This is a genomic window from Pseudomonas sp. FW306-02-D09B, from assembly GCF_058782685.1.
Genome location: NZ_JBYSXY010000010.1, coordinates 192,301 through 244,751 on the forward strand (window position 1 = coordinate 192,301; position 52,451 = coordinate 244,751).

Sequence of the window (52,451 nt, forward strand, 5' to 3'; positions counted from 1 at the left end):
TTTCGCACAGTTTTCGATGACGAGCGCCGCAGGGCAAGCACAGGCTCGATCGGGTCTACCTGTATTGACTACTCCCGATAGTGCAGTGCTGGAGCTGCGAAAGATGCTCCAGGCTGATGATTTTGTTTCTTTCCAGGATGGATGGTTACCCAATGCTTAAGTTCAATGCTCATCTCGGTTTTCAATTCAATGAGTTGCCTTTTCTGCAACGCATCGAAGCCGCTGCCACAGCTGGTTTTCGGGCGGTGGAGTTCCCGTCGCCCTATGAGTTCGACGCGAGTCTCCTGGCCGACAACCTGGCTCAATACGGTCTGCCGTTGATTCAGTTCGCCGCACCAGCTGGTGTTACCAAAGGCATCGCTGCCTTGCAGGGCAAGGAAGAAGAGTTTCGCAACGGGTTGCTCCAGGCCGCCAGCTATGCAAAGACGCTGGCGTGTTCGGATGTCCACATCATGTCCGGGGTTACGACGCAGGATGAGGCAGCGCTTATCTTCGGGGGCAACCTGGAGTATGCCGTCAAGTATTTCGAAGATCAGGGTTTGCGGCCGCTTATTGAAGTGATCAGTTCGCAGGCGATGCCGGGCTATTACATGTCTGACTTTAGCAAGGCGCAACAGGTGCTGGAGACCTTCCCGAGTGTTGGGCTGATTCTCGACCTTTACCATGCCCAGCTTCTGACCGCAGACGCAGCAGATGTTCTGGCCCGGTTTTATGACAGAACCGTCCATGTACAAATTGCCGACTGCCCGGGTCGTCACGAACCGGGAACGGGGAGCATCGACTTTGCTGGCTTATTCGCGGCGCTGGAGCAGCGTGGCTACACAGGATGGATCGGGTGTGAATACCGTCCTTCCGGTTCTACCGTTGCGAGCCTTGACTGGATTAAGCAACTAAGTGCGTAGTGTTTGCGACGCTCGAACGGGATTCGGAGTTCACGTATGAGCGTCCATGCGACCGACTTTTGAGCCCATTTTGGCAGGTGTCGAGCCATAGCGACTTTTTCAACAGAGTCTGTTGATTGCGGCAGGGGAAAAGGGCGCGCCCATTAGCCGGCCTCCCCACCTCCGTGAGGTGGGGAGGCCGGATAGATGATTCTGGGGGGGCGCAGCTTGCAATCTTTTCCAAGGGCAACCGGATCTGCGTTGAAGATCAAAAGATCGCAGCCTTCGGCGGCTCGTGCAGAGGGGTGTGTGGCAGTTGGATTTCTGGATGCCAGAAACAACAAAGCCCTCGTATTTCTACGAGGGCTTCGTTTTGTATGGTGCCGGCACCAGGAGTCGAACCCGGGACCTACTGATTACAAGTCAGTTGCTCTACCAACTGAGCTATACCGGCGTGTTGGGCGACGATTATAGCGATTGGCGTGGTTCTGTAAACCCCTGATTACTGACTATTTTTCAGCAGGACTCTGACAAGGTTCGCGCCCTTGTGTGTGCTTGAGCGCTCCGGGGCTGGTTTCGATCAGTCTGTGGTTATCGTGCATTGTAAAAAGTGCTGTCCGCCGGGATGCTTTTGTTGACGAATGACATGGCTCCGATCGTGACGTTGTCACCGATTGAGAGGCTGTCGGCGATGATGCAGCTGTTCGCCCCGACGCTGACGTTGTCGCCAATTACCAGGTTGTACTTGTCCAGGCCCATGGTTTTTATGCCAATCGTTGTGTTTTGGCGAATGAAGAAATTCCGCCCGATTTTGACGTAACCGGTGATGACGACGCCAGGCAGGTGGCCGATCCGAAAACCTTGCCCTATCTCGGCATCAATGCTGATGTCGACCCCGTACTTGAGGTTGATTTTCCTCTCCATGCGTTTGGCATAGAGCCGCGCGAACGCATTTCCGCTATTCAGATACTGGGCAAACCTGAACCAGAACAAATACCTGAGAGTGTTGTTCCTTCTGATTCTTCTGAGGATGTTGCTGATCAGCCCGATGCGGCTTCCGGGCTTTTTCTTGTTCGAGACTTCTGAGCGCCAGTGCAGGATCAAGGTGTCGAGAGTCATTGCGTTGTTTCCGCCCGATGTGAGGTCTGAAGCGTCAGGTGCGAACCAGCACATTTTTGAGTGTCTGAATTGCCCGCCACGAGCGGCTGTTGCGCAGAGCGTGCAGCTCGGCCTCGTTGCGTGGGTTGTTTGTCGCAGCGTGCAAGATGGCGGAGTGTAGCGATCTTCAATCAGAAAGTGTGCGGGCATGGCAGCCAAATACGGGAGGGAGTGGCAGGCCTGTCGAGGGGGCGACGGGTAGCTTTGCGGCACGGGGCCTTCCATGGTCGAGCCGTACGCGCCAGAGATTTCTGGCGCCTGGCAACGATAGTTCAGATAGTGGAGGTTGGTTATGACCTTTCGGATTAATGCTTATGCACAGCGGGAGGTGGTTTCGCTGCGTTTACGGCCTATTTTGTGGAGCAGTTCTCAACAAATCGCAACTGGCTGTTTTTTCGCCTGTTTTTTAATGTGAACAAAAAATGACCAAGCGCTTTTATGGCCTATAAGCCATGGATCCAAAGGCTTTTATCAAGTTTCATCAACAGACTTATCCACAGGCTGTTGATCGAAATTGAGGGGGGTTATCGACGCTCGGCGAGCAGCATCAGATTGCGCGGTGTCAGTGGGGTTTCGCAGAACAATCCCAGGCGCACCGAGTAACCCTGTTCTTCGAGAAACAGCGCTCGGTCGAGTACCAGCCACAGCTCCAGGGGGCGTCGGAACAGGCCGCGTAGCAGTTCAAGATTACGCACCTGGGCCAGGCGTTCCCAACCAGAGGCTTCCAGCGCCACCCAATCCTGCGCCGGGACTGTGGATAAGTCTTTCAGCGCCGCGAGGTCGCGGCAGTAATCGGCGAAGGGTTTATCCAGCCAGGCGCTGGGCAACGACGGTGTGGGCAGGTAGTTGTCACAACTGCGCAGTTGCCGTTGCAGCCGGTCGAATGCCAGTCGGCGGGCCATGGACGTGTCGCGTTGACGTCGGACGCGGGCACCGGCGGTGACGGTTTCACTCAGCGGCAGGGCCAGATCGTCGAGGGAAAGCTGTAGGTCGGAACCTTTAGCTGCGTCGGACAGCGGCTGGTACTGGCGAGCGCTGATGCGGTTATAACAGCACGGCGCAATGGCCAGTTGTTTACAGCCGGCCGCGCTGGCCAGTTGCATCAATCGTACATGCAGATCGCCGCAGGCGTGCAGGGCGACCGGTGTCTGATCGGTGCTCAGACGCGCCGCCGCATCGGCGGCCATCACGTCTTGTTGAAGATGATTGACTGCGAGGTGATGGTGTTGACTCAGCGCCTGACCGCTGGCGATCAGCGCCGGGTCATATTCCAGGCAGGTCAGTTGTTGGTCGGCTTGCAGCAGGCGTCGGCCCAAATGACCCTTGCCCGAGCACCAGTCCAGCCAGTGTCGGGTTTTTTCGGCAAATTGCAGGCAACCGGCGAAGGCTTCGATCTGCTGCCATTTACGCCCGGGCACGTCGACGTTCAGTCGTCGGGTCGCAGGTTCGGTCGAATGAACGGGAAGGTTGCCTACAGCGCTGAGGGCAATGGCCTGCATGGCCAGTCCTGGAAAAGGTGCGGGCGCCAGAAGGTGCTCAGGATGGTTATGGCTGTTTTCCGCGTCTTCCAGCGAACGCTGGCGTAGCCAATCTGCCAGTTCGGGATAGGCCGTTTCCCACGGCAGTTGCCGATGGGTAAACGGACGCGGTAGCCAGAGTGCCTGGTGTTCGCTCAGGAACTCGTCTAGCGCTTTGAAGCGGGCGAGCAACTGTTCGCCCGCAAGCACCGGCCGATCAGCGTCCCTGGCAGGCATCGACGCGCAACCAGCGCTCCAGCAGCTTGAAGCCACGCACCAGAATGTAGGCCATCAACAGGTAGAACATGCCGGCCGCGAAGAAGATCTCCACGGGCAGGTAGGTCCGGGCAATGATAGTGCGGGCCATGCCTGTCAGTTCCAGCAAGGTCACGGTGCTGGCCAGGGCGCTGGCCTTGAGCATCAGGATCACTTCGTTGCTGTAGGCCGGCAGGCCGATGCGCGCGGCACGTGGCAGGACGATGTAGAACAGCGCCGTGGGGCGCGACATGCCCAGTGCCCGTGCGGCTTCGATCTCGCCCTTCGGGATGGCCTGGATCGCCCCGCGCAGGATCTCGGCGATGTAGGCCGCAGTGTGCAGGGTCATGGTGGCGGTGGCACACCAGAACGGATCGCGCAGGTACGGCCACATCGCGCTCGCGCGGACCGCATCGAACTGCGCCAGGCCGTAATAGACCAGAAACAGCTGCACCAGCAACGGCGTGCCACGGAAGAAGAAAATGTACGCGTAAGGCAGTGCGCGCACGTACCACAGGCGCGACGAGCGGGCGATGCCCAGCGGAATCGCCAGCAGCAAACCGAGGACGACGGCGATGGCCACCAGTTCCAGGGTCAGGGTCGCGCCCTGCGCCAGTTTCGGCAGCCACTTGATGATGACTTCCCAGTTCATTGCGTGCTCCTCGCGAAGCCGCGAGCGGCGCGTTTTTCCAGCAGGTGCATGCCGGTCATGGCCAGAATCGTCAGGCCCAGGTACATGAAGGCTGCGACCATGTAGAAGGTGAACGGCTGCTTGGTCATGGTCACGCCGTTTTGCGCGTGACGCATGATTTCTTCCAGGCCGATCACCGACACCAGCGCGGTGTCCTTCATCAGGATCATGAACAGGTTGCCCAGGCCCGGCAGGGCGATGCGCCACATCTGCGGCATGATCAGCCTGGTAAAGATCCGGAACTTCGAAAGACCCAGCGCAACACCGGCTTCACGGTGACCCTTGGGGATCGCCAGAATCGCCCCGCGAAAGACTTCGGTGGCATAGGCGCCGAAGCACAGGCCGAGGGCAATCACGCCGGCGGCGAAGGCATTGAGCGCGAGATCGGAGTTGCCGAAAAACTCGCCCAGGGCACGCATCAGGTTGACCGTGCCAAAGTAGATCAACAGCACCCAGAGCAATTCCGGGATACCGCGAACCAGGGTCGAGTAGGTGCCGCCAAGCCATTGCAACGGCTTGTACGGGGAAGTCTTGGCCAAGGCGCCGAGCAGGCCGAGCACCAGTCCCAGGCATAACGCCGAGAGGGCCAGTTTGACGGTCATCAGCGCACCAGCGGCGAGCGCCGGGCCGAATCCGTAGAGGTCGATAGTCATGGATTTCTATTCAAGTTGCCGCAGGCATTGCCAAGGACCGGCACCGTCAGAAAGCGGCGCCGGTCAGGCCAGTCAGAATCAATAGATGCTGAACGGGAAGTACTTGTCGTTGATCTTTTTGTAGGTGCCGTCAGAGACGATTTCTTTCAATGCGGCATTCAGCTTGTTACGCAGTTCGTCCTGACCCTTGCGCACGGCAATCCCGATTTTGTCGCTGGCTACCACCGGTTCGCCTTTGAACTCGTAGTTTTTGCCAGCGTCGCTTTTCAGCCAGTCGTAGTTGGCGTATTTGTCGGCAAGGATCGCATCGACGCGACCGGAGGTCAGGTCCAGGTAGGCGTTTTCCTGAGTGTCATACAGCTTGATGGTGACGTCGTTGCCGTAATTGTCCTCAAGCCAGGTGCCGGCCAGGGTGGCGCGCTGGGTACCGATGATCTTGCCTTTGAGCGAGTCCTTGTCGGTTTTCAGGTCGACGTTCTTCGGTGCGATGAACTGCAGTTTGTTCGAGTAGTACGGGTCGGTGAAATCAACGGCCTGCTTGCGATCGTCTGTGATCGACAGCGAGGAAATCAGGAAATCGAATTTCTTGGCGTTCAGTGCCGGAATGATGCCGTCCCAGTCAGAGGTGACGACTTCGCATTCGACCCGCATCTTGGCGCACAGGGCGTCGCCGATGTCTTTGTCGAAGCCGACCACCTGGCCGCTGGCATCTTTATTGTTGAACGGTGGGTAAGCCGCTTCGATGCCCATCTTCAGTTTTTCGGCAGCCATTGCATTGGCCGAAAACACCAGTGTGGCGGCCGCGGCCAGGAGGAGTTTTTTGTAAGTCTGCATGTAGGTAGCTCCGTTAGCGGTTGCTGGACATGAATTGTTTGCAGCGCGCCGAAAGCGGGTTTTCGAACACCTGCTGGGGCGATCCTTGCTCTTCTATGAGCCCCTGGTGAAGGAACACCACTTCACTGGACACCTGACGGGCGAAGCCCATTTCGTGGGTGACCAACAGCATGGTGCGACCTTCTTCGGCCAGGGCGCGGATCACGTTTAGTACTTCCTGAACCATTTCCGGGTCAAGCGCGGAAGTCGGCTCGTCAAACAGAATGACTTTGGGTTGCATTGCCAAGGTGCGGGCGATGGCGGCGCGTTGCTGCTGGCCACCGGAAAGTTCTGCAGGGTAGGCGTGACGTTTGTCGGCGATGCCGACCTTGGCCAGCAAGGCTTCTGCCACTTCGATGGCTTCGGACTTGCTTTGCCCAAGGACGCGGCGCGGCGCTTCGATGATGTTGTCGAGCACGCTCATGTGCGGCCACAGGTTAAAGTTTTGAAATACAAAACCGATTTCGCTGCGCAGTCGATTGATCTGCTTGCCGTCGGCGGCGACCAGTTCGCCGTTTTTCGCAGGCTTGAGCTTGAGCTCTTCGCCGGCCACCAGAATCTGGCCCTGGTGCGGGTTTTCGAGCAGGTTGATGCAGCGCAGGAACGTGGACTTGCCGGAACCGGAGGAGCCCAGGATCGAGATCACATCGCCGTCGCGTGCGGTCAGCGAGACGCCCTTGAGCACCTCAAGCGTCCCGTAGCGTTTGTGCAAGTTGCGGATTTCAAGCGCGGGCGTGGCCTCAGCCATGTGCGGTCCTCATTGTGTCTGTTGTGCTCCTGCTGTTGGCCGGGCATTCCTGGCGAGGCGCCAAGCTAGCATGGCGGTCGAATGGCGGCCAACAGCCCCGCGGGGCGTAGACGGGCAGTGCGTGACCGGTTGTCGCCTCAGCGCAGAAGTCTGTCGCGCCATCAACAACCCATCCCCCGTTTGAAGCCATGTCTGCGCGGGTGTCGCGTAAAAAAAGGCGCGATGGTGCCAGCTTTGGCCGGGTGTTGGAAGCGCTAACCGGACAAACGTTCCCGATCTGCACTTTTATTGTGCGTGAGCCGTTTTTCTGGTGTGTTTCTGGTGCGTGAATTCGTTTGTGAAGTGGGTGGCAGGGTAACGTTCTGGCGAAGTGCCATTAATTTCAATGGCTTGCGATGGCTGCTCAGTCGCCATACAGCCCGCGGAAACTGGCGGCGTGAAACATTTTGGCGCAATTATTGCGTGCAGAATAAGGAACGGCCCGTTGGATTCTTTTTACGAGAAGGAACATCAGGCGGACGTGCACGCACGCAATCCTCACAAAGGTAGTTTCAATGAGTAGTACGCAATCCTCCAATGACCTCGAACAGGGGCTCAAACCGCGGCATGTGACTATGTTGTCGATTGCCGGTGTTATCGGCGCCGGCCTGTTCGTTGGCTCGGGTCACGCCATCGCTGCCGCCGGCCCTGCCGTGCTGCTGGCCTACGCTGCCGCCGGTATGCTGGTGGTGCTGGTCATGCGCATGCTTGGCGAAATGGCCGTTGCTTCTCCAGACACGGGCTCTTTCTCGACCTACGCCGATCGCGCTATCGGTCACTGGGCCGGTTTTACCATTGGCTGGCTCTACTGGTGGTTCTGGGTTCTGGTAATCCCGCTGGAGGCCAACGCTGCCGCAACTATCCTGCATGCCTGGTTCCCTAATGTGGCCATCTGGGCATTTACCCTGATCATCACGTTGCTGCTGACAGTGACCAACCTGTTCAGCGTGAAGAACTACGGTGAGTTCGAATTCTGGTTCGCTCTGATCAAAGTCCTGGCGATCATCGGTTTCATTGTCCTCGGTGTCATGGCGATCTTCGGCTTCCTGCCAGGCAGCCAGGTCAGCGGCGTTTCGCACCTGTTCGACACCCAGGGCTTCTTGCCAAACGGCATGGGTGCTGTACTGGGCGCCATCCTGACCACCATGTTTTCCTTCATGGGCACCGAGATCGTGACCATCGCGGCCGCGGAGTCGAAGAACCCTGGCCAGCAAATCTCAAAGGCTACCAATTCGGTGATCTGGCGGATTGGCTTGTTCTACCTCGTATCGATCTTCATCGTTGTGGCTCTGGTGCCATGGAACGACCCGGTTCTGGCCAGCGTCGGTTCCTATCAGACCGTGCTTGAGCGCATGGGCATCCCGAATGCCAAGCTGATCGTCGACCTCGTGGTGCTGGTTGCTGTGACCAGTTGCCTGAACTCGGCGCTGTACACCGCATCCCGCATGATGTTCTCCCTGGGCAAGCGTGGTGATGCACCGGCCGTTTCCCAGCGCACCAACAAGAGCGGCACGCCGTACTGGGCCGTCATGTTGTCTACCTGCGCGGCGTTCCTCGCGGTATTCGCCAACTACGTGGCCCCGGCTGCAGTGTTCGAATTCCTGCTGGCCAGCTCCGGCGCTATTGCGCTGTTGGTGTACCTGGTGATCGCGATTTCGCAACTGCGCATGCGCAAACAGCGCATGGCCCGCGGTGAAAAAATCGCCTTCAGCATGTGGCTGTTCCCGGGCCTGACCTACGCGGTGATCGTATTCATCGTAGCGGCCCTGACCATCATGCTGTTTCAGGATGCCCATCGCGTGGAAATCCTTGCCACGGGGCTGTTGAGCCTGTTGGTGGTGGCTGCCGGTTTGTTTGTGGCTCGCCGTCGCAAACTGGAACAGCGTGGTGCGGTCGTGTTGAGCTGATTCACCCTTCGTAATGAAAACGGCCGCTGTCAGGAATGACAGCGGCCGTTTTTGTTTCTGATGCCGAGTTCAATCGAGGTGTACCCAATCCTCTACGCGCAATCCGGGAACACGCTCAAATTCCCGAAGATTATTCGTCACCACAATGAACCCTTGTGAGCGCGCGTGTCCGGCGATCATGTGGTCGTAAGGGCCTATCGGTGTGCCCGCCTTTGCTAGTTCCGAGCGAATCATTCCGGTGTGGGCAGCGGCTTCGTAGTCGAAGGGCAGGACTTCAAGACGAGCTGCAAAACCTTCGATGACGGCCAGGTTCTTTTCCGGCGCCGCCGATTTTTCAGCGCCGTAAATCAATTCCATCAACGTGACTGCGCTTATACACAGCTGGCCTTGATGGCGATTGAACGCTTCGCGTACGACCTGTGGTTTGTTCTTGATGGTAAAAATGCAGATGTTGGTATCGAGCATGTATTTGATCATCAGAACGACTCGCGCTCCTGATCGGCCGGTTGCTCGCGGTCGGCCATAAAATCGGCAGTGACGTTATCGCCATCGAACCAGCTATCCCAGGCTTCATCGGCCGGCGTGATGATGCGAGCGCGGCCAATGGCTACAACGTTGACGCGCTTGACGTCTTCAGGCATTGCCACGGCTTTGGGCAAGCGGACGGCCTGGCTTCGATTGCTCATGAAAAGGGTGGTCTGTTCCATTGGGGTGTCCTCCGCTTTTGGTGCGCTTAGAGCTCAAAGAATAGGTCGCGACAGGGATATGTCAATGGGATATACACTGAGACTGATGAAGGGTAGTGCCAGCTCTTGGACAGGCTGATGATCTTTAAAAAAAACGGCCGCTGTCAGGAATGACAAGCGGCCGTTTTTGTTTTCGCAAGCTTCAGGGGCGGGTTATTCGGCTTTTGCCTCTGGCTCTTCCAGCGACTCGCGGTAGCTGTCCAGCGCATTGCCGAAGTCGGTGATGAACTGCGGGTCTGTCAGCCAGGCCTGGGCGGCTTCACGGTCCATGCCATCGGTCCACATGCGGTAGTCGATCAGCATGTCGGCGGCCAGGTGAGTGGCGGCCATGGCTTCGTTCTCGGCGTTTTCCATGTCCAGCAGCTCTGGATGGTCGTTGATGATCTCGCTGAGGTTCGACAGCAGGGTCAGCAGCATGTCGTTGCGGCTGATGGTCTCGGCCTCACGCATTTTGCTGAACATCGCCAGGGTGTGCTCAGGCATCTGCTCGGCTGGCGCGTTCGGGTCGTCATGCATGGCGATGGGTTTTCTGCCGCTGATACGAATCTGCTTGGCTTTGATCTTGGCGCGTTTGGCGCGTTTCTGTTGCTTGTTCGTGGCGGCCATCTACTTCGTTCCGTATTCGTGTGGGAGGGCGCAGTCAGGTGGGTACGCTGCGCGGTACCAACCGTCCTGGCGTGTCGGGATGCAATTCGCCGTTCTGTAGCCAGGACAACGCAATGGGCCATAGTGTGGCTTGGTACGGGCTGCGAAAAAAGGCGAAATGTCCGACCTCCACTTCGCCGATGTCTTCTGGTGCGATTCGCAGGTGCGTGTTGGAACTGGCCTTGAAGTAGCCGAGCAAGCGCTCGATGGCAGAAATCGTCCCGTACGGATCGTCGCTAAGGCTGATAGCCAGGGTTTGTGCGGTGACGGCGGCGAAGGGCAGGCCTTGGGCTTTTGCGGCGATTACACGGCCACTGGGCCGCTCTTCGTAACGGGCGGTCGGCGTGCTCCAGTCGTGGACGACGCCGGCTGGCGTATCTTCGAGCCAGCCGAGACGTTTGCCGGGAAAGTAACCGTAGAGCTTCGTCATCAGCGGCATGAACAGATGCCACTTGATGAACATCCGCCAGCGGGCGGCTGACGCGTAGTCTCGCCAATAAGCGAACTGTGCGCCCACGGTGACCAGGCGCCGGATCACTTCTGCGGAAGCGGCCAACCCTGCCGCGCAGCCACCGAAGCTATGAGCGACTACATCGATCGGTTGACCTGGAAATTCCCGCGTCGCCCGTTGCAGCATGGCTTCGAAATCCAGCGCGCCCCAGTCCGACCAGGATGCCTTGAATCCGCGCAGCGAGTCAGGCCGGGATTCACCGATGCCGCGGTAATCGTAAACCATGACATCGAAACCGTTGGCAAACAGGTAATCGGCGAATCGAAAGTAATGCCGGCAGCGCACCGAAGTTGCCGCGTTGATGATCACCACCGGGCGATTGGTATTTTGAAGGGAATGGCGCCAGGCAAAACCGCCAAGGACAAAACCATCGGCGGCTGGCTCTTTGAATGATTCACTGGGGCCGGTGGTTGGCAGCGGCAATTCAATCCGGGCTGGTGACGACGGTGCCAGTGAGGGCGTGTTCGACAGAGTCATTGGATGAAGACCTGGGCGCGGTTTGCTGCCAACGATAGACGTCATATTGCGGGGGAACAATCTGTTGGTATTTTTCGGTGATGGGGCGCCATAACAAAAAAACGGCCGCTGTCATCGCCGATAGCAGCCGTTCTTCCGGTTCGCAGAAATTACCGTGGCGACTTCACCAGCGCCTCGGAGGCGGCCACGTAGTCCGCCTGGAACTGCGGGCTTTCGATCCAGGCCAGGGCTTGGGCTTCGTCCGCTTCAGTCGACCACTGGCGATACTCGATCAGTGCCGCGAGGATGAAGTCGGTGGCGCCTTCTTCGCCTTCCTGTTCAAACACGATTTCGAGCAGCGGGTCTTCCAGGAAAGCCGTGCACAGCGCTTGTTGGCTGGTCTTTTCGGCATCGCGCATTTTTATGAACAGCTCGGTCAGGTCCACCGACTCAAAGTCGATACGCTCATCGTTCGGGTCCAGTTCGACCGGAGCACTCGCGCGCTGCACGCGATTTTGTTTGGCCTTGGCTTTCGCGCGTTGGGTTCTTTTGTGCTGCTTGTTCGCCGATGCCATGGGCTTCGATCCTTAGTTCAGGCGCAAGGGGAGGGTGCTATTGAAGCGCAGGTCGGCGAATTTCCCAAGGAGCGATTGCTCGGTAGTCCGCGATAGCGGCTTGGCGGGCGAACTGGCTGACAACCGGGAGTCGTATCGGCGGCGGCTTTCACAACCAATTGATCTAAACGATGGGTCTGGGTGGGAAGTCATAAAAGTGTAAGCAGTGCTCTAACCGGTTTTCGGTTTGGGCAGTGATGTTGGGGATAGCACTGGGTGTCACCGTTTTATGGCATCGGCTTCATGGGTGGCATCGCATTCGTTGGACCCGTAACGGGTCCGGGAGTCGTCATCATGAGATCCTTGCGTTTACTCACGCTATCCGGCGTTGCTCTGCTCGGGCTCGCTGGCTTGCCTATTTCCAGTGTTCAGGCGGAGGTCTGTCGTGACCCGATTGACCCGCAGGGCGTACAGCTGGAGCAGCAACAACAGAACGGCGTTGACTTCATGTTCGGTGGTATCGGTCAGGATGAATCGTGCGCCATTCAACGGATGGGAGGCTATAACCTGCACATGACTTTTTCCACCGGACCTGCCAATGAGTACGTGCCTGACGTCAAGGTAGCCATTCAGGGGCCGAAAGGTCATGAAGTGCTGTCGCTGGACCAGGCGGGCCCGATTGTTTTGACTCGGTTGCCCGCAGGTAAGTACGTCGTCGTGACGGAGCGTAATGGCCGCGAATTACGTCACACGATTGACCTCAGCGGTGGTGGAGTTCGTACGCTGAACATCCATTGGGCTGATGCAAGCTGACCTCCAGGGATTGCAGGTCAATCAAAAAACGCAGACAACAAAAAACCCGCACGAGGCGGGTTTTTTGTTGGGCTTTCACGTGATGTTGACACCACATGAAAGCTGTTCGGCCCACGCATCAGGGCACAAGGTTGAACTGTTATCCCTGACGGGATTGCTCAATCAAGTCTGCCCCAGCGTCTTTTCTCAGCAGCTCATAAAGCACGGTTATGAACACATCTCGAGTGGCTTCATCGCTCAGCAGTTGTGTGGCCATGCTGGTATGGCTACTCATGGCACCAGCAATGGCCTGGATGGCCTTTCTCGGCAGATCGGCCTTCATGGCCTGTTCGCGAGTGTTGTTTTGTACCTGGTCCATGACCACGCTGTCGGCTCGCAGCTTCTCCGATACGTGGACAGCGAAGGCAACTTTGTCGGTGTCGGTAATGTTTTTGCCAAATGCTTCGTTGAGTTTCTCAATCAACTCCGACAGGTATTTCTTCTCCCGATCGCGAGCGTCTCGAAGTCCATTGTCAGTCACGCTGTAAAGACCCGGCGTCTCCCCCGTAGGGAGGACACCGCCAAGGGTCGTACCCTGATTGATCTTGTAATGACTGAGCGTCAGATCGGCTAGGTCGACTTGATCAGAGCCAATACCTTTAAGCCGCTTGCGCAGTAAGCGAGCAAAACTGGCGAAGGCTTCCAGTGACGGGTCGGCAAACTCTACCAGTTGAGCCACATACTCGTAGGTACGGACAAACTTGGTCAGGCTTTCGCTGAAAATCATCAGTTCGTCACGTTCTTTGGCAAATTCAGCGCGCTGTACGTCAGCGTTCTGCATGTCCTGTTCGTCACCCTGTTCATTGGCGATTTCCCAGGCTTTTTCCCATTGATCGATGCTGTCATTGAGGAGCTTGAGTTTACCGTTAAAGCGGTCGGTTGCTGGTTGGGTGAGAGCGTAAAGCCTTTGATGCGTGACCTTTCGATCAACAATGGCGCTGCCAAACGCTATCACTTCGGAGCTGTCATAGAGAAACATCTCATCCAGACGCTGCTTGATGTCATAGACGATATTCGGGTCTTGAATATCCGCCACTTGTGCATCGCGGTAAAACGTCTTGAAAGCGCTGAGGATTTCCTCGGGCTCATTGGCGAAGTCAATGACAAAGGTCTTGTCTTTGCCAGGATAAGTACGATTCAGGCGGGACAGTGTCTGCACGGCCTCAACACCAGAGATCTTTTTATCAAGGTACATGGCGACCAGTTTTGGCTGGTCGAAACCGGTCTGGAACTTGTTGGCGACGATCATCACTCGGTAATCCGGTGTGTCGAAGGCCTTGCGCATGTCGCGGCCGTTGAGTCCCGGGTTAAGGTTGGTTTCGCTAAAGGCGTGATCCTCTTTGAAACCAGCGGCTTTGACTTCCTGGTTAGGCACATCGCCAGAGAACGCCACCATCGACTTGATGCTGGTGTATCCGTTGCGCTCGCAGTAATCCTGCAATGCCAGTTGATACTTGACTGCCGAAGCGCGAGAAGGCGTCACGATCATCGCCTTGGCTTGGCCATTCAGTAGGTGGCTGACGTTCTTCTTGAAGTGTTCAACGATCAGTTCGACCTTCTGCCCGACGTTGACCGGGTTCAGTGACAACCACTTGGCTAATGCTCGATTGGCGCTTTTTTCGTCAACCCGCTCATCCTGGCTATCCATGAACGCCGCCCCGATTTTGAAAGCGACTTTGTAGCTGCTGTAATTCTTCAGGACATCGAGAATGAAACCCTCTTCAATCGCCTGCTGCATGGTGTACAGGTGGAAGGGGACTGGTGGGTTCTCGGTGCTGACAGGCTGCTCTGGATAACGCGTGCGCCCAAAAAGACTCAGCGTCGAGTGTTTGGGGGTAGCGGTAAATGCAAAATAACTGGCATTGCCCGGCCTCTGGCGCGAGGACTGCCAAACCGACAAGCGTTGTTCCTTGGAGAGTTGTTCCCATTCTTCTTCGCTTTGCCCGGTCAGCACATAACGCAGATCGTCTGCAGTGGTGCCGCCCGTGGAGCTGTGGGCTTCGTCGATGATGATTGCGAAGCGTCGGTCACGTAGCGATTGTTCGCCGAGAATGGCTGTCTGCGCATGGGGGAATGTCTGCAGCGTACAGATGATGATCGGTGCTCCTTCGAGCATGGCGTTTGCCAGTTGCTTGCTCTTGGGTAGATTCGACGTCTCACGGTCAATGGCCCGCACCAGCCCGGTCTGATGATCGATTTGCTGGATGGCATCTTGCAGCTGTTTGTCCAGGACCTGACGGTCAGTGATCACCAGGACGCTGTGAAAGTAAGGTTCACCATCCGGACGACGGATTCGGATCAGCGAGTGAGCGGTCCAGGCGATGGTGTTGGTTTTGCCGGAACCGGCGCTGTGCTGGATCAGATACGGTTGGCCTACACCTTCGTGTTCTACTTTCCTGAGCATCTCAGTCACGCTTTCCCATTGATGAAAGCGTGGAAAGATCAGTGTTTCCTTGAAGGATGCGATGCCCCTGGCGTCTTGCACTTCCTTGCGCTCAAGCAGCACAAAACGGTGGAAAATCCGCAGCCAGTTGTCTTTTTGCAGGACCTGTTGCCACAGGTAACTCACCGGATAACTGCCATCTTGGTTGGCCGGGTTGCCCGCAGCACCGTCATTGCCGCGGTTGAACGGCAGAAAGAACGTCGAGTCACCGGCCAGTCGTGTGGTCATGCGGATATCACTGTCACTCATCGCGAAATGCACCACCGCGCCCCGACGGAATGTCAGTAGCGGTTCGGCCCGACCGGTTTTCACGCTCTTGGGCGGGCGGTCCTGGCAGTACTGCTGCATGGCCGCTTCCACTGACTGAGTGAAATCGGTTTTGAGCTCGACCGTCGCCACTGGCAAACCGTTGATAAAAAACACCAGGTCAATTTCGTCAGTCTTGTCCTGGGAGTAACGCAGTTGTGGAACCACTCGCAGGCGATTGGCTGCGTAGTGCGCAATCACGGTGTCGTTACGGGCGTCTTCAGGCAGTGCCTGACTCATGGCGAGAATGGCGGCTCCGGGAACAGGGAAACCATGGCGCAACACGTTGATGGTGCCGCCGAGGTTCTTCTGAAGTTGTTCCTCCAATCGGTCAAGCAGAACGGTGCGGGTGCTTTCACCGTGCATCTGGCGCAGCTTTGCCAGTTGCTGTGGGTGGGTGTCATTCAGCCAATCAAACACATCTTCCGGATACAACGCCCGCGCGGCGTCATAGCCACTGGATTTCCCGACCAGCCAGCCGCTCTTGGCCAGTTGCTCGATGATATGGCGTTCCAGTTCACATTCGTGGTGGATGTGGGACATGTGCGATCCTTCACAACTAAATTGAGCCCGGTTTGAGCGGGGGGAGTTTGTCTAGAGTTTGACTAAAGTTTGTCTAGATAAAGGCGTTTCGCGAGGGTTTCAAAATCCATCGGCCTTTGTGCAAACTGCCTGATTTTTCAATGGTTTTATCGCGTGTCGACATAGCATTCAGCAGGTTACGGAATTTGTTCTGCTTCTGCTTTTCGTCTAAAGCGTCTGAAAGTTTGTCTAGAATCAGCGTGACCAGTTCGTCTCGGGAGGCTGAGCCGTAGTGGCTCAGGTAGTCGAGGATCAGGCGTTTGTAATAGGCATCGTCGAAAGCCCGATTGCGAATGTAATCGCTCTTGTTGCCGGTGCTTTGCGCCACCTGTGCGGTGGTGTAGTAATTCGGCTTTCGGCCTTCGATGAGGCCTTGCTTGCGAAGCATTGTGGCAGCGGCGTCGGTGATGGGTTGTTTCTTCTGAACCCGGTCCAGCAGCATCACTGTGTTAAGCGGCAGATCCTCGCGTTCAAGCAGCAGACGCGTGTAATTTTCGTCAATCACATGTCCGTAGATCTCCAGCACCACTTTGTTCGGTTCGGATTTACTGTAGTCCGGTAGCGGAAAATAGCGGCTGCGCTGCGACAGGGTCATGGTGCGGATACCGAAACCCATAGTATCGATCATGTTCAGGCTGACCATGGCCTGGGTCAGCCACGGGTTGCGGTAGCGACTTGGAGTCTGCTCGCCGCTGAAATAGTCCTCAGGCTGGCCCTCGAAGAAACCTCCGGCGTTTTCGAACACCAACCGGTCGACGCGTTCAGTGACAATAATCCGTGAGCGCAGTTGATAGTCTTGGTGAGCGATGCAGTTATGCAGGGCTTCAAGGATGACGCGGGGGTCGTATTTACTGACTTCCGTGGCCAGCAGCTGGTTTTGCGGGAACAGCTTGTAGCTGATGTTGCGGATGCGGTGCAAAACCTGGGTGGTAGTCAGCAGAAACGGCGGTGCGAAATGTTCGTAAGCCTGCTCCTCGCCGGTCAGCTTCCAGGTGATTTGTGCCAATGTTGGCAGAAAATGGCTGGATTGCGGTTTACCGAGCAATAACAACGCAGTGTGGGTTATCTGGCCCTGGATGGTGATTTTCGCTTTATCCAGAAACGTCGCGGTATCCCATGTGGGGATGTCCGGCGCGAACGAGGCATTGCGATATTTCTCGGCGAATTTCTCCCGCGCTACGATCAGTGCCTGCTCATCCAGATCGGCGAGTGTGGCGCCTGCCACCGTTTCAGCCGACCAGTCACGGTTATCGACCGGCTCACTCAGAATGGCTTCCAGCCGCTCCTGACGCATTTCAATCAGCGCGTCGTCCAGGCGCTGCCAGGCTTTGTCATGGGCATACACCGGTAGTCGAGGTCGATGTTGGGGGATGTGGAACACCCAGACGGTTTTAGCGGTATCACTGGTGGTGAAGCTTTCGATACGAAAACCTTCAGAGTCCAGATTGCTGCACCGCCCAAGCAAGCGCTGGCGGATGTTTTCCGGCGTGTAATCGTGAAATTTCTCGATGCCGACAATCCGTAACGAAGCGTCCTCTACCCCAATCACCAAATGTCCGCCCGCCATGTTGGAAATGGCTGACAGGTAGCTGGCAATGTCCTCGCCTTTGCGTCCGGACACGGCGTGGGTGAGGTTCTTGAACTCCTTCCACTCGCAGGCAGCATTTTCCTTGGGGAAATGCTCGCGCAGATAGTGCTGAAGGGCGGCTTCGTTCATTGGGTTAGTCCGTAGGAGGCAGGGCAGGTTGGGCTGGCTTGAGTGCCGCGACTTGCTGCTCTTGCCAGGCGGCGTAGGTTTGGCCGGTGCTTTCCATCAGCCAAGCTGTTCTTCCGCTGGCGGCACGCCCCAAGATAACAGCCGCAGCGGCGCTCGGACTCTTGAACGCGTAATCATCGGCAAACACGCGCAAACCGTTTTCGGATAATGGGAATATAGAGTCCTCGATAAGACGGGTATGCAGTGTCTGATAGCAATGAGGGGTACTGGTCCAGCTGGCGCTTGCGTTAGAACCCTTGAGAACAAAGAACTCGCCATCGATTTCTTGTGCACGGGCCTTGATTGGCGAGCCCTTTTTGGACAGTTCAAAGATTGGCGACTGACTGACGGTTATTGGGTGAATGTCGTTCGCCAGTCTGATCTGCGAGGGTTTGGTCACGTCACGCAAAAACTCAAAGCCCAACACGGGCAACACGATACGGATCTGCTCCAGGAAATACTCCATATCAGCGCGATCTGACTCGGGCAGATTGCCGTAGTCATGGGCGGTGCCATTGATGAGAGTGCATTGCCCAATGTTCCTGGCAACGTTCATTAACCGACTCTCCAAGAACTTGGCGTGGGCCTTGGTCAGATTCAGGTCCTTGCTGGTCACCAGGCAAACCCGTTCCCAGAAATCTTTGCCGCCCTGATCTTCAGTCCGGTTGTGTTGCTTGAGCCGCTGCGCCACATCGTCCGACTCGCCGATATACACCTGAGTGCGCAGGCTGTCTTGCGGGTCTGGCCCGATCAAAAAATACACGCCGGTGCGGGCGCACTCAGGGCGCTGAATCAACTCGACCAGCTTGCTGCGCGGGCCGGTCAGTGCATGCCCGGTCCAATTCATGATTTCGGCCGTCAGCAGGCCAGTGGGCGTGCCGTCCACCAGGAACAGGCGAATGCTGCGGCCTTGGCTCATGACGCCTCCCGTAGATCAATCTGGCCGGTGACGGCCGCGGTGATGAGGGCGGAGCGGCGTTCTTTTAACAGGGCGAGGCTGAGTTCGGTTTTGGCGATCAGAGCTTCCAAGCGTGCTCTAGCAGCCTTTACAGATGCGCTGATTTCTCTCTGCTCTTCGAAGGGAGGAACTGGAACAGGCCATGACCGGATATGTTCTTGAGAAATCTTTGCCATGGTCATGCTAGAGCCGCGCGCATCAGCTTCAATCTGTGATCTTCCATATCCGCTAATCAGCAGGTTGCAGAAAAACTCCGGATCTGCTCCTTTGATCAACGAAATTCGGTAGACCAAGTCTGAAAGCATTAGACGTCGCCCCTTCAAAGATCGAACGACGCATGCGTCGCCAACCAACTGTGGCGTATTTGCTCGGGTGAGCAGGAGATCTCCGATCTGAGTCTCTAGTGTCTGATCTGGCTGGGTCTCTGCCAAAAGTGACTTGTTTTGCTCAGGGGAGAAGCACCCTTGCTTGATGGCGCTTAGCTTGAGCACGCCCCAACCTCCTGGCTCACAAGGCTCACTGGAGGCGTTCGGACTCCAACCTTGTTCAAGCCTCCGTATCAATCGCCTTAGTGGCTTCACGTTCCAATGCTCTGGCACTTCATCCAACCACTCCGCGCTGGAATCTTTCATCTTCACGTTCGGGTCAAGGCCCCTGGTGACTGCATGGGTGATCAGTGCCTGGCGCTTTTCGCGCAGCAGTTCGATAAAGCGGGTTTTCTTCTCTACCAGCGCGTCAATACGGACAGTTTCGCGGTCCAGCATTACTAGAAGTGCAACTTGCTCTTCAATCGAAGGTAGGCATACGTGAATACCCCTAAGGTCATCCCACGATATAGCCGCTCTATGTTCAAGTATGCCGGTTCCAAATGACTGCGCATGTCGCTGGAACTGCTTGTTTTCAAATATCCGAAGTGCGAAGCGCTCTTCAACAAGCTTTGCGCGCGGCTTCAGTACGATGTACACCGGGCTACAGATGCCGTTGTATGCTGAGAGGCCGTACGAACCGATTCCATAGTTCATGCTGTTTATGACGAGGTCTCCACACGAAACCAATTTGCATTTGCTCAAGTCATCCGGCTTTTTATTACCAATGTCACCTTTTTCCTCATAAGGGATTACTCCGACATTGGCCATCAAAGAAAGATAGTTTTCTATCGCACTGCCTTCATTTTTTTGCGTTTGTTCGTCAACAATGACTCTGCAAGGCACTACTTTCCAATGCTCCGGTACTTGCCCTAACCACTCCACCCCAGAATCCTTATACGCCGGATAAGGCTTGTAATGGCTCACGCTGTCACCTCACGTAGTAAAGCGGCAATCTCGGCCTCCACTGCTTTCAACTCAGCATCAATCTCAGTCAGCGCACGCGGCGGTTGGTAGACGTAAAAATAACGATTAAAGCTGATCTCATAGCCGACGATGCCGATCCGGCCATCCTTGGAGTCGGTTTTGCCGGTATCGATCCAGGCGTCCGGTACATGTGGCAGTACTTCGCGGGCAAAGTAGTCTTCGATGCGCTGGTTGAGCGGGACGTTTTCGTTTTCACGCAGGTCGCTGTCGGCCTGGGGTTGGCCTTTTTCGTCCAGTATTGGCTGGGCTTCTGGGTCGCGTTCACCGAAACAGCTGAACAGAGCCTTTTGTGCTGCTTTGCCGAGCTTTTTCACACCCGCAGCCTTGAGGAAGGCTGGCAGGTTGTCGAAGCTGCCTTCTACCGCAGCAAATTGATCGACGTAATCGGCGCCTTTGCTGTCGGCGTAGGCGGTGACCTTCTCGGGTGTGACACTGAAGCGCAGGCGCAGTGGGCGCTCGACGGTGATTCGACGGTAGCCGAAGTCGGTGGTGTTGAAGATCTTGCTGTTGGGCGCCTCTTCGCCGGCGTCATGCAGGCGGGCGATGTCGGCGATCTGGCCTTCCGAGAGCAGCTTGCGTTTGCTGCCCAGGGACTTGCGCATCGGCGCGTGCATGGCGGTGGCGTCGATCAGTTGCACCTTGTTCTTGCGTGCCGCGTCCTTGTGGTTGGACAGCACCCAGATGTAAGTGCCAATGCCGGTGTTGTAGAACAGGTCGTTAGGCAGGGCGATGATCGCTTCCAGCCAATCGTTTTCCAGAATCCAGCGGCGGATCTCCGACTCACCGGAACCGGCACCACCGTTGAACAGCGGCGACCCGGACAACACGATACCGATCCGGCTACCGCCCAGCTCGATAGGTTTGCGTTTGGACAGCAAGTGCATCAGAAACAACAGCGAACCATCACCCACACGCGGCAGGCCTGCGCCAAAACGCCCGGCGAAGCCCTTGTGTTTTTGCTCGTCCTGGACCTGCTTTTGGACTTTCTCCCACTTCACGCCGAATGGCGGGTTGGCCAGGCAGTAATCAAACTGCTCGTGAGGCAGCTGGTCGTGGGAGAGGGTGTTACCGAGCTTGATGTTTTTGGTCTCGAAGCCCTGGATCAGTTTGTCCGCCAGTGAAATGGCGTAGGTCTCGGGGTTGAGTTCCTGGGCGTACGGGATCAGTCGTGCGTTAGGGTTCCACTCGGCAACCTGCTCGATAGCCGACGACAAGAAGCCGCCAGTGCCAGCGGCGCAGTCATAGACGGTTCGTACCACGCCTTTGCCATTCAGCGCCTGATGGTCCGGAGCAAACACCAGCGTGGTGGTCAACCGTACTACGTCACGTGGGGTGAAAAACTCCCCGGCAGTGTCGTTGGCCGATTCGGCAAACTTGCGGATCAGGTGTTCGAACACCAAGCCCATTTCATGGTTGCTGATGGTGTTGGGGTGCAAGTCGATACTGGCGAATTTTTGAGTAACCAGATACAGCAGATTCGCGCTTTCGAGACGGTTCAACCAATCGCTGAAATTGAAGTGCTGGAACACCTGATGGGCGTTGGCCGAGAACTTGGCGATGTAGTCTTCCAGGTTGGCTCGGGTGCTGGTGGCACCGACACTGGCCAGTTCGTATTGCGAGATGTTGTAAAAGGTCGCTTCAGCAATGCCCGGCAGAATCAGGTCCAGGTCGACGCTGGTGTTCTTCAGTGCGGTGAACTGCGTACGGACTTTGTCGCGGGTCGGTTCCAGCACGCATTCCAGCCGGCGCAACACGGTAAACGGCAAGATGATGCGACCGAACTCGGACTGCTTGAAATCGCCGCGCAGTACGTCCGCTACGTTCCAGATGAAATCGGCCAGGTTTTGCTGGTTCACAGGTGTTCCTCTCAATGCGTACGAGTGCCGGCAACAACCGACACGGGCCTGCAGCAAGGGGAGGGCGTAAAGCGGAGTAACCCGGCTGGAGAACGATCCCCCCTGTGCAGCAAGCCCCTAAAAAGGCGTGTCGCCAGTAGGCGACTTGATGGGCGCTAGGATGCCAGCAATTGGCGCTCGGGGCACCATTGGATCGGGTTGTGGTGCTTGAGTGAAAAGGCCCCGCCAATGTTGGCGGGCCTTGGTGGATTACGTATTGGGCTTTGCTTTGGGGGCGGCAAGCTTGGTTGAGAGGATTGCGCTGCTGGGGATTTTTACTTTTATCTCGTTATCTGCAATTTGCCACTTGATGACGGAGAGGCCTCCCATCGACCAAGTCACGTGGACACTGTTCAAGGCACAGTCATCGTCGATGCCATAGCTCTTGATGGCTTTGTATTTTTCGCAGAGGTCGCTGCCCAGCAGAACTTGTTCCGCTTGGTAATTACCTAGTCCCAATGTGTTGATGATGTTGCCCGGAAGGGCGCTCCAAGTGTTGGTCCAGAGCATCAGGCATATAGCTAGAAGCGGACTGATGATGAGCACATAGCGTTGGCTTTTTCTGATCACCGCACCGATTGCGGTAAATATTAACAGGGAGGAAAAAAAGCACAGCGCCATGAACTGATAGTCCCCCATGGTTTCGACAACCTCGGGGACACCCTTGGCCATAGCCAGTGTGGACAGCAGCGCTACGAGATTGCCGATGAAAAATGCCAGGAAGGTCGTGATTGCGAACTTCAGCCAGCTGTAGGGAGGTAGTTCGTAGTTCTTTTGCAGAGGAAAACCGAACACAAGACCGATCAGCAGCGGGCCAGCCAGCAAGCCAATGGTGTAGGCGGTACCACCGTCAAAAAAATACATGGCCGCCCACAAGGTGGCGAGGCAGCAGAATCCGGGCAGGAAAAAATAGCGGTTGATCAAGCGCCGATCCAAATCCTCTTTGGGAGTGTTTCCGTTAATTCGATACTTCAGCTCCTCACGCACGGGTTTGTCGCTGAAGAACGCCTCCGACCAGATCCAGCCAGGCGCTGTAAAACCAAAGCCAATCAACAGGACCATCAAGCTACCCAGCAGTGCTGCCGCGGCCAGAAGCGATACGAAGTTGAACAGGTCGAAATCGGGGTAGAAGTGGTTTTGGCAGAAATAGATCAGGAAGATCAAAAAACCAAACGCCAGAGAGGCGATGCGGAAAAGTTTCCAGTTATGTTTTTTGATGAATTCGAAAATATTGTCCAGCACCTGAAACTGCGAGCTGCCTGCTGGAGGCTTTCGATATTTGGATGGGCTGGTAGTGGTTTGCATGTCCATGCTGATGAGGCGTCCTTGTGGTTGTTCGGATGTGGCTTCGGACGCTTTGGGCGTCCTTATTTTCCTGCGGGCATAAAAAAACCCTGAATCTTGCGATTCAGGGTTTTCGGTATTTGGTGCCCAGAGACGGAATCGAACCGCCGACACGGGGATTTTCAATCCCCTGCTCTACCGACTGAGCTATCTGGGCAACGGGGCGCATTAAACGGGTTTTTCAGGGGGTCGTCAAGCAAGTTTTCAAAAAATATTTAATTATTACCGTCGCTTACGATCCAACCCCCGTTTTTACGGGATTACTCGGCGGGTGGAACGTAGCCTTCGGCCTTGGCGTATTCCTCGCCGGAGAAGTACTTGTCCATCTCGCCCTGAAGATATTTACGGTCTTCGGCGTTCATCATGTTCAGGCGTTTTTCGTTGATCAGCAGGGTCTGGTGTTTTTGCCAGTCGGCCCAGGCCTTGGCCGAGACGTGGTCAAAAATGTCCTGACCTTTGGCGCCCGGGAACGGGGCGCGCTCCAGGCCTGGCAGTTCTTCTTTGTACTTGCGGCACATGATGGTGCGGGTCATGACGACTCTCCTGCGTTCAATACATCGGCCGCGCGCTTCAGCAGTTTTTTCACCGGGGCGGCAAGGCCCAGGCGCGGCGGGGTGGCGAGGTTATACCAGAGCCAGTCGGCCTCGGCCACGTGATGGCCGGCCTCCTGGACCTGGACCAGCCAGGGTTCGATAGCCAGTTGGAAATGGCTGAAGGTGTGGACCAGGCTCGGCAGTTCAACGTGTTTGCCCAGTTCCAGCGAGTGTTGCAGTGCCAGATGTTCCAGATCACCGAGGTCGTCGAGTTCCGGCAGGCTCCACAAACCGCCCCACAAGCCCGTGGAAGGGCGCCGATAAAGCAGAATGGCGCCGTCGCGGTTGGCGAGCATCGGCATCAGCGTACGCTTCTGTGGCACGGTTTTACGCGGTTTGGGGATCGGGTAGCGGGTCTCCAGGCCGAGCATGTGCGCTTCGCAGCCCTTTTCCAGTGGACACAGCAGGCAACTTGGCTTGCTGCGGGTGCAGAGCGTAGCGCCCAGGTCCATCATCGCCTGGGTGTAGGCGTTGACCCGATCATAAGGCGTGAAGCGCTCAGCGTTGGCCCACAGCTGTTTGGCAACCTTTGGTTCGCCGGGGTAGCCCTCTTGCGCGGTAAAGCGTGCGAGCACCCGTTTGACGTTGCCGTCGAGGATCGGCGCGCGCAGGCCCATGCTCAGGCTGGCGATGGCGCCCGCGGTGGACAGGCCGATGCCCGGCAAGTCAGTGAGTTTTTCGACATCCCGAGGAAACTCGCCGCCGTACTCGGCAACCACGATCTTCGCGGTTTTCTGCAGGTTGCGCGCACGGGTGTAGTAACCCAGCCCGGTCCACAGGTGCAGCACTTCATCTTCCGGCGCGGCGGCCAGGGCTTCGACCGTTGGCAGCGACGCCATGAACCGGTCGAAGTAGTTCAGCACGGTGCTGACCTGGGTCTGCTGCAACATGATTTCCGAGACCCACACCCGATACGGGGTGATGCCCTGTTGCCAGGGCAGGTCGTGGCGGCCGTGGCGGTCGTACCAGTCCAGCACCGCGGTTGAGAACTGCTCGGCTTTCATCGCTTGAACAACCCCTTGAGGGCGTTTTTCAGTTCCGGACTGACTTTGTCGCCGAGTTTCTCATCGATTTTCTCGCCGAGCTTGTCGCCCGCCAACTTGCCCGCAACCTGGCCGAGACGCTCGCTGTCGAGACGGCAGGCCTTGGCACCGAGTTCCAGCGGGCCACGGCAGCGCAATGGCCACTCGATACCAGCGTAACGCTCGTTGACCTGACAGGCCGGGTCCGGCATGTCGCTCTTGTCACCTTCGACGATGATGCCGATGCGGTAATCCATGCCCAGCACACGTAGGTCGACATCACCGTTGCCGTTGACGGCCATGCCCGGGATACGGACTTTCAGGTCCGGATTGCTGGCCACGCCATTGCGCACTGTCAGGTTGCCCTTGAGCTCCTGGAAGGGGGTGTCCTTGCCATGCGGTTCGCCACTGAGGGTTTTGTGGTTCAGGGTGGCGATGCCTTTGCACAGTTGTTGCTCAAGGTTGGCGTTGAGCAGCACGCCGTTATTGAGCACGAAACTGGCCGTGCCATTGAGGCTTTCGATCAGTGCTTTCTGGCTGTTGCCGCTGGCGGTCAGGTTGCTGTTGAGCGTGACCAGGCCTTTGACTGGCGGTTTTTTCCCTTGGCTTTCGAGAATGTTCTCCACCGGGACTTTGCTGATCTGCGTTTGCAGGCTCAGCAACGGCACGGGCTGACGAACATCGAGCGTGCCCTTGGCAGCGAAGTTGCCGTTGTAGAGATCGCCACGCAGGTTTTCCAGAGTCAGCAGGCCGCCCTGGCCAGTGGCTTTCAGCGCGGCGTTCTGGATCGACAGCTTGTCGAGGGTCAGTTGGCCGAAGGTCAGGTCGGCGTCCAGATCAAGCTTGCTCAGGCGTTCCGACGGAATCAGTTTGTCGCTGCTCCAGGCGCCTTTGGTCGGGGCGTTCGGCAGTGGTGTGCTGCCAGCGCCGGCCAGCGCGTTGGTCTCGGTGCTGCTGACTTCCGACTGACGAGCCACTGCAGCGCTGTTGGCTTCGGCGGATTTTGGCGGCAGGTAGCGATCAGCGTTGAAGGTGTCGCCCTTGAGCTGCACGCGCAATGATTGCTTGGCGAAATCCTCGACGGCGATACGCCCGCTGAAGCTGCTGTCGTCGACTTTCAGGTTGAGATCGTCCAGCACCACACTGCTCGGGGTGCCCGCGAGACGACTGACCAGTTCGACTTTGCTCAGGCTGCCCTCGGCCATGGCCGGGAGTTTCTGGCCGATGCTGTCGACAAACTTCGCCAGGTCGAATTGCGCAATCGACACTCCGCCGCTGATTTGCGGGGTTTTGTCCAGGTTGTTGACTTTCAGCTCGCCAAGCGCACGCAACTGGTTGGCAGAGATCTTGATGCCGGTCCATTCGGCGACGTTCGCTGCTCTATCCAGCAACAGTTGACCTTGAGCGGCATAGGTCACGATCTTGCCTTGCAGCGGTTCGCCGGAGATTTCGCCTGCCAGTTTCATGTCTTCGAACTGGTAGCGCTGGAGGGCGCGTTCGAAACGCAACTCGCCATTGAGTTCAGTGCGCACCCGTACGTCCGGCTGGTTGCTGGCCAGGAACGCGGTCAGCTTGACCTGAATGTTGGTCGCGTCGTGCACCGGGCCGGTGCTCAGCTGGATGCTTTCGGCGCTGAATTGCTTGCCGGTTTGCTCGTCGTTGTATTCAACCCGGGCGTTGTTCACGGTCAGGCTGTCGATGTCGAGACGAATCGGTTGGGCCGGTTTTTCCACAGTGGCGGGTACTTCGGCAACCGGTTCGCTGGTGCTGCCGGTAGCTGGCGCATCCGCCTTGGCGGCGACGGGCGGGACCTTGCCGATGTCTTCCCAGTTACCGTGGCCATTCTTGTCACGGTTGAGGCGCAGGTTCAGGCCTTCGACGCGGACATCGCTCATCTGCACTTCACGGCGCAGCAACGGCAGCACCCGCACAGACAGGCCAAGCATTTGCAGGTCGGCAAACGGCTGGGTCGGGTTGGCGAGGGTCGCGACGCCGGCATCGTGCAGTTCAAGGCCGAGCCAGGGGAACAGGCTCCAGCCGATATCGCCATTGAGCGTCAGCTCGATGTGGGCCTTGTCGCGGGCAATTTGGCGGATCTCGTCTTTGTAGTCGTTGGGATCGAAGAAGTGGGTCAGGGCAAAGCCCAGCGCCACAATGATCAGCAACAACCCGAGAAGTACCAAACCCAGGATTTTGCCGAACGCTTTCATGGGCGAGTCCTTGTAATGAGTCAATGTCGAAATTTAGCCACGGAGTATAGCGCCCCGAAACTGACGACTGGTCGGTGATCGCTCTAGAGCTGATCCAGCGGCAATTTGAGCTTGGCAGCCAGTGCCTGGGCTTCGAGGTGCCCGGCCGGGGCCTGCAAGTGCAATTTGGCCCCCGCGAGCTCGGCCATTTTTTGCGCTTCGCTGACCAGGCGTTCAGCCACGCCACGGCGCCGGGTGATTTTTCGCACGCACAAATGGGATAGCTGCCAGATGTCCTGTTGCCGGTGCAGGCGTGCCGCGCCAAGCAGTCGGTCATTGAAGCGTCCGGCGATCAGCGAGCCGTCGCGCAGGCTGTGTTCAATCAGTTGCGCCTGATCGTTGAACGGAGCCAGCAGCCAATGTGGGGCGTCGTGGTAGATCTTCTGCAGATCCTGCTGATCTTGATAGCTGGGTTCGCTCAGCGATTCGACGACGATGGGCATAGGGTTTCCTGTGAAAGGGTTGTCCGGGTAATACCCGTCAATGGGTGAAACGGTTTTTTAGTGCGTGATCGGAACAGATGTCACACAAAAGGTGATATCAGTTTGGTTTTTCTGTCACGGGCAAATGGTAATCTTTGCCGTTCGTCGGTCCTTCTGCGACCTGTCGTCGCGCCGAGCGGAGCTCTACTCGATAAAACGGTCATGCCTGCGTGCAACAAGGCCGAGAGTGAAGAGTGTCTGGCGAACCATACTAATAATTGGGGGAAACACAAATGAGCACGAGTACCGAGGCGGGGATTATTCCCGCCCAGTCAGCGTTCCTGTCCAAGGAGCGGATTATCGCCAAGCCCGGTTTCAACCGTTGGCTGGTTCCACCGGCCGCGTTGGCCATTCACCTGTGCATCGGCATGGCCTATGGTTTTTCGGTGTTTTGGCTGCCGTTGTCCAAAGCCCTCGGCGTGACCGCGCCGGTGGCCTGCGCACCCGACATGAGCTTCATCGCACAGATTTTTTCGTCCCAGTGTGATTGGCCGATTTCGATGCTCGGCTGGATCTACACCTTGTTCTTCATCTTCCTCGGCTGCTCGGCAGCGATCTGGGGTGGCTGGCTGGAACATGCCGGGCCACGCAAGGCCGGTGTCGTTTCGGCGTTGTGCTGGTGCGGCGGTCTGCTGATTTCCGCGTTGGGGGTGTATACCCACCAGATCTGGCTGATGTGGATCGGCTCCGGCGTTATCGGCGGGATAGGCCTGGGGTTGGGTTATATCTCGCCGGTTTCGACCTTGATCAAGTGGTTCCCGGACAAGCGCGGCATGGCGACCGGCATGGCGATCATGGGCTTCGGCGGTGGTGCGATGGTTGGTGCTCCGCTGGCGGCTGCGCTGATGGGCCATTTCGCTTCGCCGGCTGGCGTCGGTGTGTGGCAGAGCTTCCTGGTGATGGCTGCGATCTACTTTGTGTTCATGATCGGCGGTGCGCTGTCGTACCGCGTTCCGCCGACCGGCTGGAAGCCTGAGGGCTGGACCGCCCCGGCGAAAAAAGCCGCGAACGCGATGATCACTCACCGCCATGTGCACGTTAACGTCGCGTGGAAAACCCCGCAGTTCCGTCTGGTATGGCTGGTGCTGTGCCTGAACGTGTCGGCGGGTATCGGCATCCTCGGCATGGCGTCGCCGCTGTTGCAGGAAGTATTCGCCGGTAAATTGCTCGGCAACGATCTGACCTTTGGTCAGCTGGACGCTTCGCAATTGGCGTCGATCGCGGCAATCGCTGCAGGTTTCACTGGCTTGCTGAGTCTGTTCAATATCGGTGGGCGGTTCTTCTGGGCGTCGTTCTCCGACTACCTGGGCCGCAAAAACACCTACTTCGTGTTTTTCGCCCTGGGGTTTGCCCTGTATGCGTTGATCCCGAACCTCGGCCATCTGGGCAACATCGCGCTGTTCGTGGCGGCGTTCTGCATCATCCTGTCGATGTACGGCGGTGGTTTTGCGACGGTTCCGGCGTACCTGGCGGACCTGTTCGGTACGCAGATGGTCGGTGCGATCCATGGTCGCCTGCTGACTGCCTGGGCTGCTGCCGGCGTGCTCGGCCCGGTGTTGGTGAACTACCTGCGTGAGTATCAGTTGAGCATCGGCGTCGAGCGCGCGGCTGCGTATGACATCACCCTGTACATCCTTGCGGGCCTGCTGGTGCTGGGTTTCCTCTGCAACCTGCTGGTGCGTCCGGTGGCGGATAAATACTTCATGAGCGATGCCGAGCTGGCCGTCGAACAGGCGCTGGGTCACGACAAAGGCGCGGACAGCACCACCGTGCTGGAGTGGAAAGCTTCCTCGGGCAGCGTGCCGTTGGCCATTGCCGCATGGCTGGTGGTGGGCATTCCGCTGGCGTGGGGCGTTTGGGTGACGTTGCAGAAGACAGCCGTCCTGTTCCACTAACGCCAGACCCTGTGGGAGCGGGCTTGCTCGCGAAGTGGGAGTATCAGTCGACATCAATGTTGCCTGACACACCGCCTTCGCGAGCAAGCCCGCTCCCACATTGGATTTCCGTATACACAGATTCTGGGTTTGCTGGCTTGTACTGACATGTATAGCCCCGGCGGCATTGGGTTCAGCCCGTCAGGGATATCACCTCGCGTGTTTCTGTTTGGCGTCCGCGCCCCTATAATGGTTGCCTTTTTCGCCCAATGATTTTGCGGAGCTGGTGATGGCCGAACGTAAGGCGTCAGTCGAGCGCGACACTCTGGAAACCCAGATCAAAGCCTCGATCAACCTGGATGGCACCGGAAAGGCCCGATTTGATATCGGTGTTCCCTTCCTTGAGCACATGCTGGACCAGATCGCCCGTCACGGGCTGATCGACCTGGATATCGAGTGCAAGGGTGACCTGCATATCGACGACCACCACACGGTGGAAGACGTCGGTATCACGCTGGGTCAGGCTTTCACCAAAGCCATCGGCGACAAAAAAGGCATCCGTCGTTACGGCCACGCCTATGTGCCGCTCGATGAAGCGCTGTCGCGCGTGGTGATCGACTTCTCCGGTCGCCCTGGCCTGCAGATGCACGTGCCGTATACCCGCGCCACTGTCGGCGGCTTCGATGTCGACCTGTTCCAGGAGTTTTTCCAGGGCTTCGTCAATCACGCCAACGTCAGCTTGCACATCGACAATCTGCGTGGGCACAACACCCACCACCAGATCGAAACCGTGTTCAAGGCCTTCGGTCGCGCATTGCGCATGGCCGTCGAGCTCGATGAACGCATGGCCGGGCAAATGCCTTCGACCAAGGGCGTTCTGTAATGCAGACGGTCGCGGTTATCGATTACGGCATGGGCAACCTGCACTCGGTGGCCAAGGCCCTCGAGCACGTCGGTGCCGGCAAGGTGCTGATCACCAGCGATGCCAACGTGATTCGCGAAGCCGACCGGGTGGTTTTTCCCGGTGTGGGCGCGATTCGCGATTGTATGGCGGAGATCCGTCGCCTGGGCTTCGACTCGCTGGTGCGTGAAGTCAGCCAGGACCGTCCGTTCCTCGGCATCTGCGTGGGCATGCAAGCCTTGCTCGAGCGCAGTGAAGAAAACGACGGCGTCGACTGCATCGGCCTGTTTCCCGGCCAGGTGAAGTTCTTCGGCAAAGGTCTGCATGAAGACGGCGAACACCTGAAAGTCCCGCACATGGGCTGGAACGAAGTGAAGCAGACGGTGGATCACCCGCTGTGGCACAACATTCCGGACCTCGCGCGTTTCTACTTCGTGCACAGCTACTACATCGCCGCCGGCAATCCGCGTCAGGTCGTGGGTAGTGGTCACTACGGCGTCGACTTCGCCGCAGCGCTGGCCGAAGGTTCGCGTTTCGCTGTGCAGTTCCACCCGGAGAAGAGCCATACCCATGGCCTGCAATTGCTGCAGAACTTCGCTGCGTGGGACGGTCGCTGGTAATGGCCGTCAAGAAAAAGCCGCCGATCCTCACGCTCACACCCGAGCAAGAGAACGAGGCCAACAGCAAGATCAAGCGTTTCATGGAAGACCGCTTCGAACTTGACCTTGGCTCGTTCGAGGCGGCTGAAATTCTTGAGCTGTTTACCCGTGAAATTGCTCCGCACTATTACAACAGGGCGATTTTCGATGTGCAGGCGCACCTCAAAGAGAGGTTCGAAAGCATCGAAAGCGACTTGTGGGCGCTCGAGAAAAACTGATTTCCGAGCAACGCTGAAAAATCGAATTTAAAGGTTTGCCAGATGCTGATTATTCCCGCTATCGATCTTAAAGACGGTGCCTGCGTACGTCTGCGCCAGGGCCGCATGGAAGATTCCACAGTGTTCTCCGATGACCCGGTGAGCATGGCTGCCAAGTGGGTGGAGGGCGGTTGCCGTCGTCTGCATCTGGTCGACCTGAACGGCGCCTTCGAAGGCCAGCCAGTCAACGGCGAAGTGGTCACTGCGATCGCCAAGCGCTACCCGAACCTGCCGATTCAGATCGGTGGTGGTATCCGCTCGCTGGAAACCATTGAACACTACGTGAAAGCGGGCGTGAGCTACGTGATCATCGGCACCAAAGCCGTTAAAGACCCGGCCTTCGTCGCCGAAGCCTGCCGCGCCTTCCCGGGCAAAGTTATCGTTGGTCTGGATGCGAAGGACGGTTTTGTCGCCACCGATGGCTGGGCTGAAATCAGCACTGTGCAGGTTATCGACCTGGCGAAGCAGTTTGAAGCCGACGGCGTGTCTGCGATCGTTTATACCGACATCGCCAAAGACGGCATGATGCAAGGCTGCAACGTGTCGTACACCGCAGCACTGGCCGCCGCCACGCGGATTCCGGTGATTGCGTCCGGCGGTATTCACAACCTGGGTGACATCAAGTCGCTGCTCGACGCCAAGGCGCCGGGGATCATCGGCGCCATCACCGGCCGGGCGATTTATGAAGGCACCCTCGACGTCGCTGAAGCGCAAGCTTTCTGCGATTCGTACAAAGGCTGAGGACTTACCATGGCGCTGGCCAAACGCATCATTCCTTGCCTGGACGTGGATAACGGCCGGGTCGTCAAAGGTGTGAAGTTCGAGAACATCCGTGACGCCGGCGATCCGGTGGAAATCGCCCGTCGCTACGACGAGCAGGGTGCCGACGAGATTACTTTTCTCGACATCACCGCCAGCGTCGATGGCCGCGATACCACGTTGCATACCGTCGAGCGCATGGCCAGCCAGGTGTTCATCCCGCTGACCGTTGGCGGTGGCGTGCGCACCGTGCAAGACATCCGCAACCTGCTCAATGCCGGCGCAGACAAGGTCTCGATCAACACCGCGGCGGTGTTCAATCCAGAGTTTGTCGGCGAGGCAGCACAGCATTTCGGCTCGCAATGCATCGTTGTCGCCATCGACGCCAAGAAGGTTTCACTGCCGGGTGAAACCCCGCGCTGGGAGATCTTCACCCACGGCGGTCGCAAACCTACCGGGCTGGATGCGGTGGAGTGGGCGAAGAAGATGGAAGGTCTGGGAGCCGGCGAAATCCTGCTGACCAGCATGGACCAGGACGGCATGAAAAACGGCTTCGACCTGGGCGTCACGCGTGCCATCAGCGATGCGCTGGGGATTCCGGTGATCGCTTCGGGCGGCGTCGGCAATTTGCAGCATCTGGCTGACGGCATTCTTGAAGGCCACGCCAGTGCGGTGCTGGCAGCGAGTATTTTCCACTTCGGCGAATACACCGTACCGGAAGCCAAGGCCTACATGGCGCAACGCGGTATCTGCGTCCGATAAAGGCCAGTGGACAGCATGGCGGGCTCAGGGCAAGCTTGGGCACGCCATGGATTCCGGTAAACCGTCATGCTCAAACGTCTTCTCCTGGTACTCGCCAGCGCCTCGTTACTACTGGCTGGCGCTGCACGTGCTGCAGAAAAAACCGGCCCCGATCTGGTGCTGCTGACGGAAAACTTCCCGCCGTACAACATGGCGAAGAACGGCAAGAACTTCGCTCAGGAAGACAACATCGATGGCATCGCCGTGGACATCGTCCGCGAGATGTTCAAGCGCGCCGAAATCACTTACAGCCTGACACTGCGTTTCCCTTGGGAGCGGATCTACAAACTCGCCCTGGAGAAATCCGGGTATGGCGTGTTCGTCATGGCGCGACTGCCGGACCGCGAGAAACTCTTCAAATGGGTCGGCCCGATTGGTCCGGACGACTGGATCATGCTGGCCAAGGCTGACAGCAAGATCACCCTCGAGTCGCTGGCGCAGGCGCGCAAATACAAGATCGGCGCCTACAAAGGTGATGCGATCGCCGAAACGTTGGCCAAGCAGGGTCTGAAACCGATCGTGGTGCTGCGCGATCAGGACAACGCGAAGAAGCTGGTCAATGGCCAGATCGACCTTTGGGCGACGGGAGATCCTGCTGGCCGTTACCTCGCTCGGCAGGATGGCGTGACGGGCCTCAAGACCGTGCTGCGTTTCAACAGTGCCCAGCTTTATCTGGCGCTGAACAAAGACGTATCCGACGAAATCGTCGCCAGGCTTCAGGCCGCGCTGGATCAGTTGCGCAAGGAAGGCGTGGTGGACGACATCATGGCGCGGTATCTGTAAGGTCCTGTGGCGAGGGGGCTTGCCCCCGTTTGGGCGCAAAGCGGCCCTAAAACCAAGCACCGCAGTGATTCAGACAGAACGAGTGGGTATCTTTTACGACTGCTTCGCCCGAGCGCGGACCGGCCGACGTGGGCAAGCCCCCTCGCCACAAGAGCGAATCCTTTTCAGCGGTAAACCCCATCCTTCCCGTGCCCAACCATCGCCTTGTTGCTGCGCACGCTGATCATCAACTTGATATCGATCCAGTCGATGCCCTGGGCCTTGAGCTTGGGCAGTTCGCGCTCAAGCACCGCCAGGGTTTGTGGATAGGGGTGGCCGATCATCACCGCAGAGCCTTGCTTGTGGGCCAGGCTGATGGCGGTCTGTAGCTGAGTGAAGATTGCGCCCTCGGTGCGTTCGTCATCGAGAAACACATCTCGCGAAACACTCGCCAAACCGATCTTCTGCGCCTCGGCGGCGGCGACGGTCTGGGCGCTGGTACGGCTGTCTACAAAGAACTTGTGCCGACGTTGCAGCTCGGCCATCAGCCAGGTCATGGCCGGTTGCTGGGCGGTCATGCGGCTGCCCATGTGGTTGTTGATGCCGCTGGTATAGGGCACGGCGTTGAACGCCGCACTCAGGCGTTTTTCCAGCTCTTCGATGGGGAGTTCGGGATGCCAGGCGAACGGGCCGGTGGCCGGGTCCATGGGCATGTGCAGTATGACGATCTTGCCGGCGTGGTGGGCCTCGCGGGCAAATTCGGCAGCGTGGGGAGTGTCGGGCATGATTGCCGTGGTCACCGGTCCGGGCAGCGCCAGCACACGGCGGTCGCGCGGCAGGTTTTGCCCGAGGTCATCGATGATCAGGCTCAGGTAGGCCTTGTGTGGTGCCGCCGTCTCGGCAGGCGCCGCGTGAGCAGCACCCGCCAGACAACACAGCAGGCTGAGGATGACCCGCAAGCGCATCTCAGTGGCCGCGGGTGATGCTCAGGCCTTTGAGCAGGCTCAGGGCCTGGGCCAATTGGTAATCGTCGTCCTGTGGCATCGGTTTGGCTTTGCCGCTGGACTTGGTTGGCTTGTCGGCGCCGCCGTTGCCATTGCCCAGGTGACCTTGCAGATCGGCTTCCTTGAAGTATTCGCCGTCCTGCTCGTTGGTGATCTTGGCCTTGCGCACTTCGATGTCCGGAACGATGCCCTGGGCCTGGATCGAGCGCCCGTTCGGCGTGAAGTACAGCGCGGTGGTGATCTTCAGCGCACGGTCGTTGTTCAGTGGCAGCACGGTTTGCACCGAACCTTTACCGAAGCTGGTGGTGCCCATGACCACGGCGCGTTTTTGATCTTGCAGGGCGCCGGCGACAATTTCCGAGGCCGAGGCGCTACCGCCGTTGATCAGCACGACCATTGGCACCGCTTCGCTTTCGTCCTTGCCGGTGGCAGTGAAGCGCAGCTCAGAGTTGGCGATACGGCCCTTGGTGTAAACGATCAAGCCTTTGGTGATGAAGTGGTCGACCACTTCGACCGCTGCTTGCAGCACGCCGCCCGGGTTGTTGCGCAGGTCAAGCACGATGCCGCTGAGCTTCTTGCCGTTGTCCTTGCGCAACTTGGCCAGCGCCTTGGAGACCTCTTCGCCGGTCTTGACCTGGAACTGGGTGATGCGGATGTAGGCGTAGCCCGAATCCAGCAACTGGCTCTTCACGCTCTTGACCTGGATGGTCGCGCGGGTCAGCGTCACGTCGAACGGTGCACCACCGTCGCGCACCAGAGTCAGAGTGATCTTCTCGCCGATCTTGCCGCGCATCTTGTCCACGGCTTCGGTCATGCTCTGGCCGCGGGTTGGCTGGCCGTTGATCTTGACGATGAAGTCGCCCGCCTGGATGCCGGCCTTGGAGGCAGGGGTATCATCGATCGGTGAAACGACTTTGATGAAACCGTCTTCGGCGCCGACTTCGATGCCCAGGCCGCCGAACTCGCCGCTGGTGCTTTCCTGCAGCTCGGCAAAGTCTTCCGGGCCGAGGTAGGCGGAGTGCGGGTCAAGGTTGCTGAGCATGCCCTTGATGGCATTCTCCAGCAGGGTCTTGTCGTCAACCGGTTCGACATAGGCAGCCTTGATCCGGTCCATGACCTCGGCAAAGGTGCGCAGCTCTTCCAGCGGCAATGGCGCCTTGGTGGTCGCAGCAGTGCCCGCAGGCGCAACCGCCGGGGCCGGTTGAGCGGCAAACGCCAACGGCGCACCGATCACCAGAGCGATCGTCAGGGCCAGCGAATTGAGGCGGGACAAATGCAGCATGTCGAACGAACTCCTAATGTAGGTGACTCAACGCCTATCCTTGCGCGCGGCACCATTGTGCTGGATCACTCGGGTGACCCTGCTGACGAATAGCGAAATACAGTGCAGGTGTGTCCTGGCCACCACTGTTACCGACAGTGGAGATGGATTCACCGGCCTTGACCACATCACCGGCCGCTTTAAGCAGCGTCTGGTTGTGGCCGTACAAACTCAAAAAACCATTGCCGTGGTCGAGGATCACCAGCAAACCGGCACCGCGCAACCAGTCGGCAAACACCACGCGACCGCCGTGTACGGCATGCACCTGGCTGCCTGCAGAGGCGCTGATCATCACGCCGTCCCACTTGGTTCGGGCATCGTCACCACGGGTTTCACCAAAACGCGCAAGCAATCGACCATCGACAGGCCACGGAAGTTTTCCGCGGGCGGAAGCAAAGGGCCCGCCGAAGGACTCGCCGGCACTTGAAACCAGTGCGCCGGGTGTCGACTTGGCGGGTTTGCGTGGGGCATCAGTAGGGGCTTCAGCCCGGGCCTGAGCCTCACGTAAACGCTTTTTTTCGGCTTCCTGCTGGGCGATCAGCGCTTTTTGTCGCGCTTCTTCTGCCTCACGGGCCTGGCGGGCCAGGGTTTCCTCGATGGTTTTGAGTACTTTAGACAGATCGGCCTGATCCTGCTCGCGGGCTTGTAGCTTCTGGTCGCGGGCTTTCACGTCGTCGTTGAGCTTGGCCAGGACTTGCTGACGCTCCTTGCGGACTTTGTCGAGTTCGTCACGCTGGCTGTCGAGGCTGCTTTTCTGCACCAGCAACTGGGCTTGTTGCTGGGCGATATCCTGCTCGACGTTGGCCAGCTGGCGCAGGGTTTCGTTGAAATTCTTCAACTGCTCCAGGCGTGCCTGGCTCAGGTAGTCGTAATAGGTGAGGGTGCGGGCGAATTTTTCCGGGTTCTGCTGGTTGAGCAGCAGCTTCAGGTACTCCTGACGGCCGTTCTGATAGGCCGCGCGGGCCTGAATGGCGATCAGTCGTTGCTGTTCAATGCGCGCGCTCTGGAGTTTTTTTTTCTCACCATCGAGTCGCTGTATCTCGGATTCGCTTTTCTTCAGCTCTTTTTGCAGTGCATCGACCTGCTTTTCGAGCTTGCCCATCTCGGTCTCGGTGCCTTTGAGGTCCTTTTGCACGCCGGACTTTTCTTCCTGCAACTTGCCCAGCAGCTTTTTCAGCTCGGCAATATCCTGACGCGTGGCGTCCAACTGTTGTTGGGTTTGCGCGCGTTCATCGGCAAACGCCGGATGGAGCAGGCAGGTCAGGGCAAGGGCAATCAGGGCGCGAAGCATAAAGGCGGGCGACACCAGGGGAAAAAGGACAGCCTAGTATGCCCGGCCAAGGCTGTAAAAAAAACGTCCATTTCTGGCTGTGTGATAACTGGAGCAGGTTGGGGAGTGAAAACACCGAAAAACCAGTGTGGGAGCGGGCTTGCTCGCGAAAGCGGGGTGTCAGACGACATCAGTGTTGCCTGACACTCCGCTTTCGCGAGCAAGCCCGCTCCCACAGTTTATTTGTGGTGTGTCAGGGGGGATTTAAGCAATACCCCCCTTCTTGATTACACCAGAATCGACGTACCCGTCATTTCGGCAGGCTTCGCAAGGCCCAGCAGCATGAGCATGGTCGGTGCCACATCCGCCAGTACACCGCCTTCGCGAACCTTGAGGTTGCGTTTACCGACGTAGATGAACGGTACTGGTTCCGTGGTGTGAGCGGTGTGCGCCTGGCCGGTGGATTCGTCGGACATTTGCTCGACATTGCCATGGTCGGCGGTGATCAGTGCTTCGCCGCCAACCTTTTCCAGGGCATCGACGATGCGACCGACGCACAGGTCCAGGCACTCGACGGCTTTCACCGCGGCATCGAACACGCCGCTGTGGCCGACCATGTCGCCGTTGGCGTAGTTGACCACGATCACGTCGTAGCGCTGGTTTTCGATCGCGTCGACGATCCTGTCGGTGACTTCCGGTGCGCTCATTTCTGGCTGCAAGTCATAGGTGGCGACTTTCGGCGACGGGATCAGGATGCGTTCTTCGCCCGGGAACGGCTCTTCGCGACCACCGGAGAAGAAGAAGGTCACGTGAGCGTATTTTTCGGTTTCGGCGATGCGCAGCTGGGTTTTGCCGTTTTTCGCCAAATAGTCGCCCAGCACGTTTTCCAGGCTACCCGGCGCAAAGGCCGACGGTGCAGGAATGCTGGCGGCGTATTGGGTCAGCATGACGAAACCGGCCAGTTTCGGCTGGCGCGCGCGCTCGAAATCCTTGAAATCGTCTTCGACGAATACCCGGGTCAGCTCACGGGCGCGGTCGGCGCGGAAGTTCATGAACACCACGGCATCGCCGTCTTCGACCTTGACCGGTTCACCGATGGTGGTGGCTTTGACGAATTCGTCGCTTTCGCCACGCTCGTAGGCGGCTTCCAGGCCTTGCTGGGCGGTGGCGGCGTTGAATTCGCCGTTACCGTCAACGATCAGGTTGTAGGCCTGGGACACGCGATCCCAGCGGTTGTCGCGGTCCATGGCGAAGTAACGGCCAATGATGCTGGCGATCCGGCCTTTGCCCAGCGTCTTGAACGCTTCATCCAGCAGCTCGATCGACGACTGTGCGCTTTTTGGCGGCGTGTCGCGGCCGTCGAGGAAGGCGTGCAGGTAGATCTTCTCGGCGCCGCGCTTGAAGGCCAGTTCGGCCATGGCGATCAGGTGATCCTGGTGGCTGTGCACGCCGCCTTCGGACAGCAGGCCCATGAAGTGCACGGCTTTGCCGGCAGCAACGGCTTTATCCACGGCAGCGCAGATGGTCGGGTTCTCGAAGAATTCACCATCGCGGATCGCTTTGGTCACGCGGGTGAAGTCCTGATACACCACGCGGCCTGCGCCGAGGTTCATGTGGCCGACTTCCGAGTTACCCATTTGCCCGTCCGGCAGGCCGACGTCCATGCCCGAACCCGAGATCAGGCCGTTCGGTACGGTGGCGTACAAACGGTCGAGGACCGGCTTTTTGGCCGTGAACACGGCGTTGGATTCCTGGCTTTCACTGTGACCGAAGCCGTCGAGAATAATCAGGACCAAAGGTTTAGGCGTGGTAGTCATGGATTCCACTCTGGCTTAAGTTAAAGGTGCGATGGAAAAAGGGAGTGGCAGTTTAAAGCGAAGTTCAGACCGCGTCACCGCCGGACGGGGTTTGGCCCACCATAGTGGCTGTGTATACTGGCCGACATTTTAACGCCCTGGAACCTCCTTGATGGTTGCTCACCTGATTGAATTTGCCACTAACCACTATCTGCTCGTCGGTATCTTCGTCGTACTGCTGGCGTTGTTGATCGCTCGCGAGATGAGCCGTGGCGGCCGTAGCCTCAGCACCGCTGAGCTGACTGCGCTGGTCAACAAGGACCAGGGCGTGGTTGTCGATATCCGTACCACCAAGGATTTCGCCGCCGGTCACATCGTTGGCGCGCTGAACATTCCGCAGGACAAACTGACCGCGCGCGTTGGCGAACTGGAAAAGCACAAGGCCAAGACCATCATTCTGGTCGACGCCCTGGGCCAGCATTCCGGTACTCACGCTCGCGAGCTGTTGAAGTCCGGTTTTACCGCAGCCAAGCTGTCCGGTGGGATCTCCAGCTGGAAAGCCGACAATCTGCCGCTGGTGAAGTGATATGAAAAACGTCGTCGTCTACTCCAGCGATTACTGCCCCTACTGCTCGCGAGCCAAGTACCTGCTCGAGAACAAGGGCGTAGCCTTCGAAGAGATCAAAGTCGATGGCAAGCCGCAGGTGCGTGCCGAGATGGCCCAGAAAGCCGGACGTACGTCCGTGCCGCAGATCTGGATCGGCAGCACCCACGTTGGTGGTTGTGATGATTTGTTTGCCCTGGACCGCGCCGGCAAGCTCGACGCGCTGCTCACGGCCTGACTGAACCCTTAAGATCAGCAAACCCTACAAGACCCCAAGATCAGAAAGGATCTGAGATGACTGACCAACAGAACACTGCTGCTACTGAAGAAGAAACTGCACCGCAATTCTCCTTGCAGCGCATTTATGTGCGTGACCTGTCCTTTGAAGCTCCGAAAAGCCCGGCGATCTTCCGCCAGCAGTGGGAGCCGAGCGTTGGTCTGGACCTGAACACCCGTCAGAAAGCGCTGGAAGCCGACTTCCACGAAGTGGTGCTGACCCTGTCGGTTACCGTGAAAAACGGTGACGAAGTGGCGTTCATCGCTGAAGTTCAACAGGCCGGTATCTTCCTGATCAAGAACCTCGACGAAGCCTCGATGAGCCACACCCTCGGTGCTTTCTGCCCGAACATCCTGTTCCCGTACGCTCGCGAAGCCCTGGACAGCCTGGTGACCCGCGGTTCGTTCCCGGCCCTGATGCTGGCCCCGGTGAACTTCGACGCCCTGTACGCGCAAGAAATGCAACGCATGCAGCAAGACGGCGTACAGACCGTTCAGTAAGCGTTCCTGAGCGTCGAAGCAAGTCCAATGTGGGAGCGGGCTTGCTCGCGAAAGCGGTGTATCAGTCAACATCAATGTTGAAACTGATGCCCCCTTCGCGAGCAAGCCCGCTCCCACATTTGTTATGCGGTGCTATTTAAAACCGTTCTGACGCCATGCTTCGTAAACCGCCACCGCCACGGTGTTGGACAGATTCAGGCTGCGGCACCCTTCGCGCATCGGCAGGCGCAGGCGCTGTTCGGCAGGCAGGGCGTCCAGCACCTCGGCTGGCAGGCCACGGCTTTCCGGTCCGAACAGGAAGGCATCACCCTCGGCGAAGCTGGCGTCGTGGAACAGCCGGGAGCCCTTGGTGGTGAAGGCGAACACGCGCGGATGGCCGAGGCTTTCCAGGCAGCTTGGGAGATCAGCATGGCGCTGCAAAGTGGCATACTCGTGGTAATCGAGGCCGGCCCGGCGCAGGCGCTTGTCGTCCATTTCGAAGCCCAGCGGTTCGATCAAATGCAGGTGGCAGCCACTGTTGGCGCACAGCCTGATAACGTTGCCGGTATTCGGCGGAATTTCTGGTTGAAAAAGGATGACGTGAAACATGCACGGCTCCGAAGGTAAAGATGGACGGCATTCTACGCCTGAAGAGGACCCGAGACCGAAGCTATTCCCTCGGGTGATGGCCTCATTGGCGATTGTCGGCGTCATGGTCGGGATGATGATCGGTCGCCTGACCGAGCCGGACCCTACTGTATTACAGCAAGTTGAGGTCGAACCGGATGGTTTGGTGGTGTGGTTCAACAATGAACCGAAGACCCACGGCGAGTTCATCGACGGTAGCGTCGCGTTGCTGTTCGAGGCTGAGGGCAAGGCGCAAAACGGCCAGTTGAAGCTCAACGGCAAGGACGTGAACTGGCGGGTGCGATTGAGTGATAAGGGCTTGTTGCTGACGCTGGTGGCGGCCCGCCCCTTGAAGGGGGAGTGGGCGGGTAGCGAGGTCAATGACCGCTGGCGGTTGGAGGTCCATCTCCAGGAGCAATAAAAGAGGGAATCCCCGGCCTGCCTGTACCAAGGTTCCCCAAAACGGGAGGGGTTCGTCGCGGTCTGCGTGATGAACCCGGATGTAAAGAGGGGAATCCCCGGCCTGCCTGTACCAAGGCCCCCGAAACTGGGTAGTGAATCGAATCACTGATTGGACTATTGCAGGGGGCGTGCCAGGTTTTTATAGGTAGCAAAAAAAAACCGCATGAAGCGCTGAAAGCCCCGTATTCCGGGGCTTTGTGTTTTTTGTGCAATGGTTTTTCGTGTTGCTGGAGGCGGGATTTTGCTTGCCGTGGAGTGCGCGATTGCGGTTCACGGTGCATTGAGGCGGTGCACGCAGCCTCTAAAAGCATCGCGGGCAAGCCTTGCTCCTGCAGGTTCGGGGTTGAATCATCAATGTGTGATTCACCACAAAACGGTAGGAGCAAGGCTTGCCCGCGATTGGATCTGCAGATCAGCGAAGATCTATAGGCGGCTTAACCCTCATCCCCTTCATCGTCATCGCCGCTATCGACCTTCATCCCCAGTTCCTTGATCTTGCGGGTCAAGGTGTTGCGACCCCAGCCCAGTAATACGGCAGCGTCGCGACGGCGTCCGGCGGTGTGTTTGAGGGCGGTTTCGATCATGATCCGCTCGAAGCTCGGTACGGCGCTGTCGAGCAGGCTCGACTGACCACGCGCCAACGCCTGATCGGCCCACTGACGCAGCGCTTGCTCCCAGTTGGTCACCGGTGCCGAATCCTGCGGCAAGCTCAGCAGCTCTGGCGGCAGGTCACTGATGTGCACTTCGCGGCCCGACGCCATCACGGTGATCCAGCGGCAGGTGTTTTCCAGCTGCCGTACGTTGCCTGGCCACGGCAGGTTCTTCAGGTATTCCTCGGTTTCGCTTTTCAGCAGCTTCGGTTCTACCGCCAGTTCTTGTGCGGCGCGGGCGAGGAAGTGCTTGGCCAGGGTCGGAATGTCTTCGCGACGGTCTGACAGGCGCGGAATGTGGATACGGATCACGTTCAGACGGTGGAACAGGTCTTCACGGAATTTCCCGGCGTGTACCAGGGTTTCCAGATTCTGGTGAGTCGCGGCAATGATGCGCACATCGACCTTGACCGGCACATGACCGCCGACGCGATAGAACTCGCCATCGGCCAGTACCCGCAGCAATCGCGTCTGGGTGTCGGCCGGCATGTCGCCGATTTCATCGAGGAACAGTGTGCCGCCATCCGCTTGCTCAAACCGTCCGCGCCGCAGGTTGGCTGCGCCGGTGAACGCGCCTTTTTCGTGACCAAACAGCTCGGACTCCATCAGGTCCTTGGGGATTGCCGCCATGTTCAGTGCGATAAACGGCGAGGCCGCGCGCGGGCTGTGGCGGTGCAGGGCGTGGGCCACCAGTTCTTTACCGGTACCGGATTCGCCGTTGATCAGCACGGTGATGTTGGAGTGGCTCAAACGCCCGATGGCGCGAAACACTTCCTGCATCGCCGGCGCTTCACCGATGATTTCCGGGGTGCGGGCCAGGATCGGTGCCACTTCCAGGCCTTGCTGTTCCTGGGCATGCTGGTTGGCGCGCTTGACCAGTGACACGGCTTCATCGACGTCGAACGGCTTTGGCAGGTACTCGAACGCACCGCCCTGATAGGACGCGACAGCGCTGTCCAGGTCGGAGTGCGCGGTCATGATGATCACCGGCAGCCTCGGGTGTTGCTCGCGAATCCGTGCCAGCAGGTCCAGGCCGCTGGTGCCGGGCATGCGGATGTCGGAGATGATCACGTCCGGTTGTTGGCGTGCCAGGCGGCTCATCACGCCATCGGCGCTGTCGAAGCTTTGCGTGGTCATGCCTTCCTGTTGCAAGGCTTTTTCCAGGACCCAACGGATAGAACGGTCGTCATCGACGATCCACACGGTTTCACTACGGCTCATGTCGATGTGGCTCCTTGTTCCAGTGGCAGAAAGATCGAGAATGTGGTGTGGCCTGGATGGCTGTCACATTCGATCAGGCCCTGGTGCTGGCTGATGATGTTCTGGGTAATGGCCAGGCCGAGTCCGGTACCGTCCGGGCGGCCGCTGACCATGGGGAAGAAGATGGTTTCCTGCAGGTCCGCTGGAATCCCCGGGCCGTTGTCGATGATCTCGAGCTTGGTCACCAGGCGATGGCGCACGTGGCCGATGGTGAACTGGCGCATGGCACGCGAACGCAGGGTGATGCGGCCCAGACGCAACTCGTTCTGGGTGCTGATGGCCTGCATCGCATTGCGCACGATATTCAGCACGGCCTGAATCATTTGCTCGCGGTCGATCAATACGTCCGGAATGCTCGGGTCGTAGTCGCGCACCAAAGTGATGCAGCCTTGGCTTTCGGCTTCCACCAGATGACAGACGCGCTCCAGCACTTCGTGGACGTTGCACAGGGCAAGCGACGGCAGTTTGTTCGAGCCGAGCATGCGATCAACCAGATTACGCAGGCGATCCGCTTCCTCGATGATGACGTTGGTGTAGTCCTTGAGGCTTTCTTCCGGCAGCTCGCGGGCCAGCAACTGAGCGGCGCCGCGAATCCCGCCGAGCGGGTTCTTGATCTCGTGAGCGAGGCCGCGCACCAGCATCTTGCTGGTTTCCTGCTTGGAGAGCTGCGCTTCTTCTTTGGTGATGCGCAACAAGCGATCCCGCGGGTGGACTTCGAGCAGCAGCAGCGTGTCGCCATTGCTAAGGATCGGCGTCACCGCATAGTCGACGGTCAGGGTCTGGCCGGTCAGCGCGGTGAGCATCGCTTCGCGCTTGGTAAATGGGTGCGCTTGTTCGACCGCCTGGCGCAGGGAGTTAAGGGCTTCGGTCGACTCGGTGAACAGCTCGCTGATGAATTGCCCATGGCTGCGCTGGCCGCTGATGGCCAGGAGCATTTCCGCCGCGGGGTTCATGTACTCAAGGCGCAGGTCGGCGTTGAGCAGAATGGTGGCGGTCGTCAGGTTGTCGAGTAGTAAGCGGTGCAGTGCGTCGCTGATGGTCATTAGGACCTCTTTTGGAGCGTGGCGGCTCAGACGGGTCTGAATCACGCGCGTGAACTGGGCGCTGATACGAGGAAAATGCAAAAACCAAACCAAGGCTCCGAAAAGAAGCGTTCAGGCCCTGAAACAGGCGTTTTAAGCGCGATTGCGTGGCGTTCTGCCGGCCTTTGCGGGTATTTTCGAACCAAAATGGGTTGGAATATGGGTAGGGTGCAGCCGATTGCACCAATATAGTGCGCAAACCTGAACAAGGTTCAGAAGAAAGAAAAAATCCCGACTTTTTCTTCTTCGGGCTTATCCGCGAGCGGACATTCCGGGCGTTGGCCGTAATCGGTCAGGGTGCAGGGCTTGATCTGGCGCTTCTGCGCCAGGGAGATACGCAGCATGTGGAATGGCTGATTGGCTGTGCGTTCGACAATCCGCCCGTGTTCGTCGAGGATTTCCACCGCCAGTTGATGGGTGCCGCGATCAATATTGCTTAAGGCGAACACCGGGCTGGGGCCGGGATCGGCGGTCGGTTGGCCGTCCAGTAACAACCGATAGCGATGGCCGCGTTGCAAGGTGGGTTCGTTGGTGACACTGACGATCACTTCCCCCGCGCTGCTGCGCACCGAAGCGTCCGGTTCCGGTACGAGTACGCGAAGCATGTCGTAGTGAAACAGTGGTTTTTCCTCAGGCTTCTTGGGGGCTGCTTGCGATATTGCCCCGCCGGGATTGGCCGACATGCGATTACCTGGCGCCAGTGTGACTCGCTTGGCGTTTCCGGGGCGGGGTTGATCGGTGAAGACCCGATTGCCTTGGGCGTCGATGTAGGTGTAGACCTCGGCCTGCGCCGGCAGAGCGATCAGCCACAGGCACATGGTGATTATCCAGCACCTCACGGGAGGTGTACCCGCTGCACGGTGAAGGTGAGAGTCGGGCTTTGCTGCACCAGGCTTTCTCCGGCGAGCACCTGCACCGCGAGATGGTGTTCGCCGCGATCGATGTTCACCAGTTGCAAGCGCGGCACGTTGCTTGGCTCGCCGTAGGGTTGGCCGTCCAGCAGCAATCTAAATACATGTGATCCTTGCAGTCGTGGCTGAATCTGCACGCCGACGGTGAAGGTGCCGTTATTGGCGCGCAGGGCTTCATCGCTGGGCAGGCCGGTCAGTTCCAGCACTGAATACACGGCGTTTTTGTCTGCGTGCGGGGTTGGTTGTTCGGGCGTCATCGGTGGTTGGTGTTCGATGCTGTTGAGTGGCGGCAACTCGACGGCCTGGCTCTTCACGCCATCGGGCGGCTGATTGCTGTAGGCGGTATTGCCGCTGGCGTCGGTGTAGCGGTAGATCTGCGCGGAGGCGGGCAGCGCGATCAGCAACAGGATGAACAGAAAACCACGACCCATGAAAAACGCCCAATAATCGAAAACGTTGGTTTGCAGCATAGGCCAGGGTTAAGTGTTGGCCCAATTCACTAACACCCTGACACGAAAGATCAATAAAACTCGCCAGCTCCTACGGATGGGTGCCGCACAATTCGGCAGTGGCGCGTACCAGCGCAAGCTCGCGCAGCGGCACTTGGGTTGCGGCTTTATTGGCTTTGGCCAGCCATGACGGGCAGTGCGGATCATTGCGATACGGGGTGAAATCGGCCAATTGCTGCAGCAGGCGTGTTTGCAGCAGGTCAAGTTGCGGGCGGATCAGGCCAACGAGGTCGGGGCGAGGGTCGTTGGGCGCTTTGCCTTGTGCGTGCCAGTCGGACAAATGCGCGTACTGCACTAACTTGTTGGCTTCGATCTGCGCCGAGAAGAACTGCTCAACGGCTTCATTGCTCAATTTATAGTAGGGCGCTTCGGCAATAGCATCGGCAATGACTTCACGTTCACGCTGACGGTCCTCGACAGGCTTGCCGCTGTCCCACTTGCTCAGCGCGACTTTGTCAGCAATCACCAGTCGCTCCTGAATGGTGCTGAGCAGCGGGGCGAGGGCCGCGGGTGCCGGGGTTGGAGCTGGAGCATGAGTGGCAGTGGTGGCAGCGCAGGCAGTGTTGGCGAGCAGGGCGGTGAACAGTGCAAGGCTCAAACGTAGGTACATGGGACGTCTCTTCTTCATTCCGTGGAAGGGCATGATGCTTATAACAGTAGGCCTGATAATAAGTGTTCGCCCACAAAAAAGGCCTCCCGAAGGAGGCCTCTTTTTTGTTACGCCGCTTGCGCGGGCGTTACTGGATCAGCAGCTGTAGTACAGCTCGTATTCCAGTGGGTGTACGAAGGTGCGTACTTTGATTTCTTCTTCGCTTTTCAGGGCGATGTAAGCGTCGATGAAGTCGTCGCTGAAAACGCCGCCTTTGGTCAGGAACGCACGACCTTTGTCCAGCTCTTCCAGGGCTTCTTTCAGGCTGCCGCAAACTTGTGGGATCTCTTTCGCCTCTTCAGGCGGCAGGTCGTACAGGTTTTTGTCAGCCGCATCGCCTGGGTGGATCTTGTTCTGGATGCCGTCCAGGCCAGCCATCAGCAGTGCAGCGAAGCCCAGGTACGGGTTGGCTGCCGGATCCGGGAAACGTGCTTCGATACGGCGAGCGCGAGGGCTCGACACGTAAGGAATACGGATCGAAGCGGAACGGTTGCGAGCCGAGTAGGCCAGCATTACTGGAGCTTCGAAGCCTGGGACCAGACGCTTGTAGGAGTTGGTCGACGGGTTGGTGAAGCCGTTCAGGGCCTTACCGTGCTTGATGATGCCGCCGATGAAGTACAGGGCGGTGTCGGACAGGCCGGCATAACCTTCGCCAGCGAAGGTGTTCTTGCCATCTTTGGCGATGGACAGGTGAACGTGCATACCCGAACCGTTGTCGCCGTACAGCGGCTTAGGCATGAAGGTCGCGGTGCGGCCGTATGCATCGGCAACGTTGTGTACGCAGTACTTCAGGGTCTGAACTTCGTCAGCCTTGGCGACCAGGGTGTTGAACTTCACACCGATTTCGTTCTGGCCGGCAGTCGCCACTTCGTGGTGGTGAACTTCGATGACCAGGCCCATTTCTTCCATGGCGTTGCACATGGAGGTACGGATTTCGTGGTCGTGGTCGAATGGCGGAACCGGGAAGTAGCCGCCTTTGACGCCTGGACGGTGGCCTTTGTTGCCGCCTTCCACGTCCTGGTCGGACATCCACGAACCTTGTTCGGAGTAGATCTTGAACATCGAGCCGGAGATGTCGGACTTGAACTTCACTTCGTCGAAGATGAAGAACTCAGGCTCTGGACCGACGAAAACGGTGTCGCCGATACCGGTGGACTTCAGGTATTCCTCGGCGCGCTTGGCGATGGCACGTGGGTCACGGTCATAGCCTTGCATGGTCGAAGGCTCGATCACGTCGCAAACCAGGATCAGGGTCGGCTCTTCGGTGAACGGGTCCAGAACGGCAGTGGTGTCGTCCGGCATCAGGATCATGTCGGAAGCTTCGATGCCTTTCCAGCCAGCGATGGAGGAACCGTCGAACATTTTGCCTTCTTCGAAGAAAGCTTCATCCAGCGCATCGCGAGCCGGCATGGTCACGTGGTGCTGAGTGCCTTTTGTGTCCGTGAAGCGCAGATCAATCCACTTGACGTCATGATCTTTGATGAGTTGAACCGACTTCGACATAGTGTCCTCCGGGTGGCTTCGGGCTTAGTAATGGATGCCCTTACAATGTGGGTGATGCCGGCGCGAATACTCTGCCTTGGCAACCTGCCTCACAAGGGAGCAAATTGCATGCCAGTGCCCCGACATGGGCTAATTGCCCCAATATCACGCTTATAAAGGTGCAAGGCGCTTTAAAACAGAAAATATCGCCCTTTAATGTAGCGCTCAATTTCATAAATGACCTGTTTTGGTGCATTGAAAACCTTCTGCACATTAACTGGTTAAACCTTGAGCAATTTCCGCTATAATCCGCGCCCCCCTTTTTCGGCTGGCCCTGCGCGCGCTGTTTTCATGAAACTAATCGTAAAAGTCTTCCCCGAGATCACCATCAAGAGCCGCCCGGTACGGACGCGTTTCATCCGTCAATTGGCCAAGAACATCCGTGCTGTGCTCCGCGACCTGGACCCGGCCGTGGTGGTGAACGGCGTGTGGGACAACCTCGAGCTGGAAACGCACGTCAGTGACCCCAAGGCCTTGAAGGACATGACCGAGCGCCTGAGCTGCATGCCGGGCATCGCGCATTTCCTGCAGGTCGACGAGTACCCGCTGGGCGACTTCGACGACATCGTTGCCAAGTGCAAGCAGCACTATGGTGATTCGCTGGCCGGGAAGATCTTTTCGGTGCGCTGCAAGCGTGCCGGCAAGCACGAATTCAGCTCGATGGACGTCGAGAAATACGTCGGCAGCCAGCTGCGTCGTCAGTGCGGCGCCGCCGGTATTTCGCTTAAACAGCCTGAAATCGAAGTTCGCATCGAAATTCGCGACAAACGGTTGTTCGTGATTCACAGCCAGCACAACAGCATCGGCGGCTACCCGCTCGGCGCGCTGGAACAGACCCTGGTGCTGATGTCCGGCGGTTTCGATTCCACCGTCGCGGCTTACCAGATCATGCGCCGCGGGCTGATGGCCCACTTCTGCTTCTTCAATCTCGGCGGGCGTGCCCACGAATTGGGCGTAATGGAAGTCGCGCATTTCATCTGGAAGAAGTACGGCAGCTCCCAGCGCGTGTTATTTGTCAGTGTGCCGTTCGAGGAAGTGCTGGGAGAAATTCTCGGCAAAGTCGATAACAGTCATATGGGCGTAGTATTGAAGCGTATGATGTTGCGCGCTGCGTCCCGGATCGCTGATCGACTGGACATCGAGGCACTGGTCACTGGCGAAGCGATTTCCCAGGTTTCCAGCCAGACGCTGCCGAACCTGTCGGTGATCGACTGCGTGACCGACAAGCTGGTGTTGCGTCCGCTGATCGCCAGTCACAAGCAGGACATCATCGACCTGGCCAACGCAATCGGCACCGCCGATTTCGCCAAGCACATGCCGGAGTACTGCGGGGTCATTTCGGTGAACCCCAAGACCCACGCCAAGCGTCCGCGCGTGGAGCATGAAGAGAAAGAATTCGATATGGCAGTGCTCGAGCGTGCGCTCGAGAACGCCAAGCTGGTGCCGATCGATCGGGTGATCGACGAATTGGGCCAGGATGTGCAGGTTGAAGAAGTCAGTGAAGCGCTGGCCGGTCAGATCATCATCGACATCCGTCACCCGGATGCCGCCGAAGACGACCCGCTGGAGCTTGCTGGTATCGAGGTACAAGCGATGCCGTTTTATGCTCTGAACGCTCGTTTCAAGGAACTGGACCCTACTCGCCAGTACCTGCTGTATTGCGACAAAGGCGTGATGAGTCGCCTGCATGCCCATCATTTGCTCAGTGAGGGGCATGCCAATGTGCGCGTTTATCGACCGAGCTAAGAGCCCGGGGCTGTTTGCCTGTGGCCTGCGTCACCGGCCCCCCGACGCCGCCGTCAAGCTGTAACGGCAAGGCCTGACTCTACTGTAAATCGCTGCCAAGACTTGTCAGCACACCGAATCCTCTGATCGAGATACACAAGTGATCGAAAATCTACGCAACATCGCCATCATTGCTCACGTTGACCATGGTAAGACCACCCTGGTAGACAAGCTCTTGCGTCAATCCGGCACCCTGGAGCGCAACGAGCTCAACGACGAGCGCGTGATGGACTCCAACGACCAGGAGAAAGAGCGCGGTATTACCATTCTGGCGAAAAACACCGCCATCAACTGGAACGGCTACCACATCAACATCGTGGACACCCCGGGCCACGCCGACTTCGGCGGTGAAGTTGAACGCGTAATGTCGATGGTTGACTCCGTTCTGCTGCTGGTTGACGCTCAAGACGGCCCTATGCCGCAAACCCGTTTCGTGACCAAGAAGGCCTTCGAAGCCGGCCTGCGTCCGATCGTGTGCATCAACAAGGTTGACCGTCCAGGCGCACGTCCGGACTGGGTTCTGGACCAGATCTTCGACCTGTTCGACAACCTGGGTGCTACCGAAGAACAGCTGGACTTCCAAGTCGTCTACGCTTCGGCCCTGAACGGTATTGCCGGTCTGGACCACACCGACATGGCTGAAGACATGACCCCGCTGTACCAGGCGATTGTTGACCACGTTCCAGCTCCAAAAGTTGACCGTGACGGTCCATTCCAGATGCAAATCTCGGCACTGGACTACAACAGCTTCCTGGGTGTTATCGGCGTTGGCCGTATCGCTCGTGGTCGCGTCAAGCCGAACACTCCGGTCGTGGCTATCGGCGCCGACGGCAAGAAGCGTAACGGTCGTATCCTGAAGCTGATGGGTCACCACGGTCTGCACCGTATCGACGTTGAAGAAGCTGCAGCAGGCGACATCGTGTGCATCAGCGGTATGGACTCGCTGTTCATCTCCGATACCCTGTGCCACCCGGACACTGTCGAGGCGATGAAGCCTCTGACCGTTGACGAGCCAACCGTTTCCATGACCTTCCAGGTAAACGACTCGCCTTTCTGCGGTAAAGAAGGCAAGTTCGTGACTTCCCGTAACATCAAGGAACGTCTGGACAAAGAGCTGCTGTACAACGTTGCACTGCGCGTTGAAGAAGGCGACTCGGCTGACAAGTTCAAGGTTTCCGGCCGTGGTGAGCTGCACCTCTCGGTACTGATCGAAACCATGCGTCGCGAAGGCTTCGAAATGGGCGTTGGTCGTCCTGAAGTGATCATCCGTCAGGTTGACGGCGTGAAGCAGGAACCGTTCGAAAACGTCACCATCGACACCCCTGAAGAATCCCAGGGCAAGGTCATGGAAGAGATGGGCCTGCGTAAAGGCGACCTGACCAACATGGTGCCGGATGGCAAAGGCCGTGTTCGTCTGGAATACAACATCCCTGCTCGCGGTCTGATCGGTTTCCGTAACCAGTTCCTGACCCTGACCAACGGTGCTGGCATCCTGACCTCGATCTTCGATCGCTACGACACCATGAAGTCCGGCGACATGTCCGGCCGTCAGAACGGTGTTCTGGTATCGGTAGAAACCGGCAAGGCGCTGACCTACTCCCTGGAAACCCTGCAGGCGCGTGGCAAGCTGTTCGTTGAACACGGTCAAGAGATCTACAACGGTCAGATCGTTGGTCTGAACAGCCGTGACAACGACATGGGCGTCAACCCAACCAAAGGCAAGAAGCTCGACAACATGCGTGCTTCGGGTAAAGACGAAACCATCGCCCTGGTTCCACCTGTTCGCTTCACCCTGGAACAGGCTCTGGAATTCATCCAGGACGATGAATTGTGCGAAGTGACACCTAAGTCGATCCGCCTGCGTAAGAAGATCCTGGACGAAGGCGAGCGTACCCGCGCTGCCAAGAAAGCCAAGAACTGAGTTAACTCAGGCTGAATGAAAACGCCCCCGGTCGAAAGGCCGGGGGCGTTTTTGTTTGTCTGGGTTTTTTGCGGTGTTTGTTCGGGCCCCTTCGCGAGCAAGCCCGCTCCCACATTTGATCTCCAGTGAACACAAAACTTGTGGTCAACGTCGATTCAATGTGGGAGATTCTATGTTGCAGGACAACCCTGCAACGGTCGATTCGGTTGGTATTCGCTCTGGTTTTTCATCAGGGCGAACGCCACCCGGGCGAGTTTTCGGGCAAGGATTACCAGGGCCTGAGTCTTCTTGAAACCTCTGGCCAGGTACCCTTCATAAAAGGGTTTCCAGGTCGCTGAACGACAGGCGGCCATGGCCGAGTTGTGGGCCAAACGCCGTATTTCCGGATCCCCTTTCTTGGTCAGACTGCGACTCCCCGTCTTTTTTCCCGAGTCATCAACCCTCAAGTCCATGCCCAAAAAAGCGATGAAGGCATTGCTGTCCTTAAACTCGCCACGCAAAAAAGCCGTCGCAAATCCGGTTGCCGTCAGTACACCGACGCCTTCAATGGCCTTGCAACGCTCAATATTTTCGGCGGCTCCGGCCTCTTTGCTCAGGTCACGCAGCTTTTTTTGAATGGCCAAATCCGAGTGCTTAAACGTCTCCATCAGACATTTCAGCTCTTCTTCCAGGCGCGGCTCATTGGCCCAGCTCTGAGCCAGACTGACACGCGCCTTGATCAGTGCTGCCCGTCGATGAAGCAGGCTTTGCAGGGCCTTGTAAGCCTTGGGCGGCGGGCTCCAAGCGCGTAACCCAGCCTGTTCATGCGCCAGATACCGAGC

At 57.9% G+C, this 52,451-nt stretch carries 50 protein-coding genes and 2 tRNA genes (1 of these 52 running past the window's edge); 17 read left to right on the forward strand and 35 right to left on the reverse strand.

All coding sequences use genetic code 11. The features are described from left to right. Together AC3WK5_RS18175 and AC3WK5_RS18180 are read left to right on the forward strand one after the other, a co-directional pair. Positions 1-160 carry the final stretch of an arylsulfatase gene (locus tag AC3WK5_RS18175; RefSeq protein ID WP_103319712.1) on the forward strand. 542 nt of this gene lie to the left of the window's left edge, so the window shows 160 of its 702 coding nt (coding positions 543-702); its start codon lies off the left edge, out of view; the stop codon is at positions 158-160. Then, positions 153-902 carry a hydroxypyruvate isomerase family protein gene (locus tag AC3WK5_RS18180; RefSeq protein ID WP_103319710.1) on the forward strand — a complete coding sequence of 250 codons (750 nt, stop codon included), beginning with the start codon at positions 153-155 and terminating at the stop codon, positions 900-902. Before AC3WK5_RS18175 ends, AC3WK5_RS18180 begins: the two co-directional genes overlap by 8 nt. A gap of 357 nt (positions 903-1,259) precedes the next feature. Here AC3WK5_RS18180 and AC3WK5_RS18185 read toward each other — a convergent pair. From AC3WK5_RS18185 to AC3WK5_RS18215, 7 genes are all read right to left on the reverse strand, one after another. Continuing rightward, a tRNA-Thr gene (locus AC3WK5_RS18185) sits at positions 1,260-1,335 on the reverse strand. Positions 1,336-1,472: 137 nt separating this feature from the next. Beyond that, positions 1,473-2,000 carry a serine acetyltransferase gene (locus tag AC3WK5_RS18190; protein ID WP_103319708.1) on the reverse strand — a complete coding sequence of 176 codons (528 nt, stop codon included), beginning with the start codon at positions 1,998-2,000 and terminating at the stop codon, positions 1,473-1,475. A 563-nt stretch (positions 2,001-2,563) separates the two neighbouring features. Then, complete coding sequence (locus AC3WK5_RS18195; protein ID WP_103319706.1) at positions 2,564-3,793, reverse strand: methyltransferase; 1,230 nt, start codon at positions 3,791-3,793, stop codon at positions 2,564-2,566. Then, the gene (locus AC3WK5_RS18200; protein WP_054595141.1) at positions 3,774-4,463 is read right to left on the reverse strand and encodes an ABC transporter permease; all 690 of its coding nucleotides are present in this window, start codon (positions 4,461-4,463) and stop codon (positions 3,774-3,776) included. Before AC3WK5_RS18200 ends, AC3WK5_RS18195 begins: the two co-directional genes overlap by 20 nt. After that, a complete protein-coding gene (locus tag AC3WK5_RS18205) occupies positions 4,460-5,155 on the reverse strand; it encodes an ABC transporter permease (protein WP_103319704.1) in 696 nt (231 codons plus the stop codon). The genes AC3WK5_RS18200 and AC3WK5_RS18205 overlap by 4 nt, the downstream gene beginning before the upstream one ends. 78 nt (positions 5,156-5,233) lie before the next feature. Continuing rightward, positions 5,234-5,989 (reverse strand): ABC transporter substrate-binding protein, encoded by a 756-nt coding sequence (locus AC3WK5_RS18210; protein WP_103319702.1) that lies wholly within the window; start codon positions 5,987-5,989, stop codon positions 5,234-5,236. A 13-nt stretch (positions 5,990-6,002) separates the two neighbouring features. Further along, positions 6,003-6,776, reverse strand: coding sequence for an ABC transporter ATP-binding protein (locus AC3WK5_RS18215; RefSeq protein WP_103319701.1), 774 nt, complete (start codon positions 6,774-6,776; stop codon positions 6,003-6,005). A gap of 554 nt (positions 6,777-7,330) precedes the next feature. Between AC3WK5_RS18215 and gabP the strand changes: the two genes are divergently transcribed. Further along, positions 7,331-8,722, forward strand: a complete 1,392-nt coding sequence (gabP, locus tag AC3WK5_RS18220; RefSeq protein ID WP_103319699.1) for a GABA permease — start codon at positions 7,331-7,333, stop codon at positions 8,720-8,722. A 69-nt stretch (positions 8,723-8,791) separates the two neighbouring features. Here gabP and vapC read toward each other — a convergent pair whose 3' ends face one another. From vapC to AC3WK5_RS18245, 5 genes are all read right to left on the reverse strand, one after another. Continuing rightward, complete coding sequence (vapC, locus tag AC3WK5_RS18225) at positions 8,792-9,199, reverse strand: type II toxin-antitoxin system tRNA(fMet)-specific endonuclease VapC (RefSeq protein ID WP_103319697.1); 408 nt, start codon at positions 9,197-9,199, stop codon at positions 8,792-8,794. Continuing rightward, positions 9,199-9,429, reverse strand: a complete 231-nt coding sequence (vapB, locus tag AC3WK5_RS18230; protein ID WP_054595147.1) for a type II toxin-antitoxin system VapB family antitoxin — start codon at positions 9,427-9,429, stop codon at positions 9,199-9,201. Before vapB ends, vapC begins: the two co-directional genes overlap by 1 nt. A 192-nt stretch (positions 9,430-9,621) precedes the next feature. Continuing rightward, positions 9,622-10,074 carry a hypothetical protein gene (locus AC3WK5_RS18235; RefSeq protein WP_103319696.1) on the reverse strand — a complete coding sequence of 151 codons (453 nt, stop codon included), beginning with the start codon at positions 10,072-10,074 and terminating at the stop codon, positions 9,622-9,624. 34 nt (positions 10,075-10,108) lie between these two features. Further along, the gene (locus AC3WK5_RS18240; RefSeq protein WP_103319694.1) at positions 10,109-11,101 is read right to left on the reverse strand and encodes an alpha/beta hydrolase family protein; all 993 of its coding nucleotides are present in this window, start codon (positions 11,099-11,101) and stop codon (positions 10,109-10,111) included. A gap of 149 nt (positions 11,102-11,250) precedes the next feature. Then, positions 11,251-11,655, reverse strand: a complete 405-nt coding sequence (locus AC3WK5_RS18245; RefSeq protein WP_103319692.1) for a hypothetical protein — start codon at positions 11,653-11,655, stop codon at positions 11,251-11,253. 333 nt (positions 11,656-11,988) lie between these two features. Here AC3WK5_RS18245 and AC3WK5_RS18250 point away from each other — a divergent pair, with 333 nt between their 5' ends. Then, entirely contained in the window at positions 11,989-12,447 is a 459-nt protein-coding gene (locus tag AC3WK5_RS18250) for a hypothetical protein (protein ID WP_177474866.1), read from the forward strand. Positions 12,448-12,586: 139 nt separating this feature from the next. On the opposite strand, the gene AC3WK5_RS18255 is transcribed toward AC3WK5_RS18250, so the two are convergent. The 11 genes from AC3WK5_RS18255 to AC3WK5_RS18305 form a co-directional block, all read right to left on the reverse strand. Then, positions 12,587-15,778 (reverse strand): type I restriction endonuclease subunit R, encoded by a 3,192-nt coding sequence (locus AC3WK5_RS18255; RefSeq protein WP_103319689.1) that lies wholly within the window; start codon positions 15,776-15,778, stop codon positions 12,587-12,589. A gap of 73 nt (positions 15,779-15,851) precedes the next feature. Beyond that, a complete protein-coding gene (locus AC3WK5_RS18260; RefSeq protein WP_103319687.1) occupies positions 15,852-17,534 on the reverse strand; it encodes a DUF8451 domain-containing protein in 1,683 nt (560 codons plus the stop codon). A 4-nt stretch (positions 17,535-17,538) separates the two neighbouring features. Continuing rightward, positions 17,539-18,492 (reverse strand): GIY-YIG nuclease family protein, encoded by a 954-nt coding sequence (locus tag AC3WK5_RS18265; protein WP_103319685.1) that lies wholly within the window; start codon positions 18,490-18,492, stop codon positions 17,539-17,541. After that, positions 18,489-19,823 (reverse strand): restriction endonuclease subunit S, encoded by a 1,335-nt coding sequence (locus tag AC3WK5_RS18270; RefSeq protein WP_146039839.1) that lies wholly within the window; start codon positions 19,821-19,823, stop codon positions 18,489-18,491. The genes AC3WK5_RS18265 and AC3WK5_RS18270 overlap by 4 nt, the downstream gene beginning before the upstream one ends. Further along, positions 19,820-21,739: a type I restriction-modification system subunit M gene (locus AC3WK5_RS18275; RefSeq protein ID WP_103319681.1), complete on the reverse strand. Its 1,920-nt coding sequence runs from the start codon at positions 21,737-21,739 to the stop codon at positions 19,820-19,822. Before AC3WK5_RS18275 ends, AC3WK5_RS18270 begins: the two co-directional genes overlap by 4 nt. A gap of 249 nt (positions 21,740-21,988) precedes the next feature. Continuing rightward, a complete protein-coding gene (locus AC3WK5_RS18280; protein WP_103319679.1) occupies positions 21,989-23,089 on the reverse strand; it encodes a hypothetical protein in 1,101 nt (366 codons plus the stop codon). Between the two features lie 114 nt (positions 23,090-23,203). Beyond that, positions 23,204-23,279: transfer RNA gene (locus tag AC3WK5_RS18285), tRNA-Phe, on the reverse strand. Between the two features lie 103 nt (positions 23,280-23,382). Continuing rightward, positions 23,383-23,655: an oxidative damage protection protein gene (locus AC3WK5_RS18290; RefSeq protein ID WP_054595151.1), complete on the reverse strand. Its 273-nt coding sequence runs from the start codon at positions 23,653-23,655 to the stop codon at positions 23,383-23,385. After that, complete coding sequence (mutY, locus tag AC3WK5_RS18295; RefSeq protein ID WP_103319677.1) at positions 23,652-24,719, reverse strand: A/G-specific adenine glycosylase; 1,068 nt, start codon at positions 24,717-24,719, stop codon at positions 23,652-23,654. Before mutY ends, AC3WK5_RS18290 begins: the two co-directional genes overlap by 4 nt. After that, the gene (locus tag AC3WK5_RS18300) at positions 24,716-26,947 is read right to left on the reverse strand and encodes an AsmA family protein (protein WP_103319675.1); all 2,232 of its coding nucleotides are present in this window, start codon (positions 26,945-26,947) and stop codon (positions 24,716-24,718) included. The genes mutY and AC3WK5_RS18300 overlap by 4 nt, the downstream gene beginning before the upstream one ends. Before the next feature lie 83 nt (positions 26,948-27,030). Beyond that, complete coding sequence (locus AC3WK5_RS18305) at positions 27,031-27,429, reverse strand: acetyl-CoA sensor PanZ family protein (RefSeq protein WP_103319673.1); 399 nt, start codon at positions 27,427-27,429, stop codon at positions 27,031-27,033. Positions 27,430-27,701: 272 nt separating this feature from the next. Here AC3WK5_RS18305 and AC3WK5_RS18310 point away from each other — a divergent pair, with 272 nt between their 5' ends. The 7 genes from AC3WK5_RS18310 to AC3WK5_RS18340 all read left to right on the forward strand — a co-directional run bounded on the left by AC3WK5_RS18310 (position 27,702) and on the right by AC3WK5_RS18340 (position 33,502). Beyond that, complete coding sequence (locus AC3WK5_RS18310) at positions 27,702-29,363, forward strand: OFA family MFS transporter (RefSeq protein ID WP_054595155.1); 1,662 nt, start codon at positions 27,702-27,704, stop codon at positions 29,361-29,363. A 268-nt stretch (positions 29,364-29,631) separates the two neighbouring features. Then, positions 29,632-30,225 carry an imidazoleglycerol-phosphate dehydratase HisB gene (hisB, locus tag AC3WK5_RS18315; protein ID WP_071552374.1) on the forward strand — a complete coding sequence of 198 codons (594 nt, stop codon included), beginning with the start codon at positions 29,632-29,634 and terminating at the stop codon, positions 30,223-30,225. Next, positions 30,225-30,863 (forward strand): imidazole glycerol phosphate synthase subunit HisH, encoded by a 639-nt coding sequence (hisH, locus tag AC3WK5_RS18320; RefSeq protein ID WP_103319672.1) that lies wholly within the window; start codon positions 30,225-30,227, stop codon positions 30,861-30,863. The genes hisB and hisH overlap by 1 nt, the downstream gene beginning before the upstream one ends. Beyond that, positions 30,863-31,120, forward strand: a complete 258-nt coding sequence (locus AC3WK5_RS18325; protein ID WP_046815284.1) for a DUF2164 domain-containing protein — start codon at positions 30,863-30,865, stop codon at positions 31,118-31,120. The genes hisH and AC3WK5_RS18325 overlap by 1 nt, the downstream gene beginning before the upstream one ends. Before the next feature lie 42 nt (positions 31,121-31,162). Continuing rightward, a complete protein-coding gene (hisA, locus tag AC3WK5_RS18330; RefSeq protein ID WP_054595157.1) occupies positions 31,163-31,900 on the forward strand; it encodes a 1-(5-phosphoribosyl)-5-[(5-phosphoribosylamino)methylideneamino]imidazole-4-carboxamide isomerase in 738 nt (245 codons plus the stop codon). A 9-nt stretch (positions 31,901-31,909) separates the two neighbouring features. Beyond that, a complete protein-coding gene (gene hisF / locus AC3WK5_RS18335; RefSeq protein WP_054595158.1) occupies positions 31,910-32,680 on the forward strand; it encodes an imidazole glycerol phosphate synthase subunit HisF in 771 nt (256 codons plus the stop codon). A 66-nt stretch (positions 32,681-32,746) separates the two neighbouring features. Continuing rightward, entirely contained in the window at positions 32,747-33,502 is a 756-nt protein-coding gene (locus AC3WK5_RS18340; protein WP_103319670.1) for a substrate-binding periplasmic protein, read from the forward strand. 164 nt (positions 33,503-33,666) lie between these two features. On the opposite strand, the gene AC3WK5_RS18345 is transcribed toward AC3WK5_RS18340, so the two are convergent. The 4 genes from AC3WK5_RS18345 to gpmI all read right to left on the reverse strand — a co-directional run bounded on the left by AC3WK5_RS18345 (position 33,667) and on the right by gpmI (position 38,893). Beyond that, positions 33,667-34,446 (reverse strand): divergent polysaccharide deacetylase family protein, encoded by a 780-nt coding sequence (locus AC3WK5_RS18345; RefSeq protein ID WP_054595160.1) that lies wholly within the window; start codon positions 34,444-34,446, stop codon positions 33,667-33,669. Between the two features lies 1 nt (position 34,447). Next, a complete protein-coding gene (locus AC3WK5_RS18350; RefSeq protein WP_054595161.1) occupies positions 34,448-35,767 on the reverse strand; it encodes a S41 family peptidase in 1,320 nt (439 codons plus the stop codon). A gap of 34 nt (positions 35,768-35,801) precedes the next feature. Continuing rightward, positions 35,802-37,097 (reverse strand): murein hydrolase activator EnvC family protein, encoded by a 1,296-nt coding sequence (locus AC3WK5_RS18355; protein ID WP_054595162.1) that lies wholly within the window; start codon positions 37,095-37,097, stop codon positions 35,802-35,804. Between the two features lie 266 nt (positions 37,098-37,363). Beyond that, a complete protein-coding gene (gene gpmI / locus AC3WK5_RS18360; protein WP_103320395.1) occupies positions 37,364-38,893 on the reverse strand; it encodes a 2,3-bisphosphoglycerate-independent phosphoglycerate mutase in 1,530 nt (509 codons plus the stop codon). 151 nt (positions 38,894-39,044) lie between these two features. Between gpmI and AC3WK5_RS18365 the strand changes: the two genes are divergently transcribed. Genes AC3WK5_RS18365 through secB form a run of 3 tightly spaced genes read left to right on the forward strand, consistent with a single transcriptional unit; the run spans position 39,045 to position 40,253 of the window. Continuing rightward, on the forward strand, positions 39,045-39,458 hold the full coding sequence (locus AC3WK5_RS18365) for a rhodanese-like domain-containing protein (protein WP_054595164.1): 414 nt from the start codon (positions 39,045-39,047) through the stop codon (positions 39,456-39,458). A 1-nt stretch (position 39,459) separates the two neighbouring features. Further along, on the forward strand, positions 39,460-39,714 hold the full coding sequence (gene grxC / locus AC3WK5_RS18370) for a glutaredoxin 3 (protein ID WP_019691307.1): 255 nt from the start codon (positions 39,460-39,462) through the stop codon (positions 39,712-39,714). 56 nt (positions 39,715-39,770) lie between these two features. Next, entirely contained in the window at positions 39,771-40,253 is a 483-nt protein-coding gene (secB, locus tag AC3WK5_RS18375) for a protein-export chaperone SecB (protein WP_103320397.1), read from the forward strand. A gap of 132 nt (positions 40,254-40,385) precedes the next feature. On the opposite strand, the gene AC3WK5_RS18380 is transcribed toward secB, so the two are convergent. After that, positions 40,386-40,841: a tRNA (cytidine(34)-2'-O)-methyltransferase gene (locus AC3WK5_RS18380; protein ID WP_103320399.1), complete on the reverse strand. Its 456-nt coding sequence runs from the start codon at positions 40,839-40,841 to the stop codon at positions 40,386-40,388. On the opposite strand from AC3WK5_RS18380, the gene AC3WK5_RS18385 reads away from it, so the two are divergent. After that, positions 40,840-41,280 (forward strand): hypothetical protein, encoded by a 441-nt coding sequence (locus tag AC3WK5_RS18385; protein WP_103320401.1) that lies wholly within the window; start codon positions 40,840-40,842, stop codon positions 41,278-41,280. The two genes, AC3WK5_RS18380 and AC3WK5_RS18385, sit on opposite strands and share 2 nt — an antisense overlap. A gap of 475 nt (positions 41,281-41,755) precedes the next feature. Here AC3WK5_RS18385 and ntrC read toward each other — a convergent pair whose 3' ends face one another. The 6 genes from ntrC to glnA form a co-directional block, all read right to left on the reverse strand. Beyond that, positions 41,756-43,192 carry a nitrogen regulation protein NR(I) gene (ntrC, locus tag AC3WK5_RS18390; RefSeq protein WP_054595168.1) on the reverse strand — a complete coding sequence of 479 codons (1,437 nt, stop codon included), beginning with the start codon at positions 43,190-43,192 and terminating at the stop codon, positions 41,756-41,758. After that, complete coding sequence (gene glnL, locus AC3WK5_RS18395; RefSeq protein WP_054595169.1) at positions 43,189-44,274, reverse strand: nitrogen regulation protein NR(II); 1,086 nt, start codon at positions 44,272-44,274, stop codon at positions 43,189-43,191. The genes ntrC and glnL overlap by 4 nt, the downstream gene beginning before the upstream one ends. A 251-nt stretch (positions 44,275-44,525) precedes the next feature. Further along, complete coding sequence (locus AC3WK5_RS18400; RefSeq protein WP_371919143.1) at positions 44,526-45,131, reverse strand: DUF4124 domain-containing protein; 606 nt, start codon at positions 45,129-45,131, stop codon at positions 44,526-44,528. A 17-nt stretch (positions 45,132-45,148) separates the two neighbouring features. Continuing rightward, positions 45,149-45,655, reverse strand: coding sequence for a DUF4124 domain-containing protein (locus AC3WK5_RS18405; RefSeq protein ID WP_103320410.1), 507 nt, complete (start codon positions 45,653-45,655; stop codon positions 45,149-45,151). A 109-nt stretch (positions 45,656-45,764) separates the two neighbouring features. After that, a complete protein-coding gene (locus tag AC3WK5_RS18410) occupies positions 45,765-46,343 on the reverse strand; it encodes a chorismate mutase (protein ID WP_103320404.1) in 579 nt (192 codons plus the stop codon). Positions 46,344-46,478: 135 nt separating this feature from the next. Then, positions 46,479-47,885, reverse strand: a complete 1,407-nt coding sequence (glnA, locus tag AC3WK5_RS18415) for a glutamate--ammonia ligase (protein WP_019691316.1) — start codon at positions 47,883-47,885, stop codon at positions 46,479-46,481. Between the two features lie 330 nt (positions 47,886-48,215). Between glnA and thiI the strand changes: the two genes are divergently transcribed. Together thiI and typA are read left to right on the forward strand one after the other, a co-directional pair. Then, the gene (gene thiI, locus AC3WK5_RS18420; RefSeq protein WP_103320408.1) at positions 48,216-49,670 is read left to right on the forward strand and encodes a tRNA uracil 4-sulfurtransferase ThiI; all 1,455 of its coding nucleotides are present in this window, start codon (positions 48,216-48,218) and stop codon (positions 49,668-49,670) included. A gap of 139 nt (positions 49,671-49,809) precedes the next feature. Beyond that, positions 49,810-51,630 carry a translational GTPase TypA gene (gene typA, locus AC3WK5_RS18425; RefSeq protein ID WP_054595173.1) on the forward strand — a complete coding sequence of 607 codons (1,821 nt, stop codon included), beginning with the start codon at positions 49,810-49,812 and terminating at the stop codon, positions 51,628-51,630. Positions 51,631-51,800: 170 nt separating this feature from the next. On the opposite strand, the gene AC3WK5_RS18430 is transcribed toward typA, so the two are convergent. After that, positions 51,801-52,451: transposase (locus AC3WK5_RS18430; protein ID WP_492574153.1), on the reverse strand; the 651-nt coding region annotated here is incomplete at its 5' end.

Bases quoted from the DNA above. Each gene is read 5' to 3' on its own strand.
- grxC (WP_019691307.1), top strand. From the start codon at position 39,460: ATGAAAAACGTCGTCGTCTACTCCAGCGATTACTGCCCCTACTGCTCG.
- AC3WK5_RS18355 (WP_054595162.1), bottom strand. From the start codon at position 37,097: ATGCTTCGCGCCCTGATTGCCCTTGCCCTGACCTGCCTGCTCCATCCG.
- AC3WK5_RS18200 (WP_054595141.1), bottom strand. From the start codon at position 4,463: ATGAACTGGGAAGTCATCATCAAGTGGCTGCCGAAACTGGCGCAGGGC.
- AC3WK5_RS18195 (WP_103319706.1), bottom strand. From the start codon at position 3,793: ATGCCTGCCAGGGACGCTGATCGGCCGGTGCTTGCGGGCGAACAGTTG.
- hisA (WP_054595157.1), top strand. From the start codon at position 31,163: ATGCTGATTATTCCCGCTATCGATCTTAAAGACGGTGCCTGCGTACGT.
- AC3WK5_RS18350 (WP_054595161.1), bottom strand. From the start codon at position 35,767: ATGCTGCATTTGTCCCGCCTCAATTCGCTGGCCCTGACGATCGCTCTG.
- hisH (WP_103319672.1), top strand. From the start codon at position 30,225: ATGCAGACGGTCGCGGTTATCGATTACGGCATGGGCAACCTGCACTCG.
- vapB (WP_054595147.1), bottom strand. From the start codon at position 9,429: ATGGAACAGACCACCCTTTTCATGAGCAATCGAAGCCAGGCCGTCCGC.
- AC3WK5_RS18215 (WP_103319701.1), bottom strand. From the start codon at position 6,776: ATGGCTGAGGCCACGCCCGCGCTTGAAATCCGCAACTTGCACAAACGC.
- AC3WK5_RS18400 (WP_371919143.1), bottom strand. From the start codon at position 45,131: ATGTGCCTGTGGCTGATCGCTCTGCCGGCGCAGGCCGAGGTCTACACC.
- AC3WK5_RS18240 (WP_103319694.1), bottom strand. From the start codon at position 11,101: ATGACTCTGTCGAACACGCCCTCACTGGCACCGTCGTCACCAGCCCGG.
- AC3WK5_RS18345 (WP_054595160.1), bottom strand. From the start codon at position 34,446: ATGCGCTTGCGGGTCATCCTCAGCCTGCTGTGTTGTCTGGCGGGTGCT.
- AC3WK5_RS18325 (WP_046815284.1), top strand. From the start codon at position 30,863: ATGGCCGTCAAGAAAAAGCCGCCGATCCTCACGCTCACACCCGAGCAA.
- vapC (WP_103319697.1), bottom strand. From the start codon at position 9,199: ATGATCAAATACATGCTCGATACCAACATCTGCATTTTTACCATCAAG.
- AC3WK5_RS18280 (WP_103319679.1), bottom strand. From the start codon at position 23,089: ATGGACATGCAAACCACTACCAGCCCATCCAAATATCGAAAGCCTCCA.
- AC3WK5_RS18290 (WP_054595151.1), bottom strand. From the start codon at position 23,655: ATGACCCGCACCATCATGTGCCGCAAGTACAAAGAAGAACTGCCAGGC.
- AC3WK5_RS18205 (WP_103319704.1), bottom strand. From the start codon at position 5,155: ATGACTATCGACCTCTACGGATTCGGCCCGGCGCTCGCCGCTGGTGCG.
- gpmI (WP_103320395.1), bottom strand. From the start codon at position 38,893: ATGACTACCACGCCTAAACCTTTGGTCCTGATTATTCTCGACGGCTTC.
- AC3WK5_RS18410 (WP_103320404.1), bottom strand. From the start codon at position 46,343: ATGTACCTACGTTTGAGCCTTGCACTGTTCACCGCCCTGCTCGCCAAC.
- AC3WK5_RS18180 (WP_103319710.1), top strand. From the start codon at position 153: ATGCTTAAGTTCAATGCTCATCTCGGTTTTCAATTCAATGAGTTGCCT.
- AC3WK5_RS18380 (WP_103320399.1), bottom strand. From the start codon at position 40,841: ATGTTTCACGTCATCCTTTTTCAACCAGAAATTCCGCCGAATACCGGC.
- AC3WK5_RS18300 (WP_103319675.1), bottom strand. From the start codon at position 26,947: ATGAAAGCGTTCGGCAAAATCCTGGGTTTGGTACTTCTCGGGTTGTTG.
- hisB (WP_071552374.1), top strand. From the start codon at position 29,632: ATGGCCGAACGTAAGGCGTCAGTCGAGCGCGACACTCTGGAAACCCAG.
- AC3WK5_RS18190 (WP_103319708.1), bottom strand. From the start codon at position 2,000: ATGACTCTCGACACCTTGATCCTGCACTGGCGCTCAGAAGTCTCGAAC.
- ntrC (WP_054595168.1), bottom strand. From the start codon at position 43,192: ATGAGCCGTAGTGAAACCGTGTGGATCGTCGATGACGACCGTTCTATC.
- AC3WK5_RS18305 (WP_103319673.1), bottom strand. From the start codon at position 27,429: ATGCCCATCGTCGTCGAATCGCTGAGCGAACCCAGCTATCAAGATCAG.
- AC3WK5_RS18260 (WP_103319687.1), bottom strand. From the start codon at position 17,534: ATGAACGAAGCCGCCCTTCAGCACTATCTGCGCGAGCATTTCCCCAAG.
- AC3WK5_RS18210 (WP_103319702.1), bottom strand. From the start codon at position 5,989: ATGCAGACTTACAAAAAACTCCTCCTGGCCGCGGCCGCCACACTGGTG.
- AC3WK5_RS18235 (WP_103319696.1), bottom strand. From the start codon at position 10,074: ATGGCCGCCACGAACAAGCAACAGAAACGCGCCAAACGCGCCAAGATC.
- glnA (WP_019691316.1), bottom strand. From the start codon at position 47,885: ATGTCGAAGTCGGTTCAACTCATCAAAGATCATGACGTCAAGTGGATT.
- hisF (WP_054595158.1), top strand. From the start codon at position 31,910: ATGGCGCTGGCCAAACGCATCATTCCTTGCCTGGACGTGGATAACGGC.
- thiI (WP_103320408.1), top strand. From the start codon at position 48,216: ATGAAACTAATCGTAAAAGTCTTCCCCGAGATCACCATCAAGAGCCGC.
- AC3WK5_RS18365 (WP_054595164.1), top strand. From the start codon at position 39,045: ATGGTTGCTCACCTGATTGAATTTGCCACTAACCACTATCTGCTCGTC.
- AC3WK5_RS18255 (WP_103319689.1), bottom strand. From the start codon at position 15,778: ATGTCCCACATCCACCACGAATGTGAACTGGAACGCCATATCATCGAG.
- AC3WK5_RS18245 (WP_103319692.1), bottom strand. From the start codon at position 11,655: ATGGCATCGGCGAACAAGCAGCACAAAAGAACCCAACGCGCGAAAGCC.
- AC3WK5_RS18265 (WP_103319685.1), bottom strand. From the start codon at position 18,492: ATGAGCCAAGGCCGCAGCATTCGCCTGTTCCTGGTGGACGGCACGCCC.
- AC3WK5_RS18250 (WP_177474866.1), top strand. From the start codon at position 11,989: ATGAGATCCTTGCGTTTACTCACGCTATCCGGCGTTGCTCTGCTCGGG.
- AC3WK5_RS18310 (WP_054595155.1), top strand. From the start codon at position 27,702: ATGAGCACGAGTACCGAGGCGGGGATTATTCCCGCCCAGTCAGCGTTC.
- AC3WK5_RS18405 (WP_103320410.1), bottom strand. From the start codon at position 45,655: ATGGGTCGTGGTTTTCTGTTCATCCTGTTGCTGATCGCGCTGCCCGCC.
- gabP (WP_103319699.1), top strand. From the start codon at position 7,331: ATGAGTAGTACGCAATCCTCCAATGACCTCGAACAGGGGCTCAAACCG.
- mutY (WP_103319677.1), bottom strand. From the start codon at position 24,719: ATGAAAGCCGAGCAGTTCTCAACCGCGGTGCTGGACTGGTACGACCGC.
- glnL (WP_054595169.1), bottom strand. From the start codon at position 44,274: ATGACCATCAGCGACGCACTGCACCGCTTACTACTCGACAACCTGACG.
- secB (WP_103320397.1), top strand. From the start codon at position 39,771: ATGACTGACCAACAGAACACTGCTGCTACTGAAGAAGAAACTGCACCG.
- AC3WK5_RS18385 (WP_103320401.1), top strand. From the start codon at position 40,840: ATGCACGGCTCCGAAGGTAAAGATGGACGGCATTCTACGCCTGAAGAG.
- AC3WK5_RS18340 (WP_103319670.1), top strand. From the start codon at position 32,747: ATGCTCAAACGTCTTCTCCTGGTACTCGCCAGCGCCTCGTTACTACTG.